This window comes from Anabaena sp. PCC 7108, assembly GCF_000332135.1.
Lineage (GTDB): Bacteria > Cyanobacteriota > Cyanobacteriia > Cyanobacteriales > Nostocaceae > Anabaena.
On the sequence record NZ_KB235896.1, the window covers coordinates 4,540,400 to 4,598,070 of the forward strand.

Consider the following 57,671-nt stretch of genomic DNA (forward strand, 5'->3'; position numbering starts at 1 on the left):
ATAAAATTGGGACGAATATTGTATTTTTTTAGACTTTGGGCTGTTTTTTGACCAACAACTGCAATTTTTATCTCAGCTAAGGAACTGTGATCTTTACCTTTGCTGTGGAGTCTAGTAAAAAAGTATTCTACTCCGTTACTGGAAGTAAGAATTAACCAGTTGAAACTAGATAAATTAGCGATCGCTTCATCTAAAGCAAACCAACTTGAAGGAGGTCCAATTTCTAAAGCTGGCATTTCAATTACTGTAGCACCTGTGGCAATCAAGCGATCGCTAAATTGGCTGGACTGTCCAACTGAACGTGTAACTAAAATGGTTTTTCCTGCGAGGGGAGATAAGGGTAAATTGCTATCCACGATTTTCTCGTTCAGAATTGTGGGTAATTAAGAATAGTTTACAGGACTTACGCAACTGGCACATTGGTAGGGTGCGTCAGATATCAACAATCTGTTTATTTGCAGGATTTATGCAGTCTGACGCACCCTACAACTCATTCAGAATTTTGGGTAATTAAGAATAGCTTATAAGAAAATAGGCTGAAAACGCCGGAATTGAGAAATTTGGTTCTTCAGTACCTAATATACAAAATCAAGCCAAAAAAATCTCAGACAGCTTAATATACATAAGAAATAAGCCATAATTTTGAACATTATGACAAAATATTGCCTCTTTACCCTGTTAAGAGTTCCCTATTAAGAGTTCCCTCTTTCCGACTGGTGATTTAGTATAACAAGTACGGTAGAACCAGAAATTTTCACTTTTTAATTTTTAATTTTCACTTTTTAATTTTTACAAGTATTGGCGTAATCTTACAACTTCACCAATGACTATGACCGCAGGAGAAAGTGATAAACCCGCCGTTTGTGCCAAAATATTATCTAATTCACCTATCCAAATGGCTTGACTGGGAGTTCCTGCCCAACGAATAATAGCAATAGGTGTAGAGTGCGATTGCCCATATCGTAGCAGCTGATGTACAATCTCGGCTAAATTTTGTCCCCCCATCAAAATTACCAAAGTTTCTAATCTTGATAGTGCTTCCCAGTCTAAAGCATCTGGTTCATGTGCTGTCAACACAGCAAAACAGCGACTAAGAACAGGATCTGTGAGGGGAATTCCTGCTAATAAAGGTGCTGCTAAAGCTGAAGAAATTCCCGGTATAACTTCAAATTCACAACCAGCAGATTTTAAAGCTTCAATTTCGGAAATACAACGCCCAAAAATAAATGGATCACCTGATTTTAGCCTAACAACTTGTTTCCCTTCTTGATAATACTTGATCAGCAAATTGTTAATTTCAGCTTGGGGAGTGCTGGGTTTACCACCGCGTTTACCCACATCTAGTTTTAGACAATCCTGTGATACACATTCTAACAATTGGGTATCTACTAAAGCATCATAAACCAAGACCTGAGCAGTAGCCAAGAGACGATAAGCTTTAACAGTCAAGTATGCCACATCTCCAGGTCCTGCACCAACGAGGTAAACTTTTTTATTAGTCATCCGATTTTGGATTTTGGATTTTGGATTTTGGATTCATTCCCCGGATTTATCCGGGGGCTTGTACCATCAAGGAATTATTCTTCATTTATGATGATTGTGAATATCTTGGAGAATTTTAGTTATTGTTTCTGCTTTTTGTGGTTGACGCTGTTTTTGAAATAGGTCTTTTGCTGTTTGGAGATTATTTATTGCTGCTTCTTGATTGTTTTCTAGTAACAAGATATTTGACAACCTCAGGTAAGCATCGGCATTTTTGGGACTGCGGTGAATTACTTCATTAAATAATTCTTTGGCTTCGGCAATTTGTCCTTTATGATTTAGAAGATCACCCAACAACAACCTAACTATATCATTAGTAGAGTTGATGGCAATTACTTTACGAAACTCTGATTCTGCACCTTCATAATCTTTAGCCTGAAAAAGTTCAATTCCTTTTTGGAAGGATTTGGAGGTAATCAATGTTCTCCAGCTAAAATAAATTAGTGTGATGATGCTGGAAATCACTAAAGATATAGCAACAATATTACTAATTGGTGAATTTTCTAACATGATTTTAAGCCAAAATACAGGCAATAGGAAAAATTAGATATTCGATGAAAAACAGTTTCCAGATAAATTGATAAAATCCCGCAATTGCACTTTTATCTTGTAAGTCAACTCCTGCACTTTGCCACCACATGACAATTAAAGTTACTAACTGAGTAATTACTAGGAATATTGAGTTAACTTCTGCTATTTTGAACAAAGCTACAAGAATCATCCCTAAATAGCAAACAGTTAAGACCCAAAGTGCAAGTTTAAATACTGCTTTTTGTCCCATTTGTAGGGTAAAAGTTGTGATATTGTAAAGGCGATCACCTTCCATATCAGGAATATCTTTAAAGATAGCAATTGCAAAGGTAAACACCAAGATAAACACCGTCAAAACCCATACTGCTGCGGGAATGCCTTGGCTTTTTTGTAATAGCCAGTTAAAATGAAAAAACAGACCTAAATTAACAATTGTTCCCCGCACTGAAAAAATACATAATGCTGCCCAAAAGGGATACTGTTTTAAGCGAATTGGTGGTAAAGAATAAGCTGTACCAATTGCCAAACTCAGAGCTACCATTCCTAATAAAAATGGTCCATTTAACCAGGCTATAATTAGTGCTAAAATACCAGTAATAATGACAATTAATTGTCCTTGTTCTTTGGTGAATTCTCCTGATGCTATGGGTAAATGAGGCTTATTGATTTTGTCAATATCAACATCTTCTAATTGGTTTAAACCAACTATATAGATATTACCACAGATACAAGCAACCCAAGCTCCCAAAACTTGACCAAGATTAATACTAGATAAGCTTGTGGAAGTGACACCCAGGGTAATCAAATATAAACTCAACACACTTAAAGTTGTACCAATAATAGTGTGAGGTCGGGAAAACTTCCAAAAAGCATAAAGCCACTTTCCCTTTAAAATTGGAGAATTCTGTTGATAAAACTGACTCATTTATTACTCTCTACGTTTTCTGCTGTAAAACTACAAATGAATAACAATTCAAAAGTCAAAAATAAGTATCCAAACTGAATTAATTATACTATAAACGACTAATATCTCGACTTTATAGGATAACAAAATTCAAAGCCAAAACTTCAATCAAAACTCTGCGTCACTTTGCGTTTACCTCAGCGCAACTCTGCGTTTAAAAGTAAAGTTTCCAACCATTTTGAGATACTTAACAAAAGGCGAGGAGACCCCGCCCATACGGAGTGTTTAAATTTGCTTACTTATTTCCGCACAATAACCCAAATTTAATTAAACCCCGTTCATAACCCCGACGCATTAGCCCTAAAGAAAGCGCCCCTTGAATTGTACTCCAACCAGAAAGCAGTAATCCTAAAACTGCTTCGGGGGTGAATGCTGAATCAATTACCCGATTCCAAAATGGAGCCACAGCGGTTGACCAATCAGCCGTGCGGATATTGTTTAATGGTAGTTGACGAGCGATCGCTTCATACTCTGGTAACGAAATCACATAAGGTAAACAATAAACTCGATAAATATCCTCTAAATGCCTTTGTTCATCAGTAGTCAGAGGTTTTTTATCCGTAGGTCGATGACACCAAGTTACCATAATCAAAGTACCTCCGGGCTTCAACACCCGGTAACATTCTTGCAAAAACTTGGTTTTATCTGGCATATGTTCACCACTCTCCAGCGACCAGACTAAGTCAAAAGAATTGTCAGCAAAAGGCATTTCTTGAGCATTGGCGACGAGAAACTGACTGCGGGTATTCAAATTAGCTTCTCTTGCTCTTTCTGTGGCTCTGGCGGCTTGCACAGGACTCAGAGTAATTCCCGTGGCCTTAGCACCAAACTTTTCTGCTAAGTATAAAGAACTGCCACCAATACCACAACCTACATCTAAGATATTCTCTGCACCCTTGACCTCTGACCATTTCAGCAGTTCTTCGATTAAATCAATTTGCGCTAAACGTCTTTCTTTCCGCTGGTTCCCCGTAGGACCATAGTAGCCATGATGCATATGTTCTCCCCAAATCTGTTCCCACAAACCGGAGGAAGCATCGTAAAATTGTTGAATTTGTTGATAAAGTGTTGTACTCATGAGTCACCAGAGAAGACAAAGCCGAATAAAAAAAACATACTGTTAGGCTACCATCTGTGTATTTAATTAGATAAAGCGATTTTGTTTCCAGAAGAAAATTGTGAATTACTTATGACTGTTGCTCGCACAATTTGCTTGGGATTTCTGGCTGTCATCCTGCTAGGAACCATTTTGCTGATCATGCCTTTCTCAACTAGCAGTGGTACTTGGAATGACCCAATTGTGGCACTATTCACCTCAACTTCCGCAGTTTGTGTCACTGGTTTAGCTGTAGTTGATACTGGTACTGATTTTTCCTTTTGGGGTCAGTTTTTTATTGCACTTTTAGCTCAAATTGGTGGTCTAGGTTATATGACAACTACCACCTTTCTCATTTTATTAATTGGGCGGAGATTTGACTTGCGGCAAAAAGTAGCAATTCAACAAGCTTTAGATCGTCCTGGGATGAGTGGTAGCTCCCAAATTATTCGCTCAATTATTGCGACAACATTGATTTTTGAAATAACTGGTATATTATTATTGCTACCAGCTTTTATTCCCAATTATGGCTGGCATCAAGGAATTTGGTTAGCAATTTTTCATAGTATTAGCGCTTGGAATAATGCTGGATTTAGTTTATTTAAAGATAGTTTAACTAGCTATCAATCATCTAACTTAGTAGTTTTCACAATTACAGGATTAATTATTTTTGGAGGCATTGGCTATCAGGTAATTTTAGATATATATCTTTGGTTGCGTGATAGAATTTTGAGGAAACCTCATGCTATAGTATTTTCTCTTGATTTTAAAGTAGCAACTAGTACAACTTTAATACTTTTAGTAGTAGGATCAATAGCCTTTTTCTTTATAGAAATCAGAAATCCTAACACCTTTGGCAATTTTACTTTTCCTAACCAGTTATTATTAGCATGGTTTCAATCAGTGACTACTAGAACTGCTGGATTTAATACCATTGATATTGGCACAATGACAGATGCTGGTTTATTTATTACCATTGCCATGATGTTTATTGGTGCAAGTCCAGGTGGTACAGGAGGAGGGATAAAAACAACAACATTTCGAGTTCTAACTAGTTGTACACAAGCTATTCTGCAAGGGAAAGAGGAAGTTTTATTATATGATCGTAAAATAGCAATATCACTGATATTAAAAGCTGTGGGTGTGGTTTTTGGTTCTTTAGCTACTGTAATTGCAGCAACAATTTTAATTAGTCTTACAGATCCTAAATTAGATTTTATTCAAATTTTATTTGAAGTAGTATCAGCTTTTGCTACAGTCGGTCTTTCTACAGGTATTACTAGTGGTGTTTCTACAGCAGCAAAATTGATTTTAATTGTCACAATGTATATTGGCAGAGTTGGTATTCTATTATTAATGTCAGCTATGTTGGGTGATCCCCGCCCTAGCAGAGTTCATTATCCTGAAGAAAATTTACTCGTAGGATAGTTTCGGGAGATGGGGAGACGCAGTGACGCGGAAAGAAGGAGAATGAGTACTCGTTTTTCACCAATCACCTTTTCCCCAATCACCAATTACCAATCACCAATCACCAATCACCAATTATGAATCTGTCATCATTAAAGTTTTTTCGCAGTTTACGTCAAGATAATCACCAATTTGCCGTAATTGGCTTAGGTCGTTTTGGACGTTCTGTTTGTTCAACATTACATAATCTAGGATATCAAGTTCTAGCCACAGATATTGAAGAAAAGCGCGTTTCAGAAGCATTAACTGAGGAAATAGTTAGTCATGCTGTACAAATAGACTCAACGGAACCTGCGGCACTTAAAGAAGCTGGTATTTTTGAATTTGATACCGTAATTGTGGCAATTGGTAACTATATTCAGGAAAGTATTATCACAACTCTTAATGTAAAAGAAGCTGGTGTACCTCATGTAGTTGCTAAGGCTTCTAGTGAAGTCCACCGCAAGCTGTTAAAGCGAGTGGGAGCAGATCATGTAGTGTTTCCAGAGTATGAGGCAGGTTGTGCTTTAGCACGGACACTCACTAAACCATCAATTTTAGATCGATTTGATCTCGACCCAGACCACAGCATTGTTGAGTTGATTGTCCCTGATGATTTTAACGGCAAAACTGTTGCTGAAATTCAACTTCGTAATCGTTATGGTTTGAATCTATTAGCAGTGAGTCAGGATGGAAAATTTAAGATTAATCCTGACCCGACCAAACGTCTAGAACGTGGTTCCGCAATGGTAGTTATTGGCTGCAATAAAGATATTAACCGCTTGCCAATTTGAGAGTGCAGGGTGCAGGGGGCAGGGTGCAGTAGATAATTATTGATCCTCATTTCCTCATCCCCGCGTCCCCCCATCCTCGCGTCTCCCCGTCTCTTCATCCCCGTGTCCCCCCATCCTCGCGTCTCCCCGTCTCTTCATCCCCGTGTCCCCGCGTCTATTCATCACTCCATCATCGAGACCGTTGTTCAACTGTATTAGGCATATCAGTTGAATTAATTGGCATTGCTTGCTCAGGTGCAGGTAGTACTACATCACTGTTAGAAGTAGGAGTTGGGGTTGCGGTTTGACTAATTTGGGGTTTTTTTGGTATTAAATACTCAGTGATTTTCTGTGTCATTTCATCAATTTTTACAGCTTTCTCAGTATTTCCTTGTTCACCATACTCTTTACGAGCGCGTTTTAAGGCTTGATTAGCTTCTTTGAGATTGCCTTGATTATATAAAGTTACGCCTAAGTTATAGTAAGCTAAAGCATTTTTGGGATTTTGGCGAATAGCTTGTTGGTAAATGGTAATGGCTTGGGAGGGTTGACCCTGAATTACCATGAGACTGCCCAAATTGTTGTAGGCTACGGTATTCTCAGGATTTAGCTTTAGGGCTTGACGATAGGCTGTGATGGCTTGTTCTACTTGACCTTCTTGTTGGGATGCGATCGCTAAATTAAAGTAAGCACTGGAGTTGTTCCCATCTAAATTTATTGCTTGTTGAAAAGCTGCGATCGCTTCCTGTCGCTGTTCTTGTTCGTATAATATCAAACCTAAATTATAATGAGCCGCAGCCATTGTCGGACTTGCTACTAATGCTTGACGATAAGCAGTAATTGCTGCTTCTTTTTGTCCTTGTTTTTGTAAAGCTAACCCCAAATTGTAATAAGCATCTCCAGAGTTAGGATTAAGTCTAATGGCTTCTCCATATTCTTGCACAGCTAAATCTAGGCGATTTTGCTCCAAAAATATATTACCTAAATAATTCCGCGCCATGCCAATGTTAGGATCTCGCTGCAAGGCTTGACGAAATGCAAATTCTGCACCTTGTAAATCTTGGCGCTGATAACGTGTCACTGCCAGTTGATACAAGATAGCTGCGTCCAAATTCTGAGAAACCACATTTTGTGCCAATAACTTACTACCAGGTAAATCAGTAATTATCGGTAATCCTAATAAGAGAAACGCCGAAGAAGCTAATAAAATACTTACTTGCTGTGCATATTTTTTGTTGAATGATGCTTTAAACTGCCTGTGTAAGCACTGATTACTTTGAATTGTTTTAGACATGAATTGTCGCCCCGTATTTATAGTTGAGATCCTTACAAAGTCAGAGTACCCATAACTAAATCAAAAATTCACAATTCGTAATTCGTAATATTTCCTGCGACTCCCGTAAGGGATACGTGATTCGTAATTATTAATGAATACTCAGCACTCACCACTCGGTACTCAGCACTCGTTACTCAGCACTCATAGTTCCTTCAGGTAAAATCAGCATGGCATCACCAAAAGAATAAAAACGATATTTAGCAGCGATCGCTTCTTGGTAAATCTTCAATAACCTCTGCCGACCAATTAAAGCACTTACCAGCATCAATAAACTCGAACGTGGTAAGTGAAAATTAGTAATTAGACCCTCTACTACCCGCCATTGATAGCCAGGATAAATAAACAGATTTATTTTGCCTACATAGGGTTGCAAATCCCCAAATTGAGCCAAACCTTCTAATGTCCGAACTACCGTGGTTCCAACGGCAATAATGCGCCCTCCAGCGGCTTTAGTAGTCCGGATTTGCTCAATTGTCGTAGCATTGACTTCAATCCATTCTTCATGCATTTGGTGAGTAGTTACATCTTCGACTTCCACAGGACGAAAAGTCCCGACTCCAACGTGCAGCGTCACAAAAGCTTGATTAATACCGCGATCGCGCAATTTATCCAACAGTTCTGGTGTAAAGTGTAATCCTGCCGTTGGGGCTGCGATCGCACCTTTTTGTTGGGCATACACAGTTTGATACTGTTCAGCCGCAGATGTTGATGCATTTATATAAGGCGGTAATGGCACATCTCCAAATTGATCTAAAACCTCTAGCAACGAGATTTTTTCTGGTAAATCAAATTGTAATAACCTCCCTCCCGTGTCTGGATCTGATTCCACAACTGTAGCCGTCAATGTGGAAATTGATACTATATTTTTACCCTTACTCCCGTCATCTAAATCTTGAGAACCATCAAAAATAATTTGTGTTCCAACTTTAAAGCGTTTTCCTGGTTTTACCAAAGCTAACCAACAGTTATGCTGTCTTTCTTCCAACAGCAAAACTTCCACTTCTGCCCCTGTTGACTTGCGTCCATACAAACGTGCTGATATGACTTTTGTATTATTCATGATCAACAAATCTCCAGGTTTTAGTAGTTCAGGTAAATCCCGAAAAATATAATTTAGCGGTGATATTTCCTGACCTATACTAGGAGAATTGACCACCATTAACCGGGAAGTATCTCTAGGAACAGCCGGATTTTGGGCAATCAGTTCGCTTGGTAGTTGGTAGTCATACCCAGATAACAAACGATCTAAATTAACATTTTCTGCTTCTAGGCTAGGCATTCAGTGCAAATTGGTTGGTGTGATTTGTTGCTCTATCTATAGAGTAATTGAGAATAGGGTAACTGATATAAAAATTAGGCACAAATAGACTTTTAAAGAAAGTCACCTGCTACAGCATTGATACTATGGAAAAAACCGAAAACACTAAAATCAGAATTGGGTAAATCTCCCCATATAAAAACGGGTGCTTTTACCCTACCGGGAACTATGCTTTATTTACGAAGATAGAGAAGTGGAATTAACTTCAATCCCCAGCGCCATTATGGAATATTTATATTATCTAGCAAATGCCAGTTTAACTCTGAGAGTTGTTCAACACCTGCATGGTAGACCCCAAAACCCAATTTCCTTCATCACCGTAATTCATCAAATCGATGGTTGGGTCGTAAGGATAAAATTCAGAGATCCACTTTCACTCCAAGATGATGGTGATTTTCGGGCTTTTCTCAATGAATTAGGAATCAGCTACGAACCACCCATGAGAGTGCAAATGGCACTTTGGAGTTTGGAAGCAGGACAATTTCCTGTGGATGTAATGCGCCGCTATCAAGTTGCAATTGTATCTCATGGTAGTCCAGAGAGAGAAGAAATTGAGGCCTTCCGGCAGCAGTTTGTCCGGGGTTTGGGCTATTGTCCAGAAACACTAGCTTAATCTCGATTGATGATCAAGCTTTTGCCAGATGGCTAAACAATTCAAAATAGAGTCTCCGACGCACGTAAGATCCAAATTGGATCAACCTGAAAGTGAAATGGTTTCCGTTATCCTCTCAAAGTTTCAGTAACTTGAAAAATTTTTGTTGTAGGTATAGTCAAGATTTTCGATTATTCTAGATTTAGAGGATTTTTGAGCGGTTTAAAGAACCCATAAATAATGAAAGCAGTTGAGAGGATAGGAATTGCATCTTTATCTGGGATGATGTTTTTAACAGCGCCCTATGTAGCAAAAGCTAATGACCCTGGTGCTTGTTTTATGGTGACATCATCAGGTAAAACTGTCAGTCTGGGGCAACTATGCGGCGTAAGTCAACCAAATATAAAAGTATTTCGAGTCCCAATTAAGCGTCGTAGCGGCAAGACTCCGATTATAGATGTTAATTTTAATGGTAATCAAGTTTTTGAGATGATTGTTGATACTGGTGCGAGTGGGATCTTGATTACTCAAGGAATGGCCACAGCTTTAAACGTCCAACCTTCAGGAAAGGTGAATGCCATGATCGCAGATGGTAGCGTAGTAGAATTTAAAACTGGTAATATCTCGACAATTGCCGTAAGTGGTGCTGTAATTAATAATGTCAGAGTGGCGATCGCTCCCAAAGCAAGAATTGGGCTACTTGGACATGATTTTTTTGAGAAATATGATGTCAAAATCTTAGAAAAACAAGTTGAATTTCAACAGCGCTAACATAAGTAGGGTTTAAGGCAGATAAGCTGATTTAGCCCCTGGCTATTTAAACCAGGAGTATTAATATAAACTTGCGTCTTACAATCGTTGGAGTAAATTCAACCCATGTGTATCCGTACCACAAGTGTTAAATAAACCGAACTTATGAGCTAAGTTCTGCACTTGTTCCGATTCCAATGCACAGGGTTTCCAAGGGTTAGGATTTTTGTAAGCATAGAAAGCTTCAACACCATCAATACCCCGTTCTACCGCAGCGGGAATCAAGTCAAAGAGCGATCGCTTGTAACGTGCTGGGTGAGCCAGTACTGCTATTCCTCCAGCCTCATGAATAGCAGTAATGATATTGGCTATTTCATAGTCTCGGCCTGTAGTTCCTTTTTTTTGTAAGTAAGGTTGTAGACTCGAGTTTTCTGGCTCAAAACCATAAGCCAAAATGTGAACTTCTATATCCAACAGATTCGCATTAATTTCTACACCACTCCACAGGTAGGGAGTTTTTATATCTGGATGATTCCACTTCCAATCTTCTAACCAAGCGTGTGCGGCTTGATAGCCATCAATTGTATGATGATCTGTGATCGCCATTCCTTTTAAACCAATAGCGATCGCTTGTTCCATCAAGCCAATTGGCTGCAACCTTCCATCTGAATAGACAGTATGCATATGAAAGTTGTATACAATTGGACAACTTTGGGCATCTATACTCTGGAATACTTGTTTTAAAAGTTCTGTGGAAGCAGTAGTCTGGGCAAAATTTACAACCATAACCCCCTCTGAACAGAAAATACGTAATTTTTAATACTCTCACACACTAGATTTAGAAACTAAAAATCGCTAATACAGTACACTGGTACTCTAAGGTGTAAATCAAAAGCTAAAACTCAAAAAGCTTGTATAATCAACTTTTTTAATTTTTAATTCCACCCTGCGATACTAGTTTCGTCTCCTACTCTCTCCACTACTTCAATGATTTTTTTAGATTTGTTACGACTACGTTAGCAAATCTCAACGCTGATGGTCATGAGTATTTTCGATTACTTCTATAAAGAGAGTCTAAAATTTTGCCTAATTTTCCATAAATACTGAAACTAAGGGTTTGCTGAAGACCGATAGGGAACAGGGAATAAAGGCGTTGCTGAATAAGGGGATGATTGAGGCTGACGCGGGGACACTCCAGACGCGGTGATTATATATTGATGCAGATTCTCAAATCATCCCGCAATTATGCAACGCCGGAATAAATAGGTAGGGTGCAGGGTGCAGTAGGTAATAATTTCTCCCCATCACCTCATATCTTCATCTCCGTGTCCCCGTGTCCCCCATCACCCCATCATCATAAACCCTCTAATTTACCTATACCAGTTACCACCTCACCAATCGCATAAGCAGGAATAGCTTGGGACTGAAAATGGGTAATGATTTCTTCCACTTGATGGGGTGGAACTAGCAATACAAATCCAATTCCCATATTGAAGGTATTGTACATAGCCTCAGCACCAACAGAGCCAGCTTCAGCCAACCACTGAAACACGGGCGGAATATTCCAACTATTGGGGTTAATTTTAATTGACTGATCTTTTCCTAAACATCGAGGTAAATTCTCTGGTAAACCCCCACCAGTGATATGTGCCATTCCGTGAACTTCCAAACCTGCTTTCAACGCCGCTAAAACAGGTTTAACATAAATGCGGGTAGGTGTAAGAAAAGTTTCGCCGATAGATTCTCCATTTAATAACTCTGGGGTGTCATTCCACGCCAAACCACCATCACCGACAATCTTTCTCACCAAACTTAAACCATTACTGTGAACACCAGTACTAGCTAAACCTATAGCCACATCCCCAACTTGTACCTGGGAACTATCCAACATGAGGCTTTTTTCTACAATTCCCACACAAAAACCAGCCAAGTCATATTCACCAACTTGGTAAAAACCAGGCATTTCTGCTGTTTCTCCCCCCAGTAAAGCAGAACCAGCTAACTTACAACCAGTAGCTATTCCTGCTACAACTTGAGTTAACTGCTCTTTATCTAGCTTACCTGTAGCCACATAATCTAGAAAAAATAGTGGTTCTGCGCCGGATGTCAACACATCATTAACACACATCCCCACCAAATCAATCCCAACAGTGTGATGGCGGTTGAGAATTTGGGCTATTTTTAGCTTTGTACCTACACCATCTGTTCCAGAAACTAAAACGGGTTCTTTGTAACCTGTGGGTAGTTGAAAGCAACCACCAAAACCACCCAGTCCACCTATAACTTCCGGCCTAAAGGTGCTGTGAACCAAATTGCGAATTTGGTCTACAAAGGCTCTACCCTCTTCAACATCAACGCCTGCATCCCGATAATCCATGCCTAGTTACACCGTTATCAATCTGGTAAAACTTCGGCTATTATCATCACATAATTTAGGTGCTAAGAATTCAGTTAAGTGGAAAGGCACAAAAAAACCGCAGTATGTAAGGAAAAGTAAAGTTGCTCAAAAACCTCTTCTTTTCTGCTTGGTCATAACGACAATTTTTAACGCCGACCTACTTACAGCAGTTTGCAATTAACACCTGTTCACTGTTTCTTAAAACACCTGATCTTCAATTCCTTGCCACCATTCACCCAAATTCATCAAATCTTGGTGAATATCTGCAAGTTCTTCGACATACGCTGCTGATGAGATGGTATCTCGCCGTTCTTGTAATTTTTTGATGCGTAGTTGTATCAATAGCCACGGTTTGGAGATGCTATCCGTAGCTTCTATGTATTGAGCGAGTTTTTTGCTATCCATAATTTGAGTAAGGGGTAATTAAGTAAAAACGTTATCAATTACCTTTTACCCCATTACCTTTTCCCCATTAAAGTCTAAGCAGCAAAATTTGCAGCGACAAAATCCCAGTTCACCAAATTATCTAAGAAATTCTTGATGAATGCAGGACGAGCATTTTTGAAGTCAATGTAGTATGCGTGTTCCCAAACGTCAATGGTAAGCAGTGCTTTTTTACCATGTGCGAGGGGGTTTTCTGCATTAGGTGTTTTCATGACTTTGAGAGTACCACCATCATCAACCAACCAAGCCCAACCACTACCAAATTGAGTTGCAGCAGCGGCAGAAAATTCTTCTTTGAATTTGTCGAAGCTACCAAAATCTTTTTCAATCTTAGCCGCTAGTGCGCCTGTAGGTGCGCCCCCACCTGCTGGTTTCAAGCAATTCCAGAAGAAGGAGTGATTCCAAACTTGAGCAGCATTGTTGAAGATTCCAGCTTTAGCAGAGTCTTTAAAAGCAATTTGAATTACTTCTTCCAAAGATTTATCAGCTAATTCTGTACCATCAACAAGCTTATTTAAATTATCTACATAAGCTTTATGATGCTTACCATAATGATACTCAAAGGTTTCGGCTTTCATGCCATAGGACTCTAGCGCATCAGAAGCAAAAGGTAATGCTGGTTGTGTAAATGCCATTTTGTGAAATCTCCTCTCTTTACTGTTTTCTAGTTGAAAGCTATTGCCAGAGCTAGGCAAATTACAGGTTTTGTCGTCAGCAGTTTTATACAAAACTTAACATTTTTATTCTACTACCAAAGTGAAAATTTCCATCTATTTAGTTTATAAATAAAGCAAATTTCATCTATTTAGACCAAACTCCTAACTTCTCTCTGTTGCCTCTATGCCTATGCGTGAGCAAAAAAAAGCAGTTCATTCACCCGAAAATCGCTGCAATCACCTACTAGTAAAGATTATAAAACTATCAAACCACACTAATATCCATCCCCAGATAGATGAATCAATCTAGAAATAGATTAGGATGTTGTTTACAGTACTATAAATTAAGCAAATATCCATAATATTAAAATGGTGAGTTAGTTAGCACTCACCACCATTTTAAAATCAAAAAGTCCCAGTCAATTATTGCCACTACCAATGCGATAGCCGCTGATTATAGTGGTTGATAATTTTAGCCGCAACTTCAGAAGCAGTTAAACCATCCGTTTGTAATTCAATGGCATCAGCCGCTTTTTGCAAGGGGGAAACCTTACGAGTGCTATCTTTTAAGTCCCGTTCAGCGATGTCCCGTTCTAGCTGTTGTAAACTAACTTCGGGTTGATTTTGTGTTTGAAAATCTTGCTGACGACGACGCGCCCGTTCACCCACAGAAGCAGTTAAGAAGATTTTAATTTCCGCATCGGGGAAAACATGAGTGCCAATGTCTCGGCCTTCAGCGACTAAACCACCACGTTGTCCCCAACTTTGTTGTTGTTGAACTAATGCTTGACGAACTGCACTTTGGGCGGCGATCGCGGATACTTTTGATGTCACCTCAATTGTGCGAATTTTTTGAGTCACATCTATATCATTAATCTGGACTTTTACGGGAGATTGCAAACTTTGACTAGGAGTCAGTTCAATTTTACACCGAGTCGCTAATTCGGCAACAGCACAATCATCATCAATCGCAATCCCCTGTTCTAGCACTAGCCAAGTGATTGCCCTGTACATAGCGCCCGTATCTAAATAGACTAAACCCAATTGGTGTGCCACTTGGCGAGCAACTGTAGATTTACCAGCACCAGCGGGTCCATCAATGGCGATGATCGGTTGGCGTAGCCCGTTATTGCCGTCGCGCAAAATTGTATTATCAATTAACCGTGTAGAACCAAGACGAGCAGCGATCGCCAACATTCCTTCATCCTCAACTGTTTCTAAAAACATCAACGTAGTCGGTTCAACTAATTCAATATATTCCAAGTTGATAGTGCTAACTTTTGCGATTTCTTGCCGCGCCCATGCTATTAGTTCACTGCTGTGACGAACGCCATTACTAAACGCCGCTTCAGCTTGCCGTAAACCTTTAAATAACACTGCTGCTTGCTCTTTTTCTGTTGCAGTCAAATATTGATTACGAGAACTTAAAGCCAAGCCGGACACTTCCCGCACTGTGGGACAAGTAACAATCTCTACTGGCAAATTTAAATCGGTTACTAACCGTTTAATAATTGCTAGTTGTTGACCATCCTTTTGTCCGAAGTAAGCTCGATCAGGTTGTACCAAGTTAAAAAGCTTGGTGACAATCGTTGCCACACCAGTAAAATGACCTGGGCGATAATTACCACACAAGCTAGATATCATATCAGATGGAGGGATCACTTGTGTCACCTGAGTTTCTGCTATATTCTTCCGAGGCACACCGATTTCTTCCGGAGTCGGGGTAAAAATCACATCTACGCCAGCTTGTTCACAAAATTGTCGGTCTGGTTCTAAAGTCCGGGGATAGCGTTGATAGTCCTCATTAGGTCCAAATTGCAGAGGATTGACAAAAATACTGACAATTACCGTCGAATTTTCCTGTCTAGCCCGTTTTATTAAGCTGAGATGACCTTGATGTAAACTTCCCATCGTTGGTACTAAACCAACTTCTGTGGGATACCAACTAGTTTGTTCATCAATTCCAATTTCCTCTGGTAGCCTCAGATGGCTTTGCCAGCGACGTTGATTTAAATAGCAGCGTAAGGCTGCAACTGTTGTCAGCACACGCACAAACAAAATACCCCTAGTTATTCTCGATCCTATCCCCCGTTAGTTTATATCTGAAAACGGAGTTAAGGATGAATGAACTAGGGGAATTCAGTAATAGTGAAGATCGAGAAGGAGTAGAGAGTAGGAAGTTGGTTATCTTCCTAAAACCTCAATATGCACTGGAGCAATTCCACTGCTCATCATGCCTAAAATTCGAGCAGCTCCAGCAGAGAGATCAATAATTCGACCACCAATGTATGGACCCCGGTCATTAATTCGCACAACCACAGAGCGGCCATTGCGGGTGTTAGTAACACGAACTTTTGTACCCATGGGTAAACTGCGATGGGCTGCTGTAAATGCTTCGGGATTAAATCTTTCCCCACTAGCAGTTTTATTACCAGACCAATCATAGCCGTACCAAGAAGCTATGCCCTTAAAGTTGATTTTTAATCCACCAATGGCAATCTGTTGTGGTAGCTTTTGTAGGGATGCTCCCGTCACTGGTAAGTTTGCAATCTCATTGATGGGAGAGGCATTGCCTATGAGTCTGCGTAGGCGATTGGTAGCTTGTAAAGCATCTTGAGCTAGATTCTTGGTGCTGTCTGCTAATTGGATGCCTTGATTAATCTCTACCAATTCCTGATCATTTACCTTAATAGAGTAACGATCTGGCTGTTGAACAAAGTCGCCTTTATTTTGGGCTTTATTATTGACTAGATATTGATCACCTGTTTTCCAACTGACGGTAATTTGACTCGCGTCTATATTTTCTAGGATCAGTTGGTTGATTCTAGAAGCTACTACACTAGCTCTTTTTACCGGGTCATTGTCAATGGAGCTAATTTGGTTGCTCACATCGGTCACATTCCCAAAACTAGCGACCTTTTTGGAGTTAGTAGATACAAGGGCAGAATATTTTAGTCCCTCACTATTTCCAATTGCGCCGACTTTTGTTTCCGTACTAGCAATTGGGGCAGAACTCAAAAAGGTGAGAACGGGAATATTCTTGATGTAAAGAGTTGCCGCCTGACGGCCTCTAATGCTGTGAGGATGAATTTCTGTCACAGTATTAGAAGTAGGTTTCTGGGCAGAGGATTGGTACTCTCCCACTTTCACTACATCACCTGTCAGTGATGCTTGGGAAGCTGGTGAGGTTCCCTTGGTGGTTTGAGTAAGACCGACTGAGGGTACACCCAAAACAGCCAGAAACAGGGGGACAATAGTCCACAAATGTCTTTGATTCATGCGTCCGATTTTAAAGCGAGTGTAGAACTTAAGTCTTATAATTTCTTTGGTTTTTCACCAGTGATAGTGATACTCCCTAAAACTCGAACTTGTTCCGATTTCACTTTTTGTTTATAACTGCAACACATTACCATGAACCTTTGAGCTTGGGGATCAGGGATTTAGCGTAGGTTTTAGTCACTTAGCTAAATTTAAATTATGGTTTCTAGGGCAGAAGCTTGTTCAATTGAGGATTTGGGCTATGTAACCTTTTTTTTCTGATCGTCAATAATTTCTTATGAAAAGTTAATCTTAGATAGTTTCTGAATGAAGCAAGTACGATCTTAAATCTGTTGATAGCTCTTCTTGTTATTTTTGTAATTTATTTAACTACATAGAAAATTCTATTTTTGTCAATATTTCTGTCATCAAATTAAAAAATCATCCTCAATACTTACATAGTCTATTTACTTAAAATTAGACAGAAGTATGATTGGGTAAGTCTAAAAAATAATTGTCCTTGAGATAGCTTAGAAATAAATAAAAACTAAATGTAGTATTATATACTTTCTTTAAAAGTTTTTACATACGAGCTTTTTCCAGTTATTTAGTATAAATTAAAATCAATTTCTCAAAAAAATATACGTAGTAAAAATCAGTTACTGCTTCAGTAAGTATTTTTATCATCCAAAAAAAAAGTAATAATGAGACAATAAAAAAAAGGGTGTGAGTTTGTATAGATGAGTTTAAAATGTAGCAAAAATAACTCCATATCTTACATACCCAAACTAGTAAATCAAATTTAACGCTTAATAAACAGCTATTAGCTTCATGTCTAACCCAGAAGATTCAGAAATACTTCCATCACCATTGCCAGAAGTTCTCAAAGATTTGCATTCCCAGTATAAATCCCTGCAAGAAGGAGTGGTAGCAAACTACATTCCTGAATTAGCAAAAGTCAATCCCAACTTGTTTAGTATCTGCATTGTCACTGTAGATGGCCAAATTTATGAAGTTGGTGATTATCAACAACTTTTTACTATTCAGTCGATTTCTAAGGTGTTTGTCTATGGACAAGCACTTGAAGATCACGGACGGGATTATATTTTGACTAGGGTGGGAGTAGAACCGACAGGGGAGGCATTTAATGCAATTATTCTAGATGAGCAGTCAAAGCGACCTTATAATCCTATGGTGAACGCTGGGGCTATAGCTACAACCAGCTTAATCAAAGGTTCTGGTCCAACTGAGCGCCTAAACAGATTATTAGATATGTATCGGCGCTATATAGGAAGGGATGTATTTGTTGATATTTCTGTGTTTACCTCAGAACGCAGCACGGGACATCGCAACCGCGCTACAGCGCACCTGATGTTAAATTTTGGAATGATTGACCAAAATATTGAGGAAGCGTTGGATTTATATTTTCAACAATGTTCTGTAATGGTGAATTGTCGAGACTTAGCAGTGATGGCTGCCACTCTAGCTAATAAAGGTATTAATCCCATTACGAAAGAAAAAGCGGTAGATAACCGTTATGTTAAAGATATATTGAGCGTGATGTACACCTGCGGGATGTATAACTTTGCGGGTGAATGGGCTTACAATGTTGGGATTCCCGCAAAAAGCGGCGTTTGTGGGGGAATTATCGCCGTTGTTCCTAACCAAATGGGAATTGGTGTGTTTTCACCTCTGTTAGATTTTCGGGGTAACAGTGTGCGTGGAGTAAAGGTGTGTGAGCAACTGTCTCAACGGTTGGGTTTACATTTGTTTGATTGTTCGCGGCACGAATAAATTAAATTTCTTGTGAATTTTTTTATTTTTGCCCAATTACTGATAATTTACCTGATTAGTGGCAGCAATAATTAAGAAGTTATTAAAAATAATCTGTATTTCTTAATTAATGCTGGAAACTCTTTAATAAGACATTAAACAATTGAATAAAAATTAGCACTCTCAGCTAACAAGTGCTAATTTTCAACCAAAGTTGAAAACCTATGGACTAGGCAAAAATTATACTTTTTCTAGATGGAGTTGATTATTTTTTAGACCATTATTTGCCAAAACATAGGTTGATGTGGAATTGGTTAAATATATTGGGAGGACTGGAATGAAATTTACTTTCGATATTGTAGGAGTATCTCCAGTTTTGTTCTTTTTTAATCACCAACAGCAGAGTTTACAAAAACCTCAACCACCTGGTGTGGAATACCTGGGAACTCATATTTGTACATTAGATGGGTTTCTAGAATCTGTGGAGTCTGTTCTCCCAAAGTTAGATTGGAATCTAGATCAAGTTGCAGATACAGTGATTCAATTTTGGTTGAATAATTCAGAGAGTATTCAATATTGGAAATCCAGGTTACAAGATGCCGGAACAGATAATTTACTAGTAGCCAGAGTGGCAGAAATACAAGCTTTGCAAGCTGAATTTGAATCACTACTAGGTAAAAATTGGTAAAACTATAGGACTCCTATTTGATTTTTGATAGCTTGCGTGGCGTAGCCATACAGAACTCCGTACATACTAAAATCCTTCTTTCCTGTTCCCTGTTCCCTGTTCCCTGTTCCCTGTTCCCTGTTCCCTGTTCCCTCGCAGGTCACGTCTCTACAAGGCTTGTGGATAACGCATATTTAATTTCTGGAGATGTCTATTCGATCATGGGTTCATTTTCTAATGTTTTGAGGACTTTCAGATACAAATCTTCTACTCTCTTAGTTTGGATTTCACCACTGGCTGCATAGTGAGATAAGCTAGGAGAGCCATTTACTTCCAGTAAGGTATAATCTACCATCGGCTTTGTAATGTCGCTGGTAATTACATCTACACCTGCTAATCTTAGTCCTATATCTTTTGTAATATTGACGGCTAATTTTTGAAAATCAGGATGGATGCTTTCAGTTAAATCTATCGCTTCACCTCCACTGGATAAATTTGCATTATCGAGAAGATAAATAATAGTATCTTTAGCAAGAATACTATCAAAACTTAAATTCTGCTTTTGTAGTTTTTTAGTAATTCGGAAATCATCAACGTGAAGAATTGTTTTCCTCTCATTTTTTATAAACTGTTCTTGCTTCTGGTATATGAGTTCTAAAATCGTTGATTTACCGTCTCCAGTTATAAATAAAGGAATCCTTTGATAAGCTGCTATAACTTCGTTATCTAAGACTACGATTCTATAATCGTTGCCACTATAGAACTTCTCAACAATTAATCCTGAGTTAATCTGTAATATTTTTTCAGCAACTTCATAATATTCTGTCTGATTGTAAACCTTGGCTACTAATATTCCCTGACTTAGATTTAGGGGTTTGACAATTAGTGGAAATCCCAGTTTTTGAGCATAATTAAATCCATCATCAATATTTCTGGGGTTAGATAATTTATTACATATTTGAGCATTAAAAAATGTTTTTCCCTCTGGAACTCTATATCCAAATTTATTGAGAAAGAAGTTTGAGTAAGCTTTATCTTTAGCTAAATATGCTGAACCAAAGCCATTAATATTTAATTTAGTACTGCTAAAACAAGATTTTTTGCCGTTTTTAAAGGTAATATGCCCAACTAATTCATATTCTGGTTCTACTAATACTACTGCCCCTATTTGAGATGCTACTTTTTGCAGTATTGATGTTATTAATGGCATTTTTATTTACCAAGTTTCTAAGTACACAATTATTTTACCAAAACAGTGATGTGTAAAAAAGTAAGAATTATATTCGGCATTGTTTGGAGAACATTTTACCAATGTAAGTCGATCTGGCTGAATTTGTGTATCTTCAAAACTGTGTAAACTCCATTTACCTCAGTTTTGCTGCTGAGTAGAAGCTATTTTGTCGCACTAAGTATTGACAATTAAAAAATTATGTAATAACAAGGTGGCATCATCAATTAAAGGCGCTAGTGTATCCCCCCTAAGAGACACACTAACGCTACTTACTAAATTTCATACGGATAATATAATCATGCCACAAAATACTGATTACAAAGATACAAAGTCAGAAAATCAGGCAATTGCTTACAGAAATCGCCTGAATGGTTGGGCTGTCGCTCGTGTGGTTGCTAATCAGGAACGGATGATTGTAGGCCGATTCCGCAGCCGTTCTAATGCTGATGGTTATATGCAGCACTTACGCCAGCTAACCCCAGATGCTTCTTTTGAGCTTGTCTTTGATTGTCAGCGCGAAGAAGTGGTGATTTAAGCTTTGAGGTAAAGCGATCGCAGTTGAGTTAATTGAGAGGATGTTTTCAAAGTGGTCACTGATGTATCAAAACCTCGGAACTGCTGTAACAAACATCCTCTTAAATAGCGGCTGATTCCTGCAATTTTGTTAACACTGCTTGAGCATGACCTTTAGTTTTGACATTTGGCCAAGCATAGGCGATGATTTTATCAGGTGAAATCAAAAAAGTTGACCGAGCCACACCCATATATTCTTTACCCATAAACTTCTTTAATCTCCAAGCACCATAGGCTTCTATTAATTGATGTTCTGGGTCACTTAATAGGGTAATTGATAATTGATGTTTGTCGATAAATTTGCAATGTGCTTTACCAGAATCTGGACTGACACCGATGATTTTAGCTCCCAGTGTAGTGAATTCTGGAGATAAATCTGTAAAATCTTTTGCTTCTGTGGTGCATCCTGGAGTGTCGTCTTTGGGGTAAAAATAAAGGACTATCCATTCTTTGAAGTCAGCAAGGCTAACTGGTTTGTCGTTTTGATCTGGAGTGGTGAAGTCTGGTGCTGTTTGTCCAGTTTGGGGAATTTCGGTCATGATGGGATTTAGATGAGTTGCAAAAATCAGGATTTAAATTTTTTAACCGCAGATAAATTACCATGTCAGAGTCTATCTGCGGTAGTTTTTTATCTCCTAGGTTTAAATATTAATACTATTGGGGATGCGAGAAGGTAAAAGATAGGGATATTCAACACCGCTGTCTGTTAACCGTTGCTGATTTCGAGCTTTGATTTTGTTTTCAATTTCCAACAAATCATTTTGAAATTGAGCGAGAATTTGTCTATCAATTTTATCTGCAAACTGAATTAAATCAGAACTTCCTAAGTTACCCCAATAAATTCCACTCAATGCAGAAGTTAATCGCATTTGCTGTAAATCTTTATCTGTTGAGGGGAGAAATTCTTCTAAACTGGCTGGTGTATCTGGTCGGCTATAGTTTGCTAAGGGTGCGTTAGGAACATAACCAAAGTAATCGTATTGACTGAAGTTGACGGCTGCGTGTTGGGGTCCACAGGTAAAGATGGTGATAGTTGCAATATCTATTAATTGTTGCAAACTCCCAATTTTTGTAAACCCAGGTACGCGAGGATAGGAAGGTAGTTCTTGGGGTTCAATTCCTGATTCTGCTACCAATTCTTTGGGAAACCATGCAGGTACTTGGGGGAAATCTGATTTGGGACGGGTGTTTAAAGGTGCGCTTAATTCATCAGCCCAAGCTTGTAAATAGGGGTCTTGCTGTACGGCTTTGTCGTCTGGGTAGTAGCGTTGTAAATAGCGTGTTGTATATTTAGCGATCGCTTCCCATAATAACAAAGCATCGTCCCGGTAAGGGAAATCTGGCAATAATTGCGGTTCAATTCCCCGTACTTCAATATCATTCAACAGGGAATAATACCAAAATGACTTTTCTCGATAAGCCTTATTGATCAACCTTGAGGAACTTTCCACAGTTGGAGCCATTAAACTATCAATTGCTGCACCTTTTGCAAAGAAGATAGTATTATCTCGGTTATTGATAGCAATTAAAAACTTAAAATGGGGAGATAATAGCTGATAAACTGGGTGATTACTTGGTAATTGTCTGGGAGTCGCAATAGCCAAAGCTTCCATGGCTAAATGAGTATAACTCAAATGGGCAATCAATTCGTGATGAGTGGCATCCGCCGTTTGAAAGTATAATTTTGCTCTTTCCCAATCATCTGCTGCTTGTCCAGTAATTCCTGGAGTCACAACTCTGCCTTTTTCAACTTCAATTAGTACCGGTTCTAAACCCTTATCTGTGTGGTGAAATAAAGCTACTGGACTACCTACATATTTACCAGGTTGTAAATCCGTAACTTTCAAATCTCTTAATAGTGGATAGTCAGCAATAAATAAACGGTTTTCACTTGCAGATTTGATTAAATCTATCGCTCCATTATTAGCTAACTTGTAAGGTTGAGTAGCCAAAGCTTGCAGAAAACCTTGGTCAATTGCTTGCACTCGTCGCAATACTGTAGAATTTGCACCAGCTAATCTTTGCCGGACAAATTCCTTATCGCTTAAACCTCCATCCCGTTGATGAATTATACTCACAATGGGAGGATTAATACCATCCTTTGCTAAAGCTTGAAAAAATAACTTTCTTTGCTGCTCATTTCTTGTGAGTGTAGGTAGATTTTTATCTACAGTTGCGACTGCTTTATTTACAGCCATTATCGTTTGTAATAACTTCTTTCTCTCGCGGATATAACTACTATTAAATTGTTCATGTGGTGGTAGATTAAAATTAAACCATCCCGACTGAAAAACTTCGCAGTCTACTAACAAAGTTGATATATTTAACCAATCTTCCTCTAACTTACTAACTTTTTTCTCTACCTCTGTCAGCAACAAACTCCAAGGTTCTGAGAGTTTTCCCTGTTGGAGAAGATTTTGATAAATCTTAGTCAAGACATAGCGCACAGTACCATCTTCCCCAGTGTAGGGAAATAACCGTGCAGAACCCTTTTGTTCTAAGCCATAGGGATGATAGCGATAGTAACCTTGTTGTTCCTTTAAAGATGTAGATTGTGTCATAATTTACTCCTATTTAGGTTTTAGATTTTAGATTGTAAATAATGCTAGGGACGTTCCACTTGACGCAATCATGTTTAAAATGGGTATTAACATTTAAATGGTTGCTAATCGAGATTGGCACTACAATTAAGTCTAAACCAATAAATTTATGTTACGTGATTTTACCAGTCGTGAAGAATTAGTAGCGTATCTGCGCGAACAATTTCCCCAAGCCGCAGAGCGAGATGATCACATCAGCATCACTGTGGGGGGACGGAAAGCCGCCAAACAAATATTACATAAAATAGATCCTGCTTCCTACGCTAAAACACGTAATTTTTTAACCGGTGCTGTTACAAGACTATCACCTTATATTCGTTATGGCGTTTTGAGTTTGCGAGAAATTAGAGATTACATTCTTGATAAAGTCCAGAATTCCGACCAAGCAACTAAACTAATTACCGAATTAGCTTGGCGTGATTATTGGCAAAGATTATACATCAAACTAGGAAACGGTATTTGGCAAAATCAAGAAGAATACAAAACCGGCTACAAATTAGCAGACTACGCAGCAGTCTTACCCCAAGATATTATCACAGGAACTACTGGTAGCGTTTGTATTGACAGCTTTAGCCGAGAGTTGCAGGAAACTGGCTACCTGCACAATCACATCAGAATGTGGTTAGCCGCGTATATTGTCCATTGGCGACGTATTCAATGGCAAGCTGGTGCAAAATGGTTTCTACAACACTTGCTTGATGGCGACCCAGCCAGTAATAATATGTCATGGCAGTGGGTAGCAAGTACATTTAGTCACAAACCCTATTTCTTCAACCGCGAGAATTTAGAACGTTACACTAAAGGCGTTTATTGTCGTCAATGTCCACTTTATGGAAAATGTGATTTTGAAGGCAGTTATGAAGAATTAGAACAGCGACTTTTTCCGAAAGGACAATTTAGTAAGCAAGCAAATAGTCGAACTTGGCAAAAATGATAATTAGACAAGCAACCATAAATGATCATCAAGGTGTGATCAAGTATGCACTCAAACTTGTTCATCAACATCACAATTTCAATCCGTTAAGATTTGTTGAATTTGAAAATCATGAACAACAGCTTTTTGATTTTTTTGCAGCAGAGATTGTCAATCCAAAAGCAGTTGTCTTAGTTGTGGAAGTAGAAAATAAAATTGTTGGGTATTCATTTACAAGGCTAGAAGAAAGCAGTTTGGTTGATATTGCGCCAGAATCAGCATGGCTTCATGATATTTACATTGATGAATCGATGCGGGGAATGGGAGCAGGAAAATTGCTGTTAAATGCTTCTATAGATGCGGCAAAAAAGTTAGGTTCACAAATATTGATCCTTGAAGTTGCTGCACAAAACGAATTTGCTAAGAAGCTATTTGAAGCTAATGGATTTAATGTTGCTACTTACGAGATGATGATGAATTTAAATGAATGATGAAAAAGGTTAGAGGTTTTATGAGAGCATTAGGAATAAAAGTAACCATAACAAGTGATGGTAAGTTATTAGTCAATTCTCCTGTAGATATGCCAGTGGGTGAATATGATGCTGTGCTTGTAATAGAAGATAGACCAATTCAAGATAGCGTTCAGACTTCTGTAAAAAATGCTCAGGCTCTTTTTAGAAAATATATTCCTGCTAGTAGAAACCTCTCTGAAGAGTTAATTCAGGAAAGACGATTGGATAGTTTAAATGAGTGAAGTTGTTGTCGATGCTTCTGCTATTTTAGCTTTACTCAATCAAGAAACTGGTAGCAAAGAAGTTTCAAAGTTTATTGGTAAGGCTGCAATCAGTTCAGTGAATTTATCCGAAGTTATAGCAAAGTTGGCAGATGCAGGAATCCCTGATGAGGATATTAGGCAGATTGTCTCTAATCTGAATCTTGAGGTTATTGCTTTTAATGAAGAACAAGCGTTAAAAGCTGGAATGCTGCGTCCAGCTACTAAATCAATTGGGCTTTCATTTGGCGATCGAGCTTGTCTAGCATTAGGTATTATTCTTAACCAGCCTGTTTTAACTACTGATCGTTTGTGGGGTAGTCTTAGTCTGGGGGTTGAAGTTCGAGTAGTGCGTTAGATTCAACATTTTACCTAGAAGAATAGATAAGTGGAGCGCATTCTCAAAAATGAAAAGCTTGCAAAGCAAATATCATTGCAGAAATGTTGGATGTAGAGGTTAGATAATGAAGGAAGACAAGAACATAAAATTTAAGGGTGACAAGGAAGGATACTGTAATATTTGTGGGAACTATTCTCAACTCACACGCGATCATATTCCTCCACAAGGCTGTGTCAAACCAACATCGGTCGAGTTAAGAACACTAACGCAATATATTTCCAAATCAAGTAAGAAGCCAACTGATTCTCAAAGCGGACTTAACATACTCTCTATTTGTGGAAACTGTAATAATACTTTGCTTGGTACAGAATATGATCCAGAATTGATTGAAGTATCCAAAAAGGTGGCTGGGATAGTGAGAGTTCAGCACGAGCTAGGGCTATCTTTGCCAGAAAAAATAAATTTGAGTGTAAAACCTCAAAGGTTAATTAGATCGGTCGTGGGACATATTTTAGCTGGAAAGTTACCTATCACAGGACAACCTCCTATATCAGCACCTTTTCCAGATGCTTTGAGAAACTATTTTTTGGATCAATCTAGCAATATACCAGATGAGCTTGATATCTACTATTGGGTATATCCCTCGAATAAACAGATCGTTATTAGTTCACTTGGGATAGGATCAACTCTCGGAGAGGGTTTTATTTCTGGCAGCTGCTTACTCAAGTTTTTCCCACTGGCTTTTTGGGTAGTTTGGAATCAGCCAACTTCGTTTCCAATAAGTTTCACAAAGATACCCAAAGACGAGGTTCAAGACTTGGATGGAACCTGCGAAATAATTATTGACTTGCGACAAATACCACATCTTGACTACCCAGAGGTTCCTGGTGAGGGCAGATATATTATGCTCCATAATGACTCAACCTTTTTAGCACAACCCAAAAAACCAAAAGGATTTGGTTAGTAGAATTTCAACAATTGCATGATAAAAATATTTTAGAGTCATGGTTATTATTTTTCTTGATTCACTAAAAAATCAGGATCGAGTATTTGAGAAATACTATAGGGATTTTCAGCAGGAAAAGTTGTATCAGGTAAATTAGTTTCCTGAATTGCTAAATCTACACCATCTTGATAAGCAGAAATTATTGCTTCCGATAGATAAGATTTAAGACTGGGGTTTTCTTGAAGATGTTCTTTAATGCGACGACGTTGTTCTCTAATTGTTGCTTTCCAACTATTGCTGCGTTTATCGCTTTGATACTGCCATTTCAGTAAATGTCCAATTAAAATCCCCAGTCGGTTTCTCAACTCTTGTTTTTCTCGCTTACCCAAAGATTCAATTTCCTCTATTAAATTTAAAATATCAAGTTGATTTAGTTGACCTTGCTTTAATAATTTTGCTTGTTCCAATGTCCAAGCATAAAAATCTGTTTCATAAAGTTTTGAAGTCATAATCTTCATCTCCCATTTTCAAAGTAATCTATTGACGTAATTTATTTAGCTTCTTAGCACTCCTATATCTGTCATAAAATAAAGTATAATAGGTTTTACCAAATAACAAAACTTAGGCTCACAAATGTTCACAGCTAAGTCCTTACAGAAAGTTATTGATGCAGCACGTTCTTTGCCAATCAATGACAAACTTCAGTTACTTCAAGTAATCGCACTTGATTTGCAACAGAGCGATAACTTGGAAGCATTACAGGTTTCTTTCTGGGAAAACCAATCCATAGATAAATTGCTTCAGCAACAGTCCATTCCTATTATTACTGATATTCAATCTCTCACAGTTGATTTTTGGAAAGAAGATGAATCAACTGATGAATTTGAACAATTTATTGCAGATAGCAGACACACTGACAGAACAAGACAATGAGTATTTTATTATTAGATACAAATGTTGTATCTTATTTGTTCAAAGGAGATACTCGTGCATTGGCTTATGCTCCCATCCTTCAAGGAAACCGTCTGGCTATTTCATTTATCACTGTAGCAGAATTGTATGAGTGGGCGGCTATTAAAAAATGGGGAGAAAAACGCTTGACTCAGTTAGAAATGACACTGACAAGTTATCTTGTGATTCCTATAGATATTGAACTTTGCTGTATTTGGGGAACAATACGCGCCCAGTAAAGGGCAGCAGGAACTACAATTGCTTCACAAGATGGATGGATTGCAGCAACGGCTCTTCGTCATAAATTACCACTTGTTACCCATAACTCTAGCGATTTTCAAAATATTCCCAACCTTGATATTCGTAGTATTATCATTCCTTGATGAGTCAAAATCAGGATTTACAAGATTTGAATATTAACAAGATTAAATGTGATTCAACTATTATTTTATCCTGTACATCCTTTAATCCTGCTCATCCTGATTCAGACATTTTTCAGATTACCCCCTACCAAACACAGTCCCCATAGAACGGACTATATTTTGCGGTTGCATAGCATCCATCGCGGCGGTTGGTTCGTAACCACAATGCACCATACAATCAGCACATTTAGGATTCCCACTAGCACGTCCGTATTGACTCCAATCAGTCTCATCCAACAACTGTTTGAAACTTGTATAGTATCCTTCATTCAAGAGATAGCAAGGTTTTTGCCAACCGAGAACACTATAACTAGGACTACCCCAAGGAGTACATTCATAGTCTTTCTCACCAATGAGAAAATCTAAAAATAGGGGATTGTGATTGAAGTTCCAATTCTTCTTACCAGATGTGTAAGGTGTGAGAATTTCTCGAAATAAAGCACGGGTTTGTTCTCTTTGTAGAAAATGATCCTGATCTGGGGCCCATTCATAACCGTAACCAGGAGAAATCATCATTCCATCAGTTCCCAGAGTTTCCAGAAAGTCGAAAAACTCCTGCATTTCTTGGATATCACAACCTTCAAAAATAGTCGTGTTAGTGGTGACACGAAAACCTTTAGCTTTCGCAGCGCGAATTGCTTGAACAGCCGTATCAAAAACGCCTTTTCTGTCCACACATTTATCATGCCATTCCCGCATTCCATCAAGATGAACGCTGAAACTTAAATAAGGAGAAGGTTGAAATTTATGGAGACTCTTTTCTAATAACAACCCATTAGTACACAAGTAAACATATTTCTTGCGTTCCACTAAACCTTTGACAATTTCATCAATTTGGGGATGTAATAATGGTTCTCCTCCAGGAATAGAAACAACAGGTGCGCCACATTCTTCTACAGCCTTAAAACACTGTTCTGGAGTAAGATTTTGTTTGAGAACTTCTGTAGGATGTTGGATTTTTCCACAACCAGTACAAGCTAAATTGCACCGAAAAAGTGGTTCTAACATTAATACCAAAGGGAAGCGTTTACGCCCTAAAAAACGCTGCGTAACTAAATACTTGCCGATATCAATTGCTTGCTGTAGATTAATCGCCATTTAACTATTCTCCTCTCTTGATAACACCATTTAAGTTGGTGATTGGTGATTGGTAATTGGTAATTGGGAAGAATAAACTCTTGTCTTCTTACTGTCACCTGTCACCTGTCACCTGTCACCTGTCACCTGTCACCTGTCCCCTGTCAGCTGTCACCTAATTCACGTAACCATTAGACACAAACCAATCAACAGCGTCCTTGAGTGCTACATTCAGAGGGGACTGAGGTAGACCAAGTTCGCGGACGGCCTTGGAAGCATCATAATACATTGGTTGCTGTGCCATGCGGACTCCATCTATGGGAACTGTGGGTGTTTTTCCCATAGGTGCGAGAATTTTCTCTTCTACCCATGCCACAGTTAAAGGTAACAAAGCCGGAACGGATATTTGCGGTGCTTTTAATCCTGTGATGTCGGATAGTATTTCTAGCAGTTGTTTGAGGCTAAGATTTTGATGTCCGAGAATATAGCGATCGCCTGATTTTCCTTTTTCTAAGGCTAATAAATGTCCTCTAGCTACATCTCGCACATCAATAAAGTTCAAACCCGTATCCACATAAGCCGGCATTTGTCGTCGCAGAAACCGCAGAATAATATCCCCGGTGGGTGTGGGTTTAATATCCAATGGTCCAATGGGACTGCTAGGATTAACTACTACAATATCCTGTCCTTGTTTTGCAGCTTCTATTGCTACTTGTTCAGCTAAAAATTTAGACTTTTTATAATCTCCTACCAACTTCTCTACAGGACTTTGATGGGTTTCATCTACAACTTTACCTGATTTCCCCACTCCAATAGCTGCAACAGAACTGGTATAAACTGTGCGTTCAATTCCCGCTTTTTGGGCTGCTGCTAACAGATTACGCGTTCCTTCCACATTATCAAGATAAAGTAAATCGCGGTCTTTTTGCCACAGGGAATAATGGGCAGCAACATGAAACAAATAATTACAACCCTGCATCTGTTCCCAGATATGCGGATCATTTAAATCACTTTTGACAATATCTATTTCTAAACCCCGCAAATTTCCCAGGTTACTACTCCCACGCACCAAAGCTGTAACTTTGTATCCTGACTCCAACAGCGATCGCACCACATGAGAACCTACAAAACCTGTACCACCAGTTACAAAAGCCCGCATTCCATAACCTCTCACTCCTCAATATTTCATTATCTGTGTATTTGAGCAACTTGCCTAAGTTTTTTTGTTTCTCATAATCGGTTAATGATAGAATAGTTAAGTATCACTATCCAAATAAGATAGTTATATATACAAAAGTTTATATCACTTTGAATTATGCCCCTGCAAGAAGAAATTGACAAAACAAGGCAAGAAATTCGGACAGATGGCTACTCAATGTCTATTGGAGAATGGATAAGCCTTTATCAGAGTAATGAGATCGATATTCATCCAGAGTTTCAAAGGGTTTTTCGGTGGTCAGATCATCAAAAATCAACCTTTATAGAATCAATTCTGTTAGGCATACCAATTCCACCAATTTTTGTAAGTCAAAGAGACGATGGTGTTTGGGATGTTGTAGATGGTGTTCAGAGACTATCAACCATATATGAATTTGTAGGTCTTTTAAAAAAAGATAATCAAGAAGAAACGCCTCCCATCGCTTTGCAAAAAACCACCTATTTACCTTCATTAAAAGGTAAAAAGTGGGATGATCCAAATGACACTGATAATTCTCTAACTCAGGCACAACGTTTATTGATTAAGCGAGCTAAAATCGCAGTCAATATTGTTGAGAAAGAAAGTGATGCAATGATGAAATATGAGCTATTCCAGCGACTGAATACAGGAGGAGCAATTGCTACACCTCAAGAAGTGAGAAATTGTATTCTTTTGATGTTGAATAAAAAACTATATGAATTGATGCGTTCACTTGCAAATTATGAACCATTCAAAAACTGTATTTCTTTGAGTGATAGGCTTTATGAAGAACAGTATGATATGGAATTGGTATTACGCTTTATTCTTTTGTTTGATAAAGATGAGGAAGATATTAGAAAATTGGGTGACGATGTTAGCATTTTTCTAACAGAAGAAATGCGTAAAATGGCTCTTGAGCAAGAATTAGATTATAGTCATATAGAAACAGCGTTCAAGAAAACATTTGATGTTCTTAATGAAACTACAGAAGATGTTAGTTTCAAAAGATATAAATCTGAAGAGGATAGATTTCTGGGTGGTTTTCTATTATCCGTATTTGAAGTAGTAGCACTAGGCATTGGATACAACTATAAAAATCCACCTCCAAAAAATCAAATATCTGATCTTATAAAAAGTATTTGGTCAGATCCAATTTATAAAAAGTGGTCTGGTGCAGGTGTGAATGCAGATAGACGTTTACCCTATCTTATCCCCCTTGGTAGAGGAGTATTTTCTCCCTCATGAGCATCCGCACTGCTGAACAACTAAGTGATATCCTTGCAACTGATCTTGCTTGGCGAAAAAAGGAACTTTCAGAAGTTAAATCCTTGATAGAATTAAAAAATGTTTCTCCTCAAAGGCATAACGCATTAATTCGCAGTGGAGTATGTATTCTTTATGCTCATTGGGAAGGTTTTGTGAAGTTAGCAGCAAACTCTTATCTAGAATATGTTGCCATGCAAAAACTTTGCTATGATCAGCTTGCTAGTAATTTTCTAGCTTTGGCAATGAAAGAAAAACTGAAGGAGACAAAAGAGACGAATAAAGTATCATTATATATACCTGTTTGTGACTTTTTTCTTTCCCAATTAAATACGAGATGTTCTTTACCCAAAAAAGCAATATCTACTGCATCAAATCTTTCTTCGGAAATTTTAAAAGAAATCTCTCATATTTTGGGGCTAGACTTTTCACTTTATTCTACTAAGTCAAAACTAATAGATGAGAAACTTTTGGAAGCAAGGAACAAAATTGCACATGGCAACGATTTAATTATTGACAGGGAAGAATATATAGAATTACATACTGAAGTTATAGCAATGCTGGATATATTTCGTAATCAGATAGAAAATGCCGCTGTTAATAAGGATTTTATGTTGAACAAATAAGTTCCGAATCAGGATTTACAGGATTTATGAAAAAACTGAGTTTTTTGCTATGATCAATAAGTTTAAATTATAATTTAATTCATTTTAAATAAGTTTTTTCAAAAAAAAATCTTTTTTTTAGGGGTTCAGGTCGGGGTCAACGTGGTATTATAGCTATATTAATATAATAGGATTTAAATAAAATTTTTATTGAGGTACATATTCCCATTATCAAAATATCAGGTCTAGAGAAAAAAGTCAACGGGGTTAGACCCCAAAAAACGAATTTTTTTTTATTTTTTCATCTTTTTATTTTTGTATTTTTTGAGAAATTGAAGGAACTAAAATCCTGTAAATCCTCAAATCCTGGACATCATGATTCAGACAAAGAAATTATAACACAAATGAACATCCTGTAATCCTGATTCAGACAATATCATATCCCCGACTTCTAAAACTTCCATTTTGGTAAATGAGAAGATTGATCACAGAAGTCGGGGATCTCAAACTGTCACCTGTCACCTGTTCCCTGTCACCTTCTGACGAGGAAACCAATCATCTAAAATTGCATAGACAACCGGTACAACAATCAAACTGAGAATAGTAGAAGTCACCAAACCACCAGCAATAGCAACGGCCATAGGCGATCGCAATTCAGAACCCGCACCAAAACCCAAAGCAATAGGTAACATTCCCAACAGAGTAGAGACAGTAGTCATCATAATTGGTCTAAGTCTGACTGGCCCAGCTTTGAGAATAGCTGCCGTGCGGTCTAAACCTGCTTGGCGTAACTGAGTAATGTAATCTACCAAAACAATAGCATTTTTATTTGCCAGTCCCAGCAAGAATACAAAACCAATCAAAGAAATCATGCCAAAATCACTCTTCGTTAAGAGTAATGCTAACATTGCCCCCACCACAGCCAAAGGTAGAGAAACGCCAATTACTAAAGGATCTACCCAACTTCTAAACAGTAAAATCAACACAACGATAATACACAAAGCCGATAAAATCAAAGTGGAAATAAAACTCCCAAAAACCTCGTTTTGTCGGGCAGAATCTCCACCTAAACCTAAAGTGACATCAGCAGGTAAAACGCTTTTAGCTTCTGCAACTATTTTATCTGTAGCATCACCCAAAGTTAAACCCTGACCCAAGTTAGCACTGATGTATGCTACTCGTTGCTGGTTTAGTCGTTCAACTTGAAAAACCTGATCTGCGTTATTTGTATCTCCTGTAACTGTGACATCTGCAAAACCTGAAATTTTCGTAATCCGGTCTTTAATAGTCTTAGCAGCTTGATTCAAACTTTTTAAATCATTACCGCGAAGTGCTATTTGTAAAGGTTTTTCTCCACCAGTATCCACAAATTGAATATCTTCCACACTAGTAGTCACACCAGGAAGTTGAGGCAAACTTTGGCGTAATTGGTCTTGTAATTCTGCTGTTTTAATTGTGCGGTCTTCCTTCAGTTTGACATAGAGAATTCCTTTATTTGGCTCACCTCCACGCGAACCAATCGTAGTAAAAACAGTTTCCACATCTGGATATTTTCTCACCACTGCTTCTAGTTTTTTCGCCACCTCTAAAGAATCATTAAGAGGGTTAGGAATAGGGATTTGGGATTGGGGATTAGGTAAAAGTGCGCTTCCCCTGCCCCCTGCTCCCTGTTCCCTGCTCCCTGCTTGGTTGGTGAGCGAAGTCGAACCACTGCCTTCTAGTTGCAATGCTGCCAAATCAGGGATTTTCGGCAAAGGTGAAGTGTAAGTAATATTAAATTCACCGCGATCTAATTTGGGAATAAATCCTTTAGGAATAAAGGGAACTAGAGCAATTCCGGCAATAAAACTGAATACAGCTAAAGCAATAACTATTTTGCGGTGATTTAAAGACCAAGAGAGTAAATTTCGATAAGCGTCGGTAAAATAAACTCCGATATTTGCAAGACTTACCCAAGAACTCTTGGATACACTCTTGTCTTCGCGTTCTTCGCGTTCTTCGTGGTTCAATTCTCTGTTCTTGGAATTTTTCTTAACAGGTTTGAGCCAATAAATAGATAAAACTGGTGATAAAGTCCGAGCGACTAATGTAGAAGCAATATAAGCAGCAGAAACCGTAATTCCGAAAGGCTCGAAAAACTGCCCGACGACTCCACCCATTAAACCGATAGGTAAGAAAACAGCAACAGATGTGGCCGTTGTAGCGACGACTGTTAAACCAATTTCATCAGTAGCTGAGTATGCAGCTTCGCGGGGAGTTTGTCCTTCTTCAATGTGGCGCATGATGTTTTCTACATCAATGATGGCATCATCAATGACACTACCAATCACTAAAGCCAAAGCTAACAATGTAATTGTTTCTAGGTTAAAGCCAAAAATCGCCATAACAATAAACGTCGCTAACAAAGATGTAGGAATTGCCAAAGCAGAAATTAAAGTAGCTCGCCAATTCCATAAAAATGGGAAAATTACCACAACTGCCAAGATGATAGCTTCCATCAACGCATCTATGGTTGACTGGGTAGCTTTGCGGATATATTCAGCTTGGGTAGTTGCTAGGGTAAGTTTGACATCTTTTAAAGTAGAACGCAGGTTTTGTACTTCCTGTTCCACTCGACTGACTACTTCTAAGGCGTTAGCATTACCACGCTTGATGACTTGAAACGATAGTACATCTTGACCATTAAATCTAACTAAATTTGCGCCCCCCTGAGTTAAAGCCGCCGTGGCATTGGTAGGATTGATTGGAGGTGATTTTGGTGGAGCGCCTAATAGTGAGACTTTGAGAACTCCTGGCAATTTTGCGATCGCTGGTAAAATCTTCTCATCGGCCAATTTCTGCAAATCAGCCAAATTGCCTGACTGACTCTCAATGGCATAGCTAATCACTGATGACTCATTCAGATTTAAAGGAATAATCTTATAATTAGCTCCTGCCGGGAGTTTTAACCCCTTCAGTGCTGTTTTAGTGTTCTCAGTAGAAGTTTCTAAATTTGTCCCCACTGCAAACAACAGGCTAACAGCACTTTGCCCTGGATAGGTTGAGGAACGGATATTTTCAATTCCTGCTAGAGACTTGAGGCTTTCTTCCAGTGGTTTAGTTAACTTGGTTTCGGTATCTAAAGCAGAAGTTAGAGGTGCTTGAGCATTTACCACCACCACGGGAAAGGTAATATCTGGGAACAAAGCGTATTTGAGAGAACCGAAAGCGAGAATACCCGCTACCGTCACCGCTATCCAAAAACACACCGTCAACCACGAGAATTTAATTGCCCATCTGGAGATATTAAAAACTTCGCGTGCGGATTTTGAGTTATTAGTTTGTACCATCTTGGAAATTCAATCATCGCGTGGCTGACACAATCATTTGTCATGCTACATTAATGGACTACATTTTGGTCAGTTTTGCCCATGGCTACATTCTAGAATTCTGGATGTGGGAAGATAGGTATTGACACTCACCACTCTTTAGAGGGATGGCGTAGGACGGCGCTTTTGATAAATTTAATATTTTATACACTTCTACACTTGTAGTAACACCCGGTAGATTCGGCAAATCAAAATGCAGTTGAGCTTGCAGTGCAGATGTTTTCAGAGGTAACTCTTAATGGGCAACTCTTAACAGAAAAAACTCATGTTTAAAAATGTGAGATTGAAATAATGACACTGTTTTTTGACTGAGCTTTAAACTCAGCAAATGAGTGTTTCTTATCTGTTAAGTAGGTGAACGGAAAAAAACCGTAGACGCGCAGCGGCTTCTCGAAGAGTACTATGTAACGAAAAGTAAAATCTCCCAAAACCTCTTCTCTGTTCCCTGTTAAGAGTTCCCTGTTAAGAGTTCCCTTGTCATAACGACAATTTTTAACGCCAACCTACTTAAGAGTTCCCTGTTCCCTTTTTTTGTAATTATTCGTTTTTTTCAGCTTTATAGACAGCGTAACTTATTCGGCTCACCTTCACGAGAACCCACAACAGTAAAAGCAGTTTCCAGTGTAGACAGTTTCTGATGACGGCTTCCAGTTTCTTAGCAACATCCAGAGAACTATTGAAAGGATTAGGAAAAGGAAGATAATGATGATGAAGCAGCTAAAGCAGGTAAAGCCGCAGCAAAAGAGGAATTACTTTGGACTTTTATGTTCGTTCCTCCTCGTCCCGGCAGCTTTTCTGGTTCTGGTAGTTGTCCTTGTGCTGCTTGCGCCAATAGCCGGAGATCAGGAACACTAGCTACCATCATGCTAAAATGATTTGCCGAAGTTTCAAACTTTTTAATTTGATTAGTGCTTATGCACATAATTTTAGTTCCACAGGGTGCAGAATATAAAGCTGTGTGTCGTGGTTTAAGTCGCGTCACCAGTTCCCAACCAAAAGTCTTAGCAATTCCTGTGGGTATGCAGCCACTGCGACAATACTTAGAAAAAATTCCCCATGATCCAGAAAATCGAGTGCTGATGATGGGTTTGTGTGGCAGTTTAAATCAGCGTTACACCGTTGGAGATATTGTTTTATATCAACAATGCCTTTTTCAAGAAAATCTGCAAGAGTGCGATCGCTCGTTCACCGCAGATATACATACTCGGATTGGGAATCATGTGTCTTTTGTTAAGGGCTTAACGAGCGATCGCCTGATTTGGTCAGCGGCAGAAAAGCGTGATTTGGGTAAAATATCAGGGGCTGATGTCGTAGATATGGAAGGATTTACAGCCTTGGAATTTTTCCAGCAAATTGGGGTATCTGTGGCCATACTGCGTGTAGTTAGTGATGATGCTGCTGACGATATACCTAATCTGACATCAGCTATTAGTCCTGACGGTTCATTGCAAGTTTTACCTCTAGCTTGGCAATTACTGCGTCAACCTATAGCTGGTACTAGACTTATTCGTGGATCTTTGAGAGGACTCAAGGTTTTAACGGAAATAACTCAATTACTCTTTGCTGATTCAATTACAAATTTATAGTTACTCCTTTTCTATTGGAAGAATATGGATTACAGCACTTCCCGGTGTTATGAAGTACAAGAACCCCACCCCCAACCCCCTCCCCGCAAGCGATGAGGGGGCTAAGATGTACCTCATAGAGCGGAAACCGCTGTAAATGAACCGCGAAGGCGCGTTCGCGAAGCGTCCCGAAGGGATAGGACGCGAAGAAAGAAGGAAGAAGGAAGAAGGAAGAAGATAAGTAATCTTACGTTGGGAAGGTAGTATTTCGTATTCGATTAAAGATTTAGGCGTTGCATAATTGCGGGATGATTTGAAAATCTGCATAAATATATAATAAGTAATTGGACAAAAATATTTACAGTCATTGCGAGCGAAGCGAAGCAATCCCAGCCCTTGCGATTGCGTCATTCCACTGCGTTCCATTCGCAATGACATTGTGTAATTAATTCTGTCCTAGTACTTAACTGCGTCTCCCTGTCTCCATCTCTCCGCGTTTCCATCTCTCCGTGTCCCCGTGTCTCTATCTCTCCGCGTCTCTATCTCTCCGTGTCTCCATCTCTCCGTGTCCCCGTGTCTCTATCTCTCCGCGTCTCTATCTCTCCGTGTCTCCATCTCTCCGTGTCCCCGTGTCTCTATCTCTCCGCGTCTCTATCTCTCCGTGTCTCCATCTCTCCGTGTCTCCGCGTCTCCATCTCTCCGCGTCCCCGCGTCTCCGTGTCTCCATCTCTCCGCGTCCCCGTGTCAGCCTCAATCATCCCCTTATTCAGCAAGCCCTAGTTACGGATAAACTCTGCCTTTCCAAGCACCACCTCGTCCTTGCCAGTGACGGATGGCGGAATCTACGGTCATTAAGGTATAGAAAAGGGCAATTATTGGTAAGCTGAAGGCGAACCAAGGGACACATTTATAAAAGCGGATAATTGGGAAATAGGCAAAGGTCATCAATAAATATACTGTGAGGGCGGTGAGGGTAATAGCCCATTTGCCTAATACTAAACCATAGATAATTCCTAAAGGTGGCAATAAATAGACTAAAATCATTCCCAACACACTGCCAATGAGCAGAAGGGGAGAATAATTGAGTTGAGTATAGGCACTACGGGCTACCATATCCCAAATCGTTTTCAGGGAATCATAAGGGCGTAAGCTGTGAGTTACAGCACTCAATCCTAGCCAAATGCGCCCTTGACTAGATTTGACGGCTTGTGCTAAGGAACAATCATCAATTAAGGCTTGACGAATTACTTGCAAACCACCAATTCTATTTAAAGCTTCGGGGCGAATTAAGATACATCCTCCAGCAGCAGCAGCTGTGGCTTTTTTGGAGTTATTTACCCAGCGAAATGGGTAGAGTTTTTGGAAGAAGAAGACAAAAGCAGGAATTAATAATTGTTCCCAAAAGCTTTGACAACGCAGTCGCACCATGACAGATACTAAGTCTAAGTTCTCTTCTTCGGCTTTGGTAATTAATCGCCGCAGGTTACTGGGATCATGTTCTATATCTGCATCAGTAAGTAAAAAATAATCGGGTAATTGTACGGATGTTTCCTGAAAGGTCTTTATAGCTGCTTTTATACCTTGTTCCATAGCCCAGAGTTTACCAGTCCAACCAGGAGGTAAATCTTGACTAGAGACAATATGCAATTGCTGGGGTTTGTTGACGGCATAGGCTACTCCTTGGGCAAAGTTGGCTGTACCATCTGTACTCTGATCATCTACCAAAAATATCTGGAAATTACCAGCATAGTCTTGGAGGAGGAGCGATCGCAAACTAATGGCAATGACATCAGCCTCATTCCGGGCTGGAATCACCACACACACCGTCGGTAAGGGTTTTTGTGTAGGGGAATATTCACTAGTTTCTAATTGCTGATCTACCCGCCAAAACTGCCCCCAAAACAACAGTAAAAATAACCAAATTACCAAAGATAAAACCACTAACCCCAATAAAATTGTCGCCATATCTCTTGCAAACTCTCAGTGACTCACACAGAATACTCTGTTTTATCTTCTTCTTCCTTCTTCCCTTCTTCCTTCGCGTCCTATCCCTTCGGGACGCTTCGCGAACGCGCCTTTGCGGTTCAATATAATCCATATTCCTTTAGTCAGAAGATATGTGATTAAATATCATGTAGTGCAGAGAAAACTAACTAATGCAAACACAAGACAGGGTGAAAGTCAAGCAAGTTACTGAAGCGATAGCAGCGAGTCAAAAACATCTGCTTTCAATTCAAAATCCAGATGGTTACTGGTGGGCTGAGTTAGAATCCAATGTTACCATCACGTCTGAAACCGTTCTGCTGCATAAGATTTGGGGAACAGACAAAACCAGACCTTTACACAAATTTGAAGCATATCTGCGATCGCAACAACGAGAACATGGCGGTTGGGAACTGTTTTATGGTGATGGTGGGGAACTGAGTACAACCGTAGAAGCTTATATGGCGTTGAGGTTGTTAGGTGTACCCGCAAATGATCCCGCAATGGTGAAAGCTAAATCTTTGATTCTCAAAAAAGGAGGAATTAGCAAAACCCGCATTTTCACAAAATTACATCTCGCCTTAATTGGCTGTTACAATTGGCGGGGACTTCCTTCTTTACCATCTTGGGTAATGCTGTTACCCAACAATTTTCCATTTAATATTTATGAACTTTCCAGTTGGGCGCGTTCTAGTACCGTACCGTTATTAATTGTCTTTGATCGTAAACCTATATTTAAAATTGAAAACCCGATCAATTTAGATGAATTATATGCAGAAGGCGTAAATAACGTCAAATGGGAATTACCTCAAAATGGTGATTGGTCGGATATATTCAACATTCTAGATAATGGTTTTAAATTAGCAGAAAGCTTAAATTTTGTACCTTTTAGAAATGAAGGAATTAAAGCCGCAGAAAAATGGATTTTAGAACGTCAAGAAGCTACAGGAGATTGGGGGGGAATTATTCCCGCCATGTTGAATTCCTTATTAGCTTTAAAGTGTTTAGATTACGATGTTAATGACCCGATTATCTATCGGGGTTTAAAAGCAGTTGATAATTTCGTCATTGAAACAGAAAATAATTACTGCGTTCAGCCTTGTGTTTCACCAGTGTGGGATACAGCTTGGGCGATTCGCGCCTTAATTGATTCTGGAGTTTCACCTGATAATTCTGCGGTGGTGAAAGCTGGAGAATGGTTAATAGAAAAACAGATTTTAGATTATGGTGATTGGGCGGTAAAAAATCACCAAGGAAAACCCGGCGCGTGGGCGTTTGAATTTGACAATCGCTTTTATCCTGATGTTGATGATTCGGCTGTAGTTGTCATGGCTTTACATCAAACAAAATTGCCAAATGAAGAACTGAAAAAACAAGCTATTAATCGAGCTTTAAATTGGATAGCATCGATGCAATGTCAACCAGGAGGTTGGGCGGCTTTTGATGTTGATAATAATCAAGATTGGCTCAATTCTGTACCTTATGGTGATTTGAAAGCCATGATTGATCCCAATACAGCAGATGTCACTGCTAGAGTATTAGAAATGTTGGGGGCTTGTAATTTATCAATTAAACCAGATAACTTAGAAAAGTCACTAACTTATCTATTAGATGAACAAGAATCAGAAGGTTGTTGGTTTGGACGTTGGGGAGTAAATTACATCTATGGAACCAGTGGCGTTTTATCAGCTTTAGCTTTAATAAATCCTCAAAAATATGAAATCAATATAGAAAGAGGTGCAGCTTGGTTAGTCAAAGTTCAAAATAATGATGGTGGTTGGGGAGAAACTTGTTTTAGTTACAACGATTCGCACCTTAAAGGAAAAGGAGACAGCACAGCTTCCCAAACAGCTTGGGCGTTAATTGGTTTAATAGCCGCAGGTGAAGCAACGGGTAAATTAGCTACTGATAGCCTTGAAAAAGGAATTAACTATCTATTAACAACTCAAAAATCTGATGGTACTTGGGATGAATCATACTTTACAGGAACGGGTTTTCCTTGTCATTTTTATTTGAAGTATCACCTCTATCAACAGTATTTTCCTTTAATTGCGTTGGGGCGATATCAAGCAATTATGAGTTAATTTAATCAAGCCGTGAAAATGTCTGAATCAGGATACTTAGAATTTGAGGATGAACAGGATAAATTATTTTTTCATAAATACAAAATCCTATTAATCTTTAAATCCTCTAAATCCTGATTCAGACCATGAAAATTAAGTAATGTAGGTTGGGTTAACCAAAGCGGAACCCAACAACAGCTTTGATCATCAGGTTTAATAATGTTGGATTTCCTGGTGTTAACCCGGAAATTAAATTGAGAGAAAACAATTTAAAAATCCATTCACATTACCTAATGCATTTGATAAACTGCTGTTCACAAAATCAGGAATTGTCGTGAACTTTTGAGTGAAAGAGTTTATAATGCTATCAAAAATAGCACCACCTACGATAATTTCTTGTTGTTCAACAGTTACATCAGTGAACAATAGATTAGACATTGTCAAACTATCCTTACTTTGGTTAAATCTGCTAAAGCCACGTTTAATTTAAATAGTAGAAAACCAAATAACATTAAGTCAATAGGATATGCAACTACAATCAACACATTTTCATATGATCATAAATACTCTAAAAACTTAGACTATTAGTAAATAGTAGATTATAAAAACACTACAAAAAGATAGATTCGTAATTCGCAAGTAGCATATTTAAACCAGTCGCAAGACAGATGAAGCTAAATATAAATAAACTTAGATTAATCTTAGTAAGAAGCAAAGGGCGTAAGGATTTAAGGGTGCAGATACCCCAATCATCACAATCGCAGCCACAGAGTAACAAGCATAGTGTTTACTCTGTGTTTATCTCTTAGTTGATTTTGTCATTAATTGGGTAAACGTTATTCAAAATCTTTTACTAACAATCTACTTAGGAGGTTAAAAATGGAATATACAGAGTTTATTACTCATGTACAAAGTCTCACTCAATCAAATTCTCGTGAAGAGGCTGAACTTGCAACTCATGCTACATTAGCAACCATTAAAGAACTTATTCCTAATGATGAAGTGCAAAAATTAGCTGAACAACTACCAGAAGTATTAGGTCAATATTTACGAGAGAGAGAGACAGAAGCTAATCAATCATTTCATTTGCAAGAATTTATTGAGCGTGCAAGTAAAAAAGAAAATATAGACCCCACTATAGGTGCGATTCATGTACGTGCGGTTTTTGCTGTGATCCAAAATGCTATTACACCAGAAAATTTTCTGAAACTGCATACTTTTTTCTCGCATGATTATGAAGAATTATTTGCTATTTAACTATCTAGTAAAATTTCTAAATATGCTTATTCCCCTTTACCTAATAAGTAAAGGGGCTTTTTATAGATTTTAGGACTTACGCATTGACAGAAAACATCAAATATTATCAAATATGAAGTATGAGTTTCAGTCTCTTGTCAGGTGCGTCAGCTATGGAAAATATATTAATTGTGCAAAATTATCCAGTCTGACGCACCCTACTAATATGATGTCCCAAAAGCTTACAATTAGCAATTATCGTTGATCTATATCATGTCCAATTTGTATAGTGCGTAAGTTCTAGATTTCTAGTTTTTTGGGACAAGAAAGGTTTAAAATTCATCAAGATATGTATTGATGAATCAATTATGCTAACTTTGACGCAATATCAACGAACTGACTCTAATGCTGTTGTTAATTTAACTCTCGCACTCACCGCAGAAGAACGCGCCCGCAGTCGTCACCGATTTACATTGGAGGATGGTAAAGTTGTGTTTTTGCGTTTACCGAGAGGTACGGTTTTACATGATGGTGATATTCTCGCTGATGAAAGTCAAAGTAATTTAATCAAAATTATTGCTAAACCTGAACCTGTTTTGACTGTATTTGCAGAAATACCTTTATTATTAAGGGCTGCATATCATTTGGGAAATCGCCATGTACCTGTAGAAATTACTCCGACTTATTTACGCTTGTCTCCAGATTCAGTTTTACAGGCTATGTTAACACAATTGGGTTTAGAAATTAAGGAAGAAGTTGTACCTTTTCAACCAGAATTAGGAGCTTATGGACATTCTCACTCATAGTAATTTTTTATCTATTTTACAATTAGCTAGTCCAGCTTTACCGGTGGGAGCTTATAGCTATTCAGAAGGTTTGGAAATGTTAGTGGAAAATGGCACTATTACTAATGTGGAAAATCTCAAACATTGGTTAGAAGCTGAGTTAAGTTATGGGTCAATTCGACTAGATACTGCTGTAATGGTGAGAGGGTTAAATGCTGCTAATATGAATGATGTGGAAGCTTTACGTCGATGGAATTTGTGGTTATCTGCGGTGAGAGATACCGAAGAGTTACGCGCTTCTAGTTGGCAAATGGGGCGATCGCTCATACAATTATTAGGTAAACTCGCACCGACAACTTTACCATTAGCTACATCTGTGGGTTATCCTTGCAATTATGCGATCGCATTTGGTATTGCCGGCGCTCATTGGCAAATTAACACAGATGCTGCATCATTAGCATATCTCCATAGTTGGGCAAATAATTTAATTACTGCGGGAGTTAAACTTATTCCTCTAGGTCAAACTGCTGGACAAGAATTATTACTTGGGTTACAAGAATTATTAACTGCTGCAATGGTGGAAATTTTGGCTTTGGAGGATGATGATTTGGCTTGTTGTAGTTGGGGGTTATCTTTGGCTAGTATGCAGCATGAAACCCAGTATACTAGGTTGTTTAGAAGTTAAATCAGGGAACAGGTGACAGGTGACAGGGAACAGGGAATAGGGAATAGGGAATAGGGAATATTTGATAATTTCACAAATAACCAATAATTAATTACTTATGAATACATTTCGAGTTGGGGTAGCAGGTCCAGTGGGTTCGGGGAAAACGGCTTTAGTTGATGCTTTGTGTAAGGCTTTACGCGCACAATATAACTTAGCAGTAGTGACGAATGATATATATACTCAAGAGGATGCTCAGTTTTTGGTGCGTTCTCAGGCGTTGGAGAGCGATCGCATTTTGGGTGTAGAAACAGGAGGTTGTCCCCATACTGCTATCCGCGAAGATGCTTCCATGAATTTAGCCGCAATTGAACAACTGGAAGAAAAATTTACAGATTTAGATTTGGTGTTTTTAGAAAGTGGTGGTGATAATTTAGCTGCTACTTTTAGTCCTGAATTAGTTGATTTAACAATCTATGTGATTGATGTGGCTGCTGGTGATAAAATTCCCCGCAAAGGTGGTCCAGGTATTACTAAATCTGATTTATTAGTTATTAATAAAACCGACCTTGCTCCCTATGTTGGTGCTGATTTAGGTGTGATGGAACGAGATGCTAAAAAAATGCGCGACGCAAAACCTTTCATTTTTACGAATTTGAAAACTCAAGCCGGTTTAGCAGATGTTATTGAATTTGTTACGACGCACATTTGTTAAAGTCTTTTTTTAAGGTTCGCGAAGCGTGGCGTTAGCCATACCACAGAGACACAGAGGACACAGAGAAGAAAGAAATTGTTTAGTTGAACTCTATTGAGTTATAAAACTTTCACAAATTTTATATAGCAATCCTATTTGATTTTTCAAATATAGGTAGCCCACCCTACACAACTTTTAAGCCTATTTCCTACTAAATTACAATAATTCTGTAATCGAAAATTGTCGCTGTTTGTCTAGTTCTTGTAGTCGCGTTTTTTCAGCATACATAGCGTCTGCATAATATTTATATTTATCTGGTTCTGCTTGGATATCTATGTTCTCCCATAGTTCCATAAAGTGACGACAGCGCTTTTCTCTCAAGACTATTTCCATACAAGCCAGCGTTGCTTGAACTACTTGGGGAGTACGCAATATTTCTTTATTGGTTTTCTCATTTAAATTAAATAAATGAGCAACTAATACTAATTCTTCTGATAATTCTAAATATCGATTTTGTAAACTGGAAATTAAATCAGCTTCGTCTGTTAATTCGGAAATCTGTAACCATAAAAAACGGTGATGAGAAAGGCTCAATTCTAAATTTCGCTCTTCTAATTCGTTAATTATTACTTGACGCTGTTCTGGACAATGGAGATAAATTTGCAATAATAACGCCTCGGCTCGTTCTAGTAGACTACGTTCTGTATTTACTAGAGATAGCTTTGGCGTTTTAGGCTCCTGTTTGCGTACTCTTGCACTTGGGCTTTGTACGTTAGTAGGAGAAATTCGAGTTAGTAAGTTCTCAACTCTTAGAGGAATAAGTCTAGCGTCCCCTAAGCTGAGTATTTCTGCACAGTAGGAAATGTAGTAATTAAGAGTATCACTATTAACTATATTTTGCAAGAGTTTTACTATTTGTTGCGTGACTTGTTGAAAGTCGGTAGCTTGTCTTAAATCTCTATTTTGAATAATTTGGTGAATTTGCCAATTTAGCCATAATGGGGCGTTGGTTAATAGTTGCTGATAATCTGCGGCTGTATGACTATGTAAATATTCATCAGCATCTTTACCGTTGGGTAAGTTAAGAATTTTTAATTGCACTTCGCCTTGATATGCTAATGTTGCAATTTCACCAATCGCTCTTTCGGCGGCGTTGGTTCCAGCTTTGTCAGCATCAAAGTTGAGTACTAGTTGTTTGGAATCGGTGTAACGCAAGAGTAAACGGACTTGTTCTATGCTTAAAGCTGTTCCCAGAGAAGCGACGGCGTTATTAATTCCCGCAGCATGGAGAGCGATCGCATCAAAGTATCCCTCAACTACCACAGCTTGATCTAATTTAGCAATTCCGTCTTTAGCTTGATCTAGAGCAAATAAGGTTTTACCTTTACTAAAAAGTTCTGTTTCTGGGGAATTTAAATATTTTGGTTGTTCTTCTGTCAGTGTTCTCCCACCAAAAGCAATTACTCGCCCTTGTACGTCACGAATAGGAATCATCAACCTATCCCGAAATACATCATAATATCCACCGCCTTCTTTCCTCGGTTTAATCAAACCTGCCTTTTCCACCAATTGCACTGGGTAACGTTTATCTTCCACCAAATACCGATGCAGGGTTTCCCAACCAGAAGGCGCATAACCTAAACCAAATTGTTGAATTGTCTCTTCTTTAAGTTGGCGACTCTCCTGTAAATACTGCATTACCTTTTGTTGCTGCGTGTGTCTGAGGGCGTGTTGATAAAATTGGGCTGTGGAAGCCAAAACCTCATACAACTGCTCACGCAGAGATAACTGGCGCTGTAATTCTTGCCTTTGTTCTGGTTCTAAGGTTTGTACAGGGACTTGGTAACGTCGCGCTAAGTCTAGTACCACTTCTGTAAAGTGGCGTTTACTCAAATCCATGACAAACTTAATGGCGTTACCTCCAGCTTGACAACCGAAGCAATAATACATTTGCTTATTTGGACTGACGCTGAAACTGGGGCTTTTCTCATCATGAAAAGGGCATAAACCAACAAAATCTTTTCCGCGCTTCCGTAAGACTACATACTCCGAAACAACATCAACAATGTCAGCGCGGAGTTTGACTTCTTCAACTGTGTCTGGATGTAAGCGGGGGATTTGCATTTTTTAGGTAATGGTGATTGGTGATTGGTGATTGGTGATTGGTGATTGGTGATTGGTGATTGGTAATTGGTGATTGGTAATTGGTGATTGGTGATTGGTAATTGGTGATTGGTAATTGGTGATTGGTGATTGGTGATTGGTGATTGGTGATTGGTAATTGGTAGACAAGATGAGCAAATATTGATATTTCTTCTGCCCCCTGCCCCCTGCCCCCTGCCTCCTAACTCCCGCCTTCAGAGACTATTATAATTCTTGTTCCTAGAACCCGAATAATCGATAAAATTGCATAAGAAAAGAGCTTAACAACGGGAAACATCAAAAATGGGACGTATTTTTATTTCGGCGGCGCATGGGGGCAAAGAAGCGGGCGGAATTGATTCTGGTGCGATCGCAGCTGGTACTACTGAAGCCAAAGAAATGATTCTTTTACGGGATTTGATCGTTACAGAACTGAGATCCCGGACTGTGGAAGTGTTAGCTGTTCCTGATGATTTGAGTGCGGCTCAAACTATTACCTGGATTAATTCTCGCGCTCGTTCCACTGATGTGACGGTAGAAATTCACTCTGATGCGGCTAGTAGTCCTAATGTCCGGGGGGCTAGTGTTTTCTATATTGCCAACAACAATATCCGTAAACAAAATGCAGAGATGTTGCTGATGGGATTGTTGCGCCGTGTGCCTCAATTACCGAATCGTGGCGTTAAACCGGATACAGATAGTGGCTTAGGTAGTTTGATGTTTTGTCGTCAGACTGCGATCGCAGCATTATCATTACAAGTAGGTTTTATTAGCAGTCCAGATGATCGAACTTTACTACAAACTCGTCGCCGTGATTTTGCTTTAGGAATTGTTGATGGACTAATAACTTGGAGTCGAGCAATTGATCCCAATCCTGGAACTCCCGTAGAACCAAATTATCCACAAATCAATATCAATATCAATGGTCAAAATTATGCAGAACAAGGAGTACTGATTAATGGCAACTCTTACATCCCCATTGATTTAGTAGATCGGCTAGGGCTTGATTTATCAAAATCAGCTAATTTCCGCCGTATTTCCTATCGTAGCATAGTTTATATTAAAGCCATTGAACTTAGAGATTTCAATATTTCTGTTGCTTGGGATGGTGAAAATAGGGCTGTTAAATTGCGCTCAATTCTCACGGTTTTTCCAGCAGAAAGTGACAAAATTATTTCTAGGGGCAATACTTCAGAAATACAGTTACAAATCTTTCTCAAAAACAACAATGAAAACTCTATTGTCCAGTTTCCTGATGTGCCGAAACTTTATCGAGAAGAAGCTGCTCTCGAAGGAGTAAACCACGATATTGCCTTTTGTCAAATGTGTTTAGAAACTGGATTTTTACGTTTTGGTGGTGATGTCAAACCTCAACAAAATAACTTTGCTGGTTTAGGAGCAATAGGTGGTGGCGCACAAGCTGCATCTTTTTCTAGTGCCAGAATAGGAGTCAGAGCGCATATTCAACATTTGAAAGCCTACGCCAGTTTAGAACCTTTAGTACAACAAGAAGTAGATCCTCGGTTTAGATTTGTGACTAGAGGTATAGCGCCCTCAGTAGATCAACTATCAGGAAGATGGTCAGCAGATTCAGATTATGGTACAAAAATTAAAGCGTTATTTAAACGACTTTATGAATCAGCCGGATTGCTGTAATTGATGATTATGCAGATTTAAAGAATCTGATAATTTCCCGGACATGATCGAGAAATTGTCCATCACTAGAAAGTTGTGCAATCGCATTTCTGGCTTCTCTCGATAGACGTTCATGTTCTGATTGATTTGTAGCCCGCAATTCTTCTAAATTAGCCATAATTCGCGCTAGTTCTCGGCGGGTTTCTTCAGAAAAACGTTGTTGATTAGCTACTAAAGAATAAGACTGTTCTGGATTAAGTTGATCTTCTAAAGATTTGATTTTTTGTTCTATTTCAGAAAAGCGATTCCGAAGTTCCAAAATATCTTCACGAGGATAAGTAAATGCTTGGCGAATCATTCTCAACCGAGCATACAAATATTCATAGGCGCTGATAGCTGGACGCAGTAAAGTTAATAACAAAGCTGCTCCAGAACTGATATATCCTACAGCACTAATCCCCGTAGCAGCTAAGATATAAAGACCAACGGCTGAAATTAAGTGTAAACTAATTGCCAGCCAGAAGGAACGCTTGGCTAAAGCTTTTACATAATTAATTTGTTTTTCATCTACGGGAATGTTTTTTTCAATTGATTCTGCTGCTTCTGCTAAAACTTCTTTAGCTTGAAAATGCACATTCCAAGGAACTGTGACAATTACTAATAACCACCAAAAACTTGCACCACCAATTACCCAATCAAGAAAATTACCAGCAGGTATGTGTAACCATTGCAAAACCCCAAAAGCTAGTAATACTGTGACAACAATTCCCACAATAGAACTGATAAAAAAGTTGAAATACATATTTTTTATCTTCGGTAAAACAGTTACCCCCATCATGGCTACAGGTTAGCTGTTATACTTCTGTCACTGTGCTGGTTTTTCTAATAGCACATGGTATAGCAGGTGACAGGGAACAGGTGACAGGTGACAGTCTGAAAAGTCTTTTGGTGTCTAGGTTTTATAATCAGTTGGTGTCCTAACCGCCCTGTCTGTTGCTATAATTATAGAAATTTGGGATTTTGAACTTGAGTTTTTAGCTTGTTGACTTGTGATAGTTTTTGCACTAGCACACTAAAGAATTAGATAACTACGCCAAATTGGGTGAGTATTTTGACTATTTTTCTCTGGAAGCAGCAACCTCCAACTTTTACCTTCTTTCTGAATTTGCAAATACACCTCAAAGGGTTTTTGCGCTTGGGTAAAGCTGCGTTTTGGTAATTTGACTATGAGATTATAGGTTCCCCGCACACGGTAAGCGGGTAAATTTTCAATCGTCAGGGGTTGTTGTTGAGTAACTGAAAGTCCCTGAATATCAAATGATTGGAAGTCTAAATCTAGCTTTTGGCTAAGTTGCTGTTGGGTTTGTTCTACTTGGAGTGCGATCGCTTTCTGAACTAAATCATAAGTCGGTAGCAGTGCAATACTACTACATGAAGTTAAAAAAACTAAAATCACTGTTACAAAAAACCGCACCATATGCTTCTAATAATTGTGAAATTTGATGATTAAAGATGATGAAATTACTGGCTAAACAAAGCCCAAGCCAAAAACCTTTCGGTGTAATATAAAGCTAATTGATTACTAACACCATTAAAAATCGCATCAAAAGAGTGTTCAGCCCAAGGAATTTCTATAAAAACCGCAGTATTACCAGAGTTATGTAAACGCTCATACATTTGTCTACCAAATCTCGCTTCTACTAAATGATCACGACCACCATAAATTAATAAAGTTGGTGGTAAAGGACGAGTAACGTAATTTATCGGTGAAGCCATTTTATACTGTTGAGGAAATTCTGATAAAGAGCCACCAATAAATGCTTTTAAAACTGCGCGACTGTTAATAGGATCAGGACTTGGTGGTGATTTATATCCTTCAGTTAAGTCAATAGGTCCGTAATAGTTTACCACAGCTAAAATAGTTGGTGCATCTGGTTGATAAGCCGCCAACATCGCTAAGTGCGCTCCCGAAGAACGTCCTAATAATATCATGCGTTCTACATCTGCTTCATATTCAGCAGCGTGTTTGCGAATAAAATTTAGGGCTGTATTTATATCATCTAATTGAGCCGGAAATGTATATTTGGGTGCGTGTCGATAATCAATAGCAAATACTGTATATCCACGACTGGCAATATATTGATTAAATTCAGAATTTGCATGAGGATTACCATATTCCCAAGCTCCACCATAAATGACTACTAGCGCTGGATATTTCCCCACTGCTTGAGGTTGATAAACTTCCATTTGTAAAGCCACTCCTGCCGGATTAGCAAAAACAATCCCGGTTTGATGACGAGTTTTACCTAATGGAATCCCTCGAAAAGTATTAATTAAACTAAAAGGACTAGGTTGCATCTTGGTGCTGACTTGGATGGGAATTTTGTCTAGATAATTTGTACCTAAGCCTTGTTTCATCCCTTGCTCTATTTGCATTTGAGTTGTTGTAATATTCACTAGCACTAATGCACAAAATAACAATCCTATGCAGCTAAAAATGTATGCCAGACGCTGTATTTTACGCTGACGAATCCAAAAAAAAGAAACAAATAAAGAAAGTACATTTAATATCAACAACCAAGGACTAATTTCTGGCGCTCCTACTGCCAGTTTAAGTAAAAACATATTTGGAGCAGGAATAACAATCCAAGCACTGAGGAATAGACTAATTAAACTTAGTAAGAATGCGAACGATAAAAACAATATTTTGCTTTGATAGAACATTGAAGATAAACCAATTTAGTCTATTTTATACTATTTTGGATAGTGTGATTCTTACTGATAGACATTGTCAATGTGAAAGGAATCGAAATATCTACAAACTCAGTTTTTTATTTTTTATTTTTTATACTGTACTAATTATGCTCTCAATGAGTATTATTTTTAACGCCATATAATTAAATTTTCAACCACATCAAAATACGGAAAGTATTAAATAGCAATAAATACCAGCCATAATGCCAATTACTTACTCAAAATCAAGCACTTCTATAACCAAAGAAAGATAATTAAATTGGTTAAAAAAGTTATGTTTACATCTAAAGTAATCTGAGCATAAAAGATAATGTATAAGTTTTGCCAAAAAACTCACAATAAAATTTTAACAAGGATTAATAAAATTCCATTTGTACGAGATCAAGGTGAAATAGCCTATCAAAAAGCGGTAAAAAAACATATTATCTATCTGCCGCATCTTTCCCAAAGTGATTTTTATTTACTCAATAGAATCAAAGAGGAGGGAGTTGTAATTACAACATTAGAAGAATTAGGGATTCCATCTAGCTATCAATTACTAGATGCAGCTAAAAATATCATACCCAAAATAAGAACAAGTATTGATAGTCAGCAAGAAGAAATTGTTGTTCATGCTACTTCTCAGCAAATAATGGAATATCCAGAAATATTTTTGTGGGGATTAGAACAACGTTTACTCAACATTATTGAGAATTATTTTGGATTTCCAGTAGCCTATCATGGTGTATATTTTCGTAGAGATATCAGCAATCAATTAGAAAAAGGTTCAAGATTATGGCATATAGATAGAGAAGCTCAAAGAGTAATGAAAATCATTATTTATTTGAATGATATTGATGAGAACCACGGACCATTTCAATATATTTCTCAGTCTTTAACTTCAGATATAGCTCATTCTTTAAAATATGTATCTGGCTACATTAGTGACAAAATCATGCAAGAGTTTACATCTTCTGAAAATTATAAATCATGTCTTGGTTCTATAGGTACAGTGGTATTCGCTGCTACAGATCGTATATTTCATCGTGGGAAAATACCCATAAAATCAGATAGATTCGCTCTCTTTTTTGATTATACACCCCGCAGTAAAAAGCATTCATTTTATAGTAGTTCATCTTTGCCCTATGAAGACTTAATATTATTAGCAGAAAATTTTGCAAAATCACAAAAAGAACATATTGTATGGTAATGTAAATTATAGAGTTTCTCGATTAAATAAAATACATCACTTGACTTTTTTATTTTAAATTCATGGCAACTGTATTTTACATAATTGCCGTTATATCACCATGTAGAGATTAGTAAATATCTCTACAAGATGACTTATTTAAATGCTAATTACTATAGAATTAGTCGGCTTTACTAAAAACGCGATAATACAACCAATTACTAAATTCCTTGATGGGAAATAGCAAATATGTCAGCGGGTTGATTGTGACAATAATATTTCTAAAATCACGATTGGCTAAAAACAAAATCCCTCGCGCTACTTGAGATGCTGACATCACACCATAAGGATTTAGTTGACTCTTAAATGGTCCCAAGATTAACTTACGAATTACACACACTTGATCTAGCCGCTTGAGAGTAATCATATCCCCCAAAGCTCTTTTACTGAGTTCATAGAGAGGACTTAAAGCTGGGGAAACCTCCGCTTCCGAAGTGTTAACCCAAATTTCTTTAGTGGCTTTAGCAAATGGACCTGTAACAGTTGCAGAAAATATATCTATCAACCGCAACGCCGAAAAGGTATTGACTTCATAGGAATTTTGAATTGCTGCTGATGTGCGATCGCTATAAACATTCACGCCATGATTGATAATGAGAATATCCACTTTCTCTAATCTGGCTTGTAGTTCCGCTTCATTACCCAATTCCCAAGCCAGCACCTTCACCCCAGCTTGCGGCTGTATTTTATCGGGATTGGTGCTTAATGCCACAACTGTAGCATTATGCTTCAGCAATTGAGCCACCAATGCTTGTCCTAACGCACCAGACGCACCTGTTAAAGCCACGGTTTTACCTTTGACAGAAAGTCCTGTTCCCAAAATTTTATCCACTAAAGGAAAGACACCACTGTAATAAGCGTTAACATCATCAAAATGATGTCGCCAATGATAAGTTCTATTTACCCACCAAACGGAAGGAATTGTCTGTAAAGGTCCAGGTAGGTGGTTGTAGTCTGTATCAATTGTCCCTTGGAAATACCGCCCAGATGCACCATATAAAAAAGTTACAGCATAGACGACTCCTAACCATAACCCCCATTGCTGGGCGAATAAAGCCAGTACTGTTAATATCAATACCAAGAGACTCGACTCTAATATGTCATGGTAAAGTTGAGAATCTAAATAAGCTTTTTGGGAAACTAACGATAAATCCCGACGATAAGCCGCATGGTGCTTATTATGCCATTTAGCCAGCCAAGTTACCTGGTGACACAAAGCATGGTAGCTGTCCCTCAATATTTCTGCGAGTAATAGGGAGAATAACCCCCAAGCCGCAAACTGTAAGCAGCTATTTACTAAAATCCAATCAATTGTTAAGCTTTCAGCCAGTTTCATCACGTTTTTGTTGACACGATTTATTCTTAATTATTCTTCATAATAGATAATAGGTAAAACGTAATGGGTAATTTTTTTTCTCATACCTAATTTTTAGAATTTTTAAATGTGCTTATTCTCTAGCAAGCGCATTTTAGTTTAAATAAAATTGCTTAAACGCTTTTAATAAATTACAGGCAAAAGATAATATCAAGTTATCACACCATATTATGACATTATTTAATCCAGAAGATTGCTTAATTTTAGTAGTCGATGACGTAAAACTAAATTTGCAAGTTATAGCCAATATATTAGATCAAGTTGGCTATGAATATACCTTAGTATCCAATGGTTCTCAAGCTTTAGAACGTGTCAAATCTGCTCATCCAGACTTAATTTTATTAGACTTAATGATGCCAGAAATGGATGGTTTGGAGGTATGTGAACAAATTCAAAGTAATCCCGAATTATCAGAAATTCCGATTATTTTTATTTCTGCTAGTAAAGAACAAGATCATTTACTACAAGCTTTTGAAAAGGGAGCAGTTGATTACATGGTCAAACCTTTTCATACAGCGGAACTTCTAGCTCGTGTCAGAATGCATTTAGAACTAAAATATTCAAGACAAAAATTAAAAAAATTATTACATGAACAAGGGGAATTAGTCAAAAAATTAGAAAAATTAGCCAACACAGATCCATTAACTGAAATTTGGAACCGTCGTTATCTTTTAATGATAGCAGAACAAGAAATCAAGCGTAGTCAGAGATATTATTTGCCTTTTTCTGTCCTTTTAATAGATATTGACTATTTCAAACGAATTAACGATACATTTGGACACAGTATAGGAGATGAAGTAATTATATTCATGACTAAAACTGTGTTTAGTTGTTTGCGTCAAGTAGATTCTTTTGGGAGATTTGGAGGGGAAGAATTTGTTGTATTACTACCAGAAACAGATATTCATGGAGCCATAATAGTTGCTGAACGTATCCGAGAAAATATTAACAATCAATATATTTTTGTTGGAGAAAAAAAAGTATCAATTACGGTTAGTATTGGTATAGCCAGCTATAACTCGACTGACAAGACTATTGATACTATCATTCAACGAGCTGATAAAGCACTTTATCAAGCCAAAAATCAAGGACGCAACCGGGTAATTGCTGATAATTAAGGGTTACTAAAAATTATGGTTCTAGCGTTTATGTAAAACAACAGTTTTAAATCAATTTTTTTAAATCAAAGTTTCTAGTGATTGTCGTATAGATGGAAACTGGTCAATTATTAAAGGTAGTTGATCCATATTAAACGCATCTAAATTACTGTGTAAATAATTAGCATAATCCACTAATAACTGACAATTATACTCTTCTCCCCATGCTTTCAATCGCTGACCAAAATGCTTGATTTGACGCATTTTAAGAGTTTTGCGTAAAGTAGTCCAGACCATTTCTTCTTCTTGTTTTAATTTGATTAATAATTCTGGTAAATTCGTCGGAGATGTTAATAATTTATGAGTATTAATATTGGTTTGAAAGTTATCTAATTGATTCTGGCTTTCAACTGGAATCACCGATTGTAAATGTTTCTTAAGTTCTGTGACAAGTTGGCTGCGACTAATAGGTTTGGATAAAAATCCCTGACAGATTTGCTCAAGTTCATCCTGTTCTTGGGTTTGAGATGAAGCCGAAACAATTATTATAGGAATAGCTTGCGTTGCTTCATCCTGTTTAAGATATTGTGCTGTTTCCTTTCCGTCCATATGTGTCATTTTTAGATCCAACAAAATCAAATCAGGACGGTGTAATTGAACTAAATTAATAGCTTGTTGTCCTGCTTCTGCAACCAGAAGAAAATGGTGAGTTTTATCAAAATATCCCTTAATTAATTCCCGATTTGAATCTACATCATCTACAACTAAAATTGTACTAGGTGTAAATTGGTTCAAATTATCATCTTGAGACGATTCTGCCACTATTTGTTTCAATTCAATTGCAGGTGAAACTGCTGGAAAAACGAAAGTGAAAGTACTACCTATGCCCAATTCACTTTGGAGTGTCACCATTCCACCCATCATATTAATTAATCGTTGAGTAATTGCTAGTCCTAAACCTGTACCTCCATATTTGCGGTTGCTTTGTCCAACACTTTGAACAAAAGCCTCAAAAATACTTTCTTGTTGATTACGGGCAATACCAATCCCTGTATCTTCAACAGCAATTTCTAACCAGATTTTTTCTTCATTATTTGTAGAATAGGGATGAGCGCGAATTAATATTTGAATGTGTCCTTGTTTAGTAAACTTCAAAGCATTGCCGACAACATTAAAAAGAATTTGGCGCAAACGAATTTCATCAATATAAATAGCTGGAGGTAATGTGTCCTCAATTGTTGAGTAAAGAGTTAAATTTTTTGAAGTTGCAGTTGGGTTAAATATTTGTAATATCTCTTGAATTAAAGTACGTAAATCAATAGGCTCATAGTGGAGTTCAAGCTTACCAGCTTCAATTTTAGAAAGGTCAAGAATATCATTAATTAATGCCAGTAGAGTTCTTCCACTGGTAGTAATGGCTTGAACATAAGAGGCTATATTAGGTTCTGTGACAGCAGATTTTAATAAGTCTGCAAAACCCAAAATAGCATTCATCGGAGTACGAATTTCGTGACTCATATTAGCAAGAAATTCACTTTTAGCTTGGTTAGCGCTTTGTGCTTGTTGAGTTGCTTCCTCCAATGCCAAGTTTTTCAGCTTCAGTTCTTCTTCAGCTTGTTTGCGAGCCGTTATATCCATAACAGTTCCAAAGTAGCGAATAATCTCACCTGCTTCATTGGATAAAGCCACTGCTTGGCCAGATACCCAAATTACCTCGCCATTAGGCTTACAGAAACGATATTCCATTGAAAAGGAATACCTTTGTTGAATAGCATTATTCCATTCAGTTAAAATGTTTTTTTGGTCATCAGGATGAAGTGCTTGAATCCAGCCCCTACCTAGAGAATCTAGCATCGACATTCCTGTCAATTCTGAGTAACGAGGATTAATATACGAGCAGTTACCTTGGTTGTCAGTTTGAAAAATGCCCACAGGTGCATGAGTGACTAAAATCCTATAGCGTTTCTCACTTTCTCTCAGTGCTGATTCGGCTTGTTTGCGTTCGGCTTCAAGCCGTGCTTTTTCGCTCACATCATCGAGAACATAAGAAAAACGAGGACGGTTATTAGCAAGGCCAATGTAACAAACTGTAGCAGACAGCCATTTCATTGTCCCATCTGTGATGTGTTGATATTCAAACCGAACTGGTTGACCGGTGCGTTGACTTTCTTGATAGTGAGTTATCCAAACACGAATATATTCTTGAGGTGTACCCATGTGACTGGCAAGTTGATTTTGTATTGCCTCTGGGGTAGTGCCAAAAAATTGAGCAGAGGCATAGTTATCAGATAGATGTAATATGTCATCATCTAGTAGTTCCACCACACCCATCATCATTGGTGCTGAATCATAAAAACTCCGTACTGTTGCTTCTCTTTCTCTGAGTGCGGCTTCTGTTTGTTGAGAGTAAAGTAACTCTTGTTGCAAACGTTGATTGGCAGCTTGGAGTTCACCAGTTCTTTCTGCTACCTTAGCTTCAAGTTCTATATTTGCTTTTTGAACTTGTTCTAATAAAGTTCCTTGTTGAATAGCATTGGCTACTTGTATTGATAGGTGTTCTAGAAACTCTACTTCATCAGGTTGCCAATGACGTACATTGTTACAGCTATGGGCAATCAGCAATCCCCAAGGTGAATCATCTAATATAATTGGGACTAATAAATAGGCT

54 protein-coding genes and 1 pseudogene (2 of these 55 running past the window's edge) are annotated in these 57,671 nt (G+C 38.2%); 25 read left to right on the forward strand and 30 right to left on the reverse strand.

Translation table 11 applies throughout. The annotated features are described in order from the left end of the window. The 5 genes and pseudogenes from ANA7108_RS0121200 to ANA7108_RS0121220 form a co-directional block, all read right to left on the reverse strand. On the reverse strand, window positions 1-356 hold the beginning of the coding sequence (locus ANA7108_RS0121200; protein ID WP_026104361.1) for a uroporphyrinogen-III synthase. It extends 451 nt beyond the left edge of the window; only the first 356 of its 807 coding nucleotides appear in the window; its start codon is at window positions 354-356; the stop codon falls past the left edge of the window. 436 nt (window positions 357-792) lie between these two features. Beyond that, window positions 793-1,503, reverse strand: a pseudogene (gene cobA / locus ANA7108_RS0121205) (uroporphyrinogen-III C-methyltransferase); the annotation flags it as partial. 81 nt (window positions 1,504-1,584) lie between these two features. Next, window positions 1,585-2,052, reverse strand: coding sequence for a M48 family metallopeptidase (locus ANA7108_RS0121210; RefSeq protein WP_016952836.1), 468 nt, complete (start codon window positions 2,050-2,052; stop codon window positions 1,585-1,587). 4 nt (window positions 2,053-2,056) lie between these two features. After that, complete coding sequence (locus ANA7108_RS0121215; protein ID WP_016952837.1) at window positions 2,057-2,998, reverse strand: homogentisate phytyltransferase; 942 nt, start codon at window positions 2,996-2,998, stop codon at window positions 2,057-2,059. 274 nt (window positions 2,999-3,272) lie between these two features. After that, entirely contained in the window at window positions 3,273-4,115 is an 843-nt protein-coding gene (locus ANA7108_RS0121220; protein ID WP_016952838.1) for a methyltransferase domain-containing protein, read from the reverse strand. A gap of 111 nt (window positions 4,116-4,226) precedes the next feature. On the opposite strand from ANA7108_RS0121220, the gene ANA7108_RS0121225 reads away from it, so the two are divergent. Further along, on the forward strand, window positions 4,227-5,561 hold the full coding sequence (locus ANA7108_RS0121225) for a TrkH family potassium uptake protein (RefSeq protein WP_016952839.1): 1,335 nt from the start codon (window positions 4,227-4,229) through the stop codon (window positions 5,559-5,561). A gap of 116 nt (window positions 5,562-5,677) precedes the next feature. Then, window positions 5,678-6,373, forward strand: a complete 696-nt coding sequence (locus ANA7108_RS0121230; RefSeq protein ID WP_016952840.1) for a TrkA family potassium uptake protein — start codon at window positions 5,678-5,680, stop codon at window positions 6,371-6,373. Between the two features lie 169 nt (window positions 6,374-6,542). On the opposite strand, the gene ANA7108_RS0121235 is transcribed toward ANA7108_RS0121230, so the two are convergent. Both ANA7108_RS0121235 and queA read right to left on the reverse strand, forming a co-directional pair. Beyond that, entirely contained in the window at window positions 6,543-7,646 is a 1,104-nt protein-coding gene (locus tag ANA7108_RS0121235) for a tetratricopeptide repeat protein (protein WP_016952841.1), read from the reverse strand. Between the two features lie 172 nt (window positions 7,647-7,818). Continuing rightward, window positions 7,819-8,967, reverse strand: a complete 1,149-nt coding sequence (queA, locus tag ANA7108_RS0121240; protein ID WP_016952842.1) for a tRNA preQ1(34) S-adenosylmethionine ribosyltransferase-isomerase QueA — start codon at window positions 8,965-8,967, stop codon at window positions 7,819-7,821. Window positions 8,968-9,229: 262 nt separating this feature from the next. On the opposite strand from queA, the gene ANA7108_RS0121245 reads away from it, so the two are divergent. Both ANA7108_RS0121245 and ANA7108_RS0121250 read left to right on the forward strand, forming a co-directional pair. Next, window positions 9,230-9,619, forward strand: coding sequence for a hypothetical protein (locus ANA7108_RS0121245; RefSeq protein ID WP_026104363.1), 390 nt, complete (start codon window positions 9,230-9,232; stop codon window positions 9,617-9,619). A 219-nt stretch (window positions 9,620-9,838) separates the two neighbouring features. After that, a complete protein-coding gene (locus ANA7108_RS0121250) occupies window positions 9,839-10,369 on the forward strand; it encodes a TIGR02281 family clan AA aspartic protease (RefSeq protein ID WP_016952844.1) in 531 nt (176 codons plus the stop codon). Between the two features lie 78 nt (window positions 10,370-10,447). Here the strand turns inward: ANA7108_RS0121250 and ANA7108_RS0121255 are convergent, their stop codons facing one another. From ANA7108_RS0121255 to ANA7108_RS0121285, 6 genes are all read right to left on the reverse strand, one after another. Further along, window positions 10,448-11,134, reverse strand: a complete 687-nt coding sequence (locus ANA7108_RS0121255) for a PHP domain-containing protein (protein WP_016952845.1) — start codon at window positions 11,132-11,134, stop codon at window positions 10,448-10,450. Window positions 11,135-11,702: 568 nt separating this feature from the next. Beyond that, window positions 11,703-12,725 carry a phosphoribosylformylglycinamidine cyclo-ligase gene (gene purM / locus ANA7108_RS0121260; RefSeq protein WP_016952846.1) on the reverse strand — a complete coding sequence of 341 codons (1,023 nt, stop codon included), beginning with the start codon at window positions 12,723-12,725 and terminating at the stop codon, window positions 11,703-11,705. Between the two features lie 219 nt (window positions 12,726-12,944). Continuing rightward, window positions 12,945-13,151 (reverse strand): hypothetical protein, encoded by a 207-nt coding sequence (locus ANA7108_RS0121270; RefSeq protein WP_016952847.1) that lies wholly within the window; start codon window positions 13,149-13,151, stop codon window positions 12,945-12,947. A 74-nt stretch (window positions 13,152-13,225) separates the two neighbouring features. After that, window positions 13,226-13,825: a superoxide dismutase gene (locus tag ANA7108_RS0121275; RefSeq protein ID WP_016952848.1), complete on the reverse strand. Its 600-nt coding sequence runs from the start codon at window positions 13,823-13,825 to the stop codon at window positions 13,226-13,228. Between the two features lie 453 nt (window positions 13,826-14,278). Next, window positions 14,279-15,898 (reverse strand): bifunctional pantoate--beta-alanine ligase/(d)CMP kinase, encoded by a 1,620-nt coding sequence (locus ANA7108_RS0121280; RefSeq protein WP_016952849.1) that lies wholly within the window; start codon window positions 15,896-15,898, stop codon window positions 14,279-14,281. Between the two features lie 132 nt (window positions 15,899-16,030). Beyond that, window positions 16,031-17,125 carry a septal ring lytic transglycosylase RlpA family protein gene (locus tag ANA7108_RS0121285; RefSeq protein WP_016952850.1) on the reverse strand — a complete coding sequence of 365 codons (1,095 nt, stop codon included), beginning with the start codon at window positions 17,123-17,125 and terminating at the stop codon, window positions 16,031-16,033. Between the two features lie 810 nt (window positions 17,126-17,935). On the opposite strand from ANA7108_RS0121285, the gene glsA reads away from it, so the two are divergent. Then, entirely contained in the window at window positions 17,936-18,898 is a 963-nt protein-coding gene (gene glsA, locus ANA7108_RS0121290; protein ID WP_016952851.1) for a glutaminase A, read from the forward strand. A 316-nt stretch (window positions 18,899-19,214) separates the two neighbouring features. Next, entirely contained in the window at window positions 19,215-19,565 is a 351-nt protein-coding gene (locus tag ANA7108_RS0121295) for a hypothetical protein (protein ID WP_016952852.1), read from the forward strand. Between the two features lie 190 nt (window positions 19,566-19,755). Here the strand turns inward: ANA7108_RS0121295 and ANA7108_RS0121300 are convergent, their stop codons facing one another. Next, entirely contained in the window at window positions 19,756-20,754 is a 999-nt protein-coding gene (locus ANA7108_RS0121300) for a hypothetical protein (RefSeq protein ID WP_016952853.1), read from the reverse strand. 319 nt (window positions 20,755-21,073) lie between these two features. On the opposite strand from ANA7108_RS0121300, the gene ANA7108_RS0121305 reads away from it, so the two are divergent. Beyond that, the gene (locus tag ANA7108_RS0121305; RefSeq protein ID WP_016952854.1) at window positions 21,074-21,310 is read left to right on the forward strand and encodes a hypothetical protein; all 237 of its coding nucleotides are present in this window, start codon (window positions 21,074-21,076) and stop codon (window positions 21,308-21,310) included. A 100-nt stretch (window positions 21,311-21,410) separates the two neighbouring features. Here the strand turns inward: ANA7108_RS0121305 and bcp are convergent, their stop codons facing one another. Both bcp and ANA7108_RS0121315 read right to left on the reverse strand, forming a co-directional pair. Continuing rightward, window positions 21,411-21,887 carry a thioredoxin-dependent thiol peroxidase gene (gene bcp, locus ANA7108_RS0121310; protein WP_016952855.1) on the reverse strand — a complete coding sequence of 159 codons (477 nt, stop codon included), beginning with the start codon at window positions 21,885-21,887 and terminating at the stop codon, window positions 21,411-21,413. 102 nt (window positions 21,888-21,989) lie between these two features. Continuing rightward, window positions 21,990-23,909 (reverse strand): lipoxygenase family protein, encoded by a 1,920-nt coding sequence (locus ANA7108_RS0121315; RefSeq protein WP_016952856.1) that lies wholly within the window; start codon window positions 23,907-23,909, stop codon window positions 21,990-21,992. A gap of 148 nt (window positions 23,910-24,057) precedes the next feature. On the opposite strand from ANA7108_RS0121315, the gene ANA7108_RS0121320 reads away from it, so the two are divergent. The 5 genes from ANA7108_RS0121320 to ANA7108_RS0121340 all read left to right on the forward strand — a co-directional run bounded on the left by ANA7108_RS0121320 (window position 24,058) and on the right by ANA7108_RS0121340 (window position 26,937). Further along, window positions 24,058-24,882, forward strand: coding sequence for an FAD-binding domain-containing protein (locus tag ANA7108_RS0121320; protein ID WP_016952857.1), 825 nt, complete (start codon window positions 24,058-24,060; stop codon window positions 24,880-24,882). Next, entirely contained in the window at window positions 24,879-25,352 is a 474-nt protein-coding gene (locus tag ANA7108_RS0121325; protein ID WP_016952858.1) for a GNAT family N-acetyltransferase, read from the forward strand. Before ANA7108_RS0121320 ends, ANA7108_RS0121325 begins: the two co-directional genes overlap by 4 nt. A 20-nt stretch (window positions 25,353-25,372) precedes the next feature. After that, the gene (locus tag ANA7108_RS0121330) at window positions 25,373-25,615 is read left to right on the forward strand and encodes a hypothetical protein (RefSeq protein WP_026104366.1); all 243 of its coding nucleotides are present in this window, start codon (window positions 25,373-25,375) and stop codon (window positions 25,613-25,615) included. After that, complete coding sequence (locus ANA7108_RS0121335; protein ID WP_016952860.1) at window positions 25,608-25,991, forward strand: PIN domain-containing protein; 384 nt, start codon at window positions 25,608-25,610, stop codon at window positions 25,989-25,991. Before ANA7108_RS0121330 ends, ANA7108_RS0121335 begins: the two co-directional genes overlap by 8 nt. 106 nt (window positions 25,992-26,097) lie before the next feature. Beyond that, the gene (locus ANA7108_RS0121340; protein WP_016952861.1) at window positions 26,098-26,937 is read left to right on the forward strand and encodes a hypothetical protein; all 840 of its coding nucleotides are present in this window, start codon (window positions 26,098-26,100) and stop codon (window positions 26,935-26,937) included. Window positions 26,938-26,984: 47 nt separating this feature from the next. Here ANA7108_RS0121340 and ANA7108_RS0121345 read toward each other — a convergent pair whose 3' ends face one another. Then, window positions 26,985-27,428: a DUF29 domain-containing protein gene (locus ANA7108_RS0121345; protein WP_016952862.1), complete on the reverse strand. Its 444-nt coding sequence runs from the start codon at window positions 27,426-27,428 to the stop codon at window positions 26,985-26,987. 124 nt (window positions 27,429-27,552) lie between these two features. Here ANA7108_RS0121345 and ANA7108_RS0121350 point away from each other — a divergent pair, with 124 nt between their 5' ends. Both ANA7108_RS0121350 and ANA7108_RS31075 read left to right on the forward strand, forming a co-directional pair. Next, the gene (locus tag ANA7108_RS0121350) at window positions 27,553-27,852 is read left to right on the forward strand and encodes a hypothetical protein (RefSeq protein ID WP_016952863.1); all 300 of its coding nucleotides are present in this window, start codon (window positions 27,553-27,555) and stop codon (window positions 27,850-27,852) included. Beyond that, entirely contained in the window at window positions 27,849-28,109 is a 261-nt protein-coding gene (locus ANA7108_RS31075) for a PIN domain-containing protein (RefSeq protein WP_016952864.1), read from the forward strand. The genes ANA7108_RS0121350 and ANA7108_RS31075 overlap by 4 nt, the downstream gene beginning before the upstream one ends. A gap of 261 nt (window positions 28,110-28,370) precedes the next feature. On the opposite strand, the gene hpnH is transcribed toward ANA7108_RS31075, so the two are convergent. After that, window positions 28,371-29,390, reverse strand: coding sequence for an adenosyl-hopene transferase HpnH (gene hpnH, locus ANA7108_RS0121360; RefSeq protein WP_016952865.1), 1,020 nt, complete (start codon window positions 29,388-29,390; stop codon window positions 28,371-28,373). Window positions 29,391-29,544: 154 nt separating this feature from the next. Continuing rightward, on the reverse strand, window positions 29,545-30,528 hold the full coding sequence (hpnA, locus tag ANA7108_RS0121365; RefSeq protein ID WP_016952866.1) for a hopanoid-associated sugar epimerase: 984 nt from the start codon (window positions 30,526-30,528) through the stop codon (window positions 29,545-29,547). Window positions 30,529-30,684: 156 nt separating this feature from the next. On the opposite strand from hpnA, the gene ANA7108_RS0121370 reads away from it, so the two are divergent. Together ANA7108_RS0121370 and ANA7108_RS0121375 are read left to right on the forward strand one after the other, a co-directional pair. Continuing rightward, the gene (locus tag ANA7108_RS0121370) at window positions 30,685-31,791 is read left to right on the forward strand and encodes a DUF262 domain-containing protein (RefSeq protein ID WP_016952867.1); all 1,107 of its coding nucleotides are present in this window, start codon (window positions 30,685-30,687) and stop codon (window positions 31,789-31,791) included. Continuing rightward, window positions 31,788-32,435, forward strand: a complete 648-nt coding sequence (locus tag ANA7108_RS0121375) for an MAE_28990/MAE_18760 family HEPN-like nuclease (protein WP_016952868.1) — start codon at window positions 31,788-31,790, stop codon at window positions 32,433-32,435. Before ANA7108_RS0121370 ends, ANA7108_RS0121375 begins: the two co-directional genes overlap by 4 nt. A 497-nt stretch (window positions 32,436-32,932) precedes the next feature. Here ANA7108_RS0121375 and ANA7108_RS0121380 read toward each other — a convergent pair whose 3' ends face one another. Both ANA7108_RS0121380 and ANA7108_RS0121385 read right to left on the reverse strand, forming a co-directional pair. Beyond that, the gene (locus tag ANA7108_RS0121380; RefSeq protein WP_026104367.1) at window positions 32,933-35,743 is read right to left on the reverse strand and encodes an efflux RND transporter permease subunit; all 2,811 of its coding nucleotides are present in this window, start codon (window positions 35,741-35,743) and stop codon (window positions 32,933-32,935) included. A gap of 724 nt (window positions 35,744-36,467) precedes the next feature. Further along, window positions 36,468-36,704 (reverse strand): hypothetical protein, encoded by a 237-nt coding sequence (locus ANA7108_RS0121385; RefSeq protein WP_144052410.1) that lies wholly within the window; start codon window positions 36,702-36,704, stop codon window positions 36,468-36,470. On the opposite strand from ANA7108_RS0121385, the gene ANA7108_RS0121390 reads away from it, so the two are divergent. Further along, entirely contained in the window at window positions 36,697-37,368 is a 672-nt protein-coding gene (locus ANA7108_RS0121390; RefSeq protein ID WP_016952871.1) for a hypothetical protein, read from the forward strand. The two genes, ANA7108_RS0121385 and ANA7108_RS0121390, sit on opposite strands and share 8 nt — an antisense overlap. 759 nt (window positions 37,369-38,127) lie before the next feature. Here ANA7108_RS0121390 and ANA7108_RS0121400 read toward each other — a convergent pair. Continuing rightward, complete coding sequence (locus tag ANA7108_RS0121400) at window positions 38,128-39,312, reverse strand: glycosyltransferase (protein WP_016952873.1); 1,185 nt, start codon at window positions 39,310-39,312, stop codon at window positions 38,128-38,130. Window positions 39,313-39,503: 191 nt separating this feature from the next. Between ANA7108_RS0121400 and shc the strand changes: the two genes are divergently transcribed. Then, a complete protein-coding gene (gene shc, locus ANA7108_RS0121405; protein WP_016952874.1) occupies window positions 39,504-41,414 on the forward strand; it encodes a squalene--hopene cyclase in 1,911 nt (636 codons plus the stop codon). Between the two features lie 228 nt (window positions 41,415-41,642). Here the strand turns inward: shc and ANA7108_RS0121410 are convergent, their stop codons facing one another. Then, the gene (locus tag ANA7108_RS0121410) at window positions 41,643-41,831 is read right to left on the reverse strand and encodes a hypothetical protein (RefSeq protein WP_016952875.1); all 189 of its coding nucleotides are present in this window, start codon (window positions 41,829-41,831) and stop codon (window positions 41,643-41,645) included. Between the two features lie 441 nt (window positions 41,832-42,272). Between ANA7108_RS0121410 and ANA7108_RS0121415 the strand changes: the two genes are divergently transcribed. From ANA7108_RS0121415 to ureG, 4 genes are all read left to right on the forward strand, one after another. Further along, a complete protein-coding gene (locus tag ANA7108_RS0121415; protein ID WP_016952876.1) occupies window positions 42,273-42,650 on the forward strand; it encodes a DUF2267 domain-containing protein in 378 nt (125 codons plus the stop codon). 347 nt (window positions 42,651-42,997) lie between these two features. Continuing rightward, window positions 42,998-43,435 carry an urease accessory protein UreE gene (ureE, locus tag ANA7108_RS0121420; RefSeq protein WP_016952877.1) on the forward strand — a complete coding sequence of 146 codons (438 nt, stop codon included), beginning with the start codon at window positions 42,998-43,000 and terminating at the stop codon, window positions 43,433-43,435. Next, complete coding sequence (locus ANA7108_RS0121425; protein ID WP_016952878.1) at window positions 43,416-44,099, forward strand: urease accessory protein UreF; 684 nt, start codon at window positions 43,416-43,418, stop codon at window positions 44,097-44,099. Before ureE ends, ANA7108_RS0121425 begins: the two co-directional genes overlap by 20 nt. Before the next feature lie 97 nt (window positions 44,100-44,196). Continuing rightward, window positions 44,197-44,793: an urease accessory protein UreG gene (gene ureG / locus ANA7108_RS0121430; RefSeq protein ID WP_016952879.1), complete on the forward strand. Its 597-nt coding sequence runs from the start codon at window positions 44,197-44,199 to the stop codon at window positions 44,791-44,793. A 195-nt stretch (window positions 44,794-44,988) separates the two neighbouring features. Here the strand turns inward: ureG and dnaG are convergent, their stop codons facing one another. Both dnaG and ANA7108_RS30595 read right to left on the reverse strand, forming a co-directional pair. Beyond that, on the reverse strand, window positions 44,989-46,896 hold the full coding sequence (gene dnaG / locus ANA7108_RS0121435; RefSeq protein ID WP_016952880.1) for a DNA primase: 1,908 nt from the start codon (window positions 46,894-46,896) through the stop codon (window positions 44,989-44,991). Window positions 46,897-46,899: 3 nt separating this feature from the next. Next, complete coding sequence (locus ANA7108_RS30595; RefSeq protein WP_237741535.1) at window positions 46,900-47,073, reverse strand: hypothetical protein; 174 nt, start codon at window positions 47,071-47,073, stop codon at window positions 46,900-46,902. A 144-nt stretch (window positions 47,074-47,217) separates the two neighbouring features. On the opposite strand from ANA7108_RS30595, the gene ANA7108_RS0121445 reads away from it, so the two are divergent. Next, complete coding sequence (locus tag ANA7108_RS0121445; protein WP_016952882.1) at window positions 47,218-48,570, forward strand: N-acetylmuramoyl-L-alanine amidase; 1,353 nt, start codon at window positions 47,218-47,220, stop codon at window positions 48,568-48,570. 7 nt (window positions 48,571-48,577) lie between these two features. On the opposite strand, the gene ANA7108_RS0121450 is transcribed toward ANA7108_RS0121445, so the two are convergent. The 3 genes from ANA7108_RS0121450 to ANA7108_RS0121460 form a co-directional block, all read right to left on the reverse strand. Beyond that, window positions 48,578-49,351 (reverse strand): hypothetical protein, encoded by a 774-nt coding sequence (locus tag ANA7108_RS0121450; protein WP_016952883.1) that lies wholly within the window; start codon window positions 49,349-49,351, stop codon window positions 48,578-48,580. 270 nt (window positions 49,352-49,621) lie between these two features. Then, on the reverse strand, window positions 49,622-50,026 hold the full coding sequence (locus ANA7108_RS0121455; protein ID WP_016952884.1) for a hypothetical protein: 405 nt from the start codon (window positions 50,024-50,026) through the stop codon (window positions 49,622-49,624). Window positions 50,027-50,070: 44 nt separating this feature from the next. Next, window positions 50,071-51,273, reverse strand: a complete 1,203-nt coding sequence (locus tag ANA7108_RS0121460) for an alpha/beta hydrolase (RefSeq protein WP_016952885.1) — start codon at window positions 51,271-51,273, stop codon at window positions 50,071-50,073. 340 nt (window positions 51,274-51,613) lie between these two features. Here ANA7108_RS0121460 and ANA7108_RS0121465 point away from each other — a divergent pair, with 340 nt between their 5' ends. Next, on the forward strand, window positions 51,614-52,492 hold the full coding sequence (locus ANA7108_RS0121465) for a hypothetical protein (protein ID WP_016952886.1): 879 nt from the start codon (window positions 51,614-51,616) through the stop codon (window positions 52,490-52,492). 160 nt (window positions 52,493-52,652) lie between these two features. On the opposite strand, the gene ANA7108_RS0121470 is transcribed toward ANA7108_RS0121465, so the two are convergent. Next, window positions 52,653-53,867, reverse strand: coding sequence for a bifunctional sterol desaturase/short chain dehydrogenase (locus tag ANA7108_RS0121470; protein WP_016952887.1), 1,215 nt, complete (start codon window positions 53,865-53,867; stop codon window positions 52,653-52,655). A 209-nt stretch (window positions 53,868-54,076) separates the two neighbouring features. Here ANA7108_RS0121470 and ANA7108_RS0121475 point away from each other — a divergent pair, with 209 nt between their 5' ends. Then, window positions 54,077-55,024 carry a diguanylate cyclase gene (locus tag ANA7108_RS0121475; protein WP_016952888.1) on the forward strand — a complete coding sequence of 316 codons (948 nt, stop codon included), beginning with the start codon at window positions 54,077-54,079 and terminating at the stop codon, window positions 55,022-55,024. A 60-nt stretch (window positions 55,025-55,084) separates the two neighbouring features. Here the strand turns inward: ANA7108_RS0121475 and ANA7108_RS28300 are convergent, their stop codons facing one another. After that, window positions 55,085-57,671 carry the 3' portion of a CBS domain-containing protein gene (locus ANA7108_RS28300; RefSeq protein ID WP_016952889.1) on the reverse strand. The gene runs 1,310 nt beyond the window's last position, so 2,587 of the gene's 3,897 nt are visible here — the last part of the coding sequence; its start codon lies beyond the right edge, outside the window — the gene reads right to left on this strand; its stop codon occupies window positions 55,085-55,087.

Bases quoted from the DNA above. Each gene is read 5' to 3' on its own strand.
- ANA7108_RS0121275 (WP_016952848.1), bottom strand. From the start codon at position 13,825: ATGGCATTTACACAACCAGCATTACCTTTTGCTTCTGATGCGCTAGAG.
- ANA7108_RS0121315 (WP_016952856.1), bottom strand. From the start codon at position 23,909: ATGACACAATCTACATCTTTAAAGGAACAACAAGGTTACTATCGCTAT.
- ANA7108_RS31075 (WP_016952864.1), top strand. From the start codon at position 27,849: ATGAGTATTTTATTATTAGATACAAATGTTGTATCTTATTTGTTCAAA.
- ANA7108_RS0121345 (WP_016952862.1), bottom strand. From the start codon at position 27,428: ATGACTTCAAAACTTTATGAAACAGATTTTTATGCTTGGACATTGGAA.
- ANA7108_RS0121445 (WP_016952882.1), top strand. From the start codon at position 47,218: ATGGGACGTATTTTTATTTCGGCGGCGCATGGGGGCAAAGAAGCGGGC.
- ANA7108_RS0121475 (WP_016952888.1), top strand. From the start codon at position 54,077: ATGACATTATTTAATCCAGAAGATTGCTTAATTTTAGTAGTCGATGAC.
- dnaG (WP_016952880.1), bottom strand. From the start codon at position 46,896: ATGCAAATCCCCCGCTTACATCCAGACACAGTTGAAGAAGTCAAACTC.
- bcp (WP_016952855.1), bottom strand. From the start codon at position 21,887: ATGACCGAAATTCCCCAAACTGGACAAACAGCACCAGACTTCACCACT.
- purM (WP_016952846.1), bottom strand. From the start codon at position 12,725: ATGGATTATCGGGATGCAGGCGTTGATGTTGAAGAGGGTAGAGCCTTT.
- ANA7108_RS0121370 (WP_016952867.1), top strand. From the start codon at position 30,685: ATGCCCCTGCAAGAAGAAATTGACAAAACAAGGCAAGAAATTCGGACA.
- ANA7108_RS0121380 (WP_026104367.1), bottom strand. From the start codon at position 35,743: ATGGTACAAACTAATAACTCAAAATCCGCACGCGAAGTTTTTAATATC.
- ANA7108_RS0121325 (WP_016952858.1), top strand. From the start codon at position 24,879: ATGATAATTAGACAAGCAACCATAAATGATCATCAAGGTGTGATCAAG.
- hpnA (WP_016952866.1), bottom strand. From the start codon at position 30,528: ATGCGGGCTTTTGTAACTGGTGGTACAGGTTTTGTAGGTTCTCATGTG.
- ANA7108_RS0121250 (WP_016952844.1), top strand. From the start codon at position 9,839: ATGAAAGCAGTTGAGAGGATAGGAATTGCATCTTTATCTGGGATGATG.
- ureE (WP_016952877.1), top strand. From the start codon at position 42,998: ATGCTAACTTTGACGCAATATCAACGAACTGACTCTAATGCTGTTGTT.
- ANA7108_RS0121215 (WP_016952837.1), bottom strand. From the start codon at position 2,998: ATGAGTCAGTTTTATCAACAGAATTCTCCAATTTTAAAGGGAAAGTGG.
- ANA7108_RS0121470 (WP_016952887.1), bottom strand. From the start codon at position 53,867: ATGAAACTGGCTGAAAGCTTAACAATTGATTGGATTTTAGTAAATAGC.
- ANA7108_RS0121220 (WP_016952838.1), bottom strand. From the start codon at position 4,115: ATGAGTACAACACTTTATCAACAAATTCAACAATTTTACGATGCTTCC.
- ANA7108_RS0121425 (WP_016952878.1), top strand. From the start codon at position 43,416: ATGGACATTCTCACTCATAGTAATTTTTTATCTATTTTACAATTAGCT.
- ANA7108_RS0121415 (WP_016952876.1), top strand. From the start codon at position 42,273: ATGGAATATACAGAGTTTATTACTCATGTACAAAGTCTCACTCAATCA.
- ANA7108_RS0121450 (WP_016952883.1), bottom strand. From the start codon at position 49,351: ATGTATTTCAACTTTTTTATCAGTTCTATTGTGGGAATTGTTGTCACA.
- ureG (WP_016952879.1), top strand. From the start codon at position 44,197: ATGAATACATTTCGAGTTGGGGTAGCAGGTCCAGTGGGTTCGGGGAAA.
- ANA7108_RS0121285 (WP_016952850.1), bottom strand. From the start codon at position 17,125: ATGAATCAAAGACATTTGTGGACTATTGTCCCCCTGTTTCTGGCTGTT.
- ANA7108_RS0121460 (WP_016952885.1), bottom strand. From the start codon at position 51,273: ATGTTCTATCAAAGCAAAATATTGTTTTTATCGTTCGCATTCTTACTA.
- ANA7108_RS0121225 (WP_016952839.1), top strand. From the start codon at position 4,227: ATGACTGTTGCTCGCACAATTTGCTTGGGATTTCTGGCTGTCATCCTG.
- ANA7108_RS0121300 (WP_016952853.1), bottom strand. From the start codon at position 20,754: ATGCCATTAATAACATCAATACTGCAAAAAGTAGCATCTCAAATAGGG.
- ANA7108_RS0121235 (WP_016952841.1), bottom strand. From the start codon at position 7,646: ATGTCTAAAACAATTCAAAGTAATCAGTGCTTACACAGGCAGTTTAAA.
- ANA7108_RS0121410 (WP_016952875.1), bottom strand. From the start codon at position 41,831: ATGTCTAATCTATTGTTCACTGATGTAACTGTTGAACAACAAGAAATT.
- ANA7108_RS0121390 (WP_016952871.1), top strand. From the start codon at position 36,697: ATGCACATAATTTTAGTTCCACAGGGTGCAGAATATAAAGCTGTGTGT.
- ANA7108_RS0121270 (WP_016952847.1), bottom strand. From the start codon at position 13,151: ATGGATAGCAAAAAACTCGCTCAATACATAGAAGCTACGGATAGCATC.
- ANA7108_RS0121245 (WP_026104363.1), top strand. From the start codon at position 9,230: ATGGAATATTTATATTATCTAGCAAATGCCAGTTTAACTCTGAGAGTT.
- queA (WP_016952842.1), bottom strand. From the start codon at position 8,967: ATGCCTAGCCTAGAAGCAGAAAATGTTAATTTAGATCGTTTGTTATCT.
- ANA7108_RS0121455 (WP_016952884.1), bottom strand. From the start codon at position 50,026: ATGGTGCGGTTTTTTGTAACAGTGATTTTAGTTTTTTTAACTTCATGT.
- ANA7108_RS0121465 (WP_016952886.1), top strand. From the start codon at position 51,614: ATGTATAAGTTTTGCCAAAAAACTCACAATAAAATTTTAACAAGGATT.
- ANA7108_RS0121340 (WP_016952861.1), top strand. From the start codon at position 26,098: ATGAAGGAAGACAAGAACATAAAATTTAAGGGTGACAAGGAAGGATAC.
- ANA7108_RS0121210 (WP_016952836.1), bottom strand. From the start codon at position 2,052: ATGTTAGAAAATTCACCAATTAGTAATATTGTTGCTATATCTTTAGTG.
- hpnH (WP_016952865.1), bottom strand. From the start codon at position 29,390: ATGGCGATTAATCTACAGCAAGCAATTGATATCGGCAAGTATTTAGTT.
- ANA7108_RS0121255 (WP_016952845.1), bottom strand. From the start codon at position 11,134: ATGGTTGTAAATTTTGCCCAGACTACTGCTTCCACAGAACTTTTAAAA.
- glsA (WP_016952851.1), top strand. From the start codon at position 17,936: ATGTCTAACCCAGAAGATTCAGAAATACTTCCATCACCATTGCCAGAA.
- ANA7108_RS0121295 (WP_016952852.1), top strand. From the start codon at position 19,215: ATGAAATTTACTTTCGATATTGTAGGAGTATCTCCAGTTTTGTTCTTT.
- shc (WP_016952874.1), top strand. From the start codon at position 39,504: ATGCAAACACAAGACAGGGTGAAAGTCAAGCAAGTTACTGAAGCGATA.
- ANA7108_RS0121350 (WP_016952863.1), top strand. From the start codon at position 27,553: ATGTTCACAGCTAAGTCCTTACAGAAAGTTATTGATGCAGCACGTTCT.
- ANA7108_RS0121385 (WP_144052410.1), bottom strand. From the start codon at position 36,704: ATGTGCATAAGCACTAATCAAATTAAAAAGTTTGAAACTTCGGCAAAT.
- ANA7108_RS0121375 (WP_016952868.1), top strand. From the start codon at position 31,788: ATGAGCATCCGCACTGCTGAACAACTAAGTGATATCCTTGCAACTGAT.
- ANA7108_RS0121305 (WP_016952854.1), top strand. From the start codon at position 21,074: ATGCCACAAAATACTGATTACAAAGATACAAAGTCAGAAAATCAGGCA.
- ANA7108_RS0121335 (WP_016952860.1), top strand. From the start codon at position 25,608: ATGAGTGAAGTTGTTGTCGATGCTTCTGCTATTTTAGCTTTACTCAAT.
- ANA7108_RS0121330 (WP_026104366.1), top strand. From the start codon at position 25,373: ATGAGAGCATTAGGAATAAAAGTAACCATAACAAGTGATGGTAAGTTA.
- ANA7108_RS0121400 (WP_016952873.1), bottom strand. From the start codon at position 39,312: ATGGCGACAATTTTATTGGGGTTAGTGGTTTTATCTTTGGTAATTTGG.
- ANA7108_RS0121320 (WP_016952857.1), top strand. From the start codon at position 24,058: ATGTTACGTGATTTTACCAGTCGTGAAGAATTAGTAGCGTATCTGCGC.
- ANA7108_RS0121230 (WP_016952840.1), top strand. From the start codon at position 5,678: ATGAATCTGTCATCATTAAAGTTTTTTCGCAGTTTACGTCAAGATAAT.